This window comes from Streptomyces sp. NBC_00663 (assembly GCF_036226885.1).
In the GTDB taxonomy this organism is placed as follows: domain Bacteria; phylum Actinomycetota; class Actinomycetes; order Streptomycetales; family Streptomycetaceae; genus Streptomyces.
Genome location: NZ_CP109027.1, coordinates 173,015 through 229,452 on the forward strand (window position 1 = coordinate 173,015; position 56,438 = coordinate 229,452).

Genomic DNA, 56,438 nt, shown 5'->3' on the forward strand with positions numbered 1-56,438 from the left:
CGGCGCGCGGTGACCGAGGACATCGAGATCGCGGGCCAGGTGATCAAGGCCGGCGAGGGCATCATCATGGCCAACGAGATCGGCAACCGCGACCCCGAGGTCTTCGACGATCCCGACCGCCTCGACCTCACCCGCGACGCCCGCCGCCATGTCGCCTTCGGCTTCGGCATCCACCAGTGCCTGGGCCAGCCGCTGGCCCGCATGGAGCTCCAGGTCGTCTACGGCACCCTCTACAAGCGCATCCCGACGCTGAAGGCGGCCGTCCCGCTGGACGACGTCCGCTTCAAGACCGACGCGTTCATCTACGGCGTCCACGAACTGCCCGTCTCCTGGTGACGGTTCCCCGTCTCGCAACCGAACGACAACCACGTATGAACACACGTATGGACAAGGGGAATCCCATGAAGGTGGAACTGGAAGCCGACAAGTGCGTCGCCTCGGGGCAGTGCGTCCTCGTCGCGATGGACGTCTTCGACCAGGACGACGACGGCATCGCGATCCTGCTCAAGCAGGAGATCGGTGACGACCTCCTCGACGACGTCAAGGAAGCCGTCGCGGTCTGCCCCGCCGCCGCGATCCGGCTGGTCGAGCAGTGAGGCGCATCGTCGTCGTCGGAGCCTCGGCCGCCGGACTCGCGGCGGCCGAGACGCTCCGCCGCGAGGGCTACGACGGCACGCTCACCCTCGTAGGCGACGAACCCCTCGCCCCGTACGACCGTCCGCCGCTCTCCAAGCAGCTGCTGTCCGGCGAGTGGCGGCCCGAGAAGCTCGACCTGCGCACCGCCGACGACCTGGCCGCTCTCGACCTCGATCTGCGTCTCGGCGTGGCCGCGATCGGCCTCCGACTCGCCGAGCGCACCGTGCGGTTGGCGGACGGCTCGACGGTGCCGTACGACGGACTGATCATCGCCACCGGCGTCCGGCCCCGCCGACTGCCCAGTGAGGGCGCGCATGTGCTGCGCACTCTCGACGACGCCCTGACCCTGCGCGACCGGCTCGGACCCGGGCGGCGGCTGGTCATCGTCGGGGCCGGGTTCCTCGGGGCCGAGGCGGCCGCCGTCGGCCGGCAGCTCGGCTGCGAGGTCACGCTCCTCGAACCCGCCCCGGTACCGCTGGCCCACGCCGTCGGCACGGACGTCGGCGAGATGCTGACCCGCGCCCATCTGGAACGTGGCGTGAACCTGCGCTGCGGGGTCACCGTGGCCGCGGTGACCGAGGACGGGGTGCGGCTCGCGGACGGTGAACTGGTCGAGGCCGACGAGGTGTTGGTGGCCATCGGGTCCATGCCCAACACCGAGTGGCTCGACGGCAGCGGCCTCTCCGTGGGCGACGGCGTGGTCTGCGACCAGTACTGCGAGGCCGCGCGGAACGTCTACGCGGCCGGCGACGTCGCCCGCTGGTACAACCCGCTGTTCGGGACGTCGATGCGGATCGAGCACCGCACCAACGCGGCCGAGCAGGGCATGGCGGCCGCCCGCAACCTGCTCAACTCCGAGGCGCGCAAGCCGTTCTCGCCGGTGCCCTACTTCTGGTCCGACCAGTACGACATGAAGATCCAGGCGTTCGGGTATCTGCGCGGCCACGACGAAGTGGCCGTGGTCGAGGGCGACTTGGCCGAACGGCGGTTCGTCGTCGCCTACCGCACCGGCGATCGGGTCAGTGGCGCCCTCGCGGTCGGCATGCCGCCCAAGGCGATCCGGCAGTGGCGGCAGGCCATCGCCACCGGAGCGAGCTGGGCCGAGGCCGTGCGCCCGGCCGTTCCCGCGGAGTCCTGACCTCCGTACGCCCCGCCTCTCAGTCCTTCCCCCCCACACGCAGAGGAGACAACGATGTCCACCCCAGCACCCCGCCACGAGGAACGTCTGCTCATCGGCGGAGAGCTCCGCGGAGCCACGGACAGCGGCACGTTCAAGGTGCTCAACCCGGCGGACGGCACCGTTCTGGGCAAGGTCGCCGACGCCGGGCCGGGCGACATGCTCGACGCGATCGGCGCCGCCCGGCGCGCGTTCGACGAGACGGACTGGGCCGCCGACCGGCAGCTGCGCAAGCGGGCCCTGACCCAGCTCCTCGACGCGCTGATCGAGGAGAAGGAGGAGCTGCGCGAGGAACTCATCGCCGAGGTCGGGGCGCCGCGCATGCTCACCTACGGTGCTCAACTGGAAGAGCCGCTGGAGAAGTTCCGGTGGCACATCGACCACATCGACGCGTTCGAGTGGGTGCGCCGGCTCGACGACGCCGTCAATCGGTTCAGCGGCGAGCCCAGCCAGCGGTGGGTGGTCAAGGAGCCCATCGGCGTCGTCGCCGCCATCGCCCCCTGGAACTTCCCCTTCGGCCTGCTGCTCGTCAAGCTCGCCGGGGCGCTCGCCGCCGGCAACACGGTCGTCGCCAAGCCGGCGCCCGAGACCCCGTGGAACGCCACCCGCATCGGCCGGATCGTCGCCGAGCGCACCGACATCCCGGCCGGCGTGGTCAACATCGTGACGACCAGCGACCGTGACACGGCCGAGCTCCTGGTGACCGACCCGCGCGTGGACATGGTGACGTTCACCGGCTCCACGGTCACCGGGCAGCGCGTCCTGGAGTGCGCAGCGCCGACGTTCAAGCGCACGATGCTGGAGCTCGGCGGCAAGAGCGCGTCGATCATCCTCGACGACGCGGACCTCGGCCAGGCCGTCCCGCAGGCGCTCGGCGCGCTCGCCCACTCGGGTCAGGGGTGTGCGCTGCCGACCCGGCTGCTCGTGCAGCGGGGGGTCTACGACGAGGTCGTCGCCGGCCTGACGCAGGCGTTCGCACAGGTGCCCTGGGGCGACCCGCAGGACCAGGGCACGATGGCCGGCCCGATCGTCTCCGCCCGCCAGCGCGACCGCGTCGCCGACTACATCCGCATCGGCCAGGAGGAAGGCGCCAGGCTCGCCGCCGGCGGCGGAGTCCCCGACCGGCCGGGGTTCTGGATCGAGCCGACCCTCTTCGTCGACGTCGACAACGACTCCACCCTCGCGCAGGAGGAGATCTTCGGGCCGGTGCTCGTCGTCACGCCGTTCGACACGGACGAGGACGCGATCCGGCTCGCCAACGCCAGCCGGTACGGCCTCTCCGGCTATGTCACCTCGGCCTCGACGGAACGCGCGCTGCGCATCGCCCGCGCGGTCCGCTCCGGCACCTTCATGATCAACGGCGGTTCGTTCTCCGGCGGGGACGCCCCGTTCGGCGGCTACAAGGCCAGCGGCATCGGCCGAGAGGGCGGCCGCGAGGGCTTCGAGGTCTTCACCGAGACCAAGACCATCGGGTCCGCGCTCCCGCTCCCGCTCGCCTGACGCGCCCCGACACATACCCACAGCAGTGAGAGGAACCGGGCACATGAACGACTACGTGCAGAACGACTACCTGCACTACGAGGGCAAGACCGCGGTCGTCACCGGCGCCGCCTCCGGCATCGGCCGGGCCACGGCACAACGGCTCGTCGAACTGGGCGCCGAGGTCCACGCCATCGACTACGCCCCCACCGAGCTCCCGGGGCTCGCCTCCGCGACCCAGGCGAACCTGGCGATACGCGAGGACATCGACCGGGCTTTCGCGGCGCTCCCCGAGCACATCGACACGTTCTTCGGCGTGGCCGGAGTCTCCGGACTCCAGCACGACTACAACACGACCCTGCTCATCAACTTCGGCGCCTACAAGTACCTCTCGAAGACGCACCTTGAGCCGCGGATGAGCGACGGCGGCGCCATCGCGTACGTGACCTCCGTGGGCGGTGTGAACTGGGAGCGCTACCAGGAGGAACTGGAAGAGCTGATCCAGGCCGACGGCTGGGACGCCATCGTCGAGACGATCGAAGGACTCGGACTCCAGGACCAGCCCGGGCCCGCCGCCTACGCCCTCTCCAAGCGGCTCCTCAATCTGTTCATGGCACACAGCGCCACCGAACTCGCGAGCCGCGGGATCCGGGTGAACGCCGTGCTCCCCACGAACACCGAGACCGGTCTGACGCCGGACTTCGCCGTGATGCGCGGCGGCCGCGACCTGCTGGAGGCCAACGCCGGCCTCAACAACCGGCTCGCCGTACCGGAGGAGATGGCGGACCCGCTCGTGTTCCTCAACTCGTATGCGGCGCGGTACATCTCCGGGCAGCCGCTCGTGGTCGACTTCGGCGCCCGCAATCTGCAACTCCTGGGCCGCAAGGAGGACCGGCTGGACTGCCCGCTCATCGCCGGCACGCAGACCGCCCGCGCCTGATCCCGATGAGGAGCGCAGTGAACGCGTCACACCCCGAAGAACCGTCCCCCGCGTCCCGCCGACAGGTGCTGAAGGTCCTCAGCGGCCTGCTCCTCGCCCTGTTCGTCTCGACCCTCAGCAGTACGGTGGTCTCCAGCGCCCTGCCGAAGATCATCGGGTCGGTGCACGGGTCGCAGACCCAGTACACGTGGGTCGTCACCGCGACCCTGCTCACCACGACGGCGACGACGCCGATCTGGGGCAAGCTCGCCGACCTGTTCAGCAAGAAGGCGCTCCTCCAGGCCTCCATCGTCATCTTCGTGCTCGGCACGCTGGCGTCCGGGATCAGCCAGACGGGCGGCGAGCTGATCGCCGCCCGGGCTCTCCAGGGCGTCGGCGTGGGAGGGTGCCAGGCGCTCGTCCAGATCGCCATCGCCGCCATCATCCCGCCCCGTGAGCGCGGCCGTTACAGCGCCTATCTGAGCGGCACCACCTCGACCTCGACCATCGGCGGGCCACTGCTCGGCGGTGTCATCGTCGACACCTCGTGGCTGGGCTGGCGGTGGTGCTTCTTCATCGCCGTCCCGCTCGCCGCCCTCGCGTTCCTCCTGCTCCAGCGGACGCTGAACCTTCCGGTCCTGCGCCGCGAGAACGTGCGGATCGACTATCTGGGCGCCACCCTGATCGCCGCCGGTGTCAGCGTCCTGCTCATCTGGGTGTCGTTCGTCGACAACTCCTTCGCCTGGGCCTCCTGGCAGACCGCCGCCATGGTGGCCGGCGGTCTGGCACTGCTGGCCGCGGCCGTATGGGTGGAGACGCGCGCCGCCGAGCCGGTCGTCCCGCTCGCCATCGTGCGGCAGCGCACCACGGTCCTGGCCATCGTCGGCAGCCTGGCGGTCGGCACCGCCATGTTCGGCGCCTCCGTGTTCCTCAGCCAGTACTTCCAGCTGAGCCGCGGCCGCACCCCGACCGAGGCCGGTCTGCTGACGATCCCGATGATGGCGGGCATCCTCATCGCCTCCATCACCGGCGGCCGGATGCTCAGCCGGACCGGGAAGGTCAAGCCGTTCCTCATCACCGGCGCCGTCCTCCTCACCGTCGGATCCGCGGGACTCGGCACCATCGATCACACGACGCCCCTGGCCTTCCTGGGCGTGTCGATGCTGTGCGTCGGGATGGGTGTCGGCCTGACCCTGCAGAACTTCATCCTCGCCGTGCAGAACACCGTGCAGCTGAAGGACATCGGCTCGGCGAGCTCCACGGTGACGTTCTTCCGCTCCCTCGGCGGCACGGTGGGCGTCGCCGTCCTCGGCGCCGTCCTGGCCCGTCAGGTCGAGGGCCAGGTCGCGAGCGGGGTGGCCGTCAGCACCGCGTACGGCGACGCGACCGCCCATGTCTTCCTCCTCTCGACGGGCGCCGCCGTGCTCGCCGTCGTAGCCGCCGTCCTCCTCAAGCCGATCAATCTGCGCAGCAGCCTCGACCTGCCCGAGAAGACAACACAGCCCCAGCCCCACCAAGGCACAGCGACCACCAACTGAGGCCCCCCACATGACCGTTGACATCACCCCCTTCCGCATCGACATTCCCCAGTCCCAGCTCGACGATCTGCACGCCCGGCTCGACCGCGTCCGCTGGCCCGACGAACTCCCCGGCGTCGGCTGGGAGTACGGCGTCCCGCTCGGCTACCTCCAGGAGCTGGTGGAGTACTGGCGGCACACCTACGACTGGCGGGCGCAGGAGAAGCGCCTGAACTCCTTTCCGCAGTTCACCACCGAGATCGACGGGCAGAACGTGCACTTTCTGCACGTCCGCTCGGCGAACCCCGACGCGCTGCCGCTGATCGCCACCCACGGCTGGCCCGGCTCGGTCGTCGAACTCCTCGACGTCATCGAGCCGTTGAGCGAGGACTTCCACGTCGTCGTCCCCTCGATCCCCGGCTACGGCTTCTCCGGCCCCACCCGCGAGAAGGGCTGGAACGTCGAGCGCGTCGTCCGCGCCTGGGCGCAGCTGATGGACCGCCTCGGATACGGCCGCTACGGCGCCCACGGCAGCGACTGGGGCTCGGCCATCACCCGCGAACTCGGCCGGCTCGACGCCGAGCATGTCGTGGGCGTCCACGTGACCATGATCGGCACCCCGCCGCCCCCGGACGCCGCGCCCTACACCGAGGAGGAGCAGCAGCGGCTCAAGCACGGGGAGCGCTACCAGCGGGAGCTGTTCGGCTACGCGGCCGTGCAGTCCACGCGGCCGCAGACGCTCGCCTTCGCGCTGCACGACTCGCCGGTCGGCCAACTCGCCTGGATCGTCGAGAAGTTCAAGGAATGGACCGACTCCACGGACGTGCCCGAGGACGCGGTGGACCGCGATCAGATGCTCACGGACGTCATGCTGTACTGGCTCACCGGCACGGCGGCCTCCTCGGCCCGGCTCTACCGCGAGTCCTTCGCCGCGCGGGGCGGGCAGCCGGAACCCTCGACTACGCCGACCGGCGTGGCGGTCTTCCCCAAGGACCTCAGTCTGACGATCCGCCGGTTCGTCGAGCCCACCAACAACATCGTCCACTGGTCCGAGTTCGACCGCGGCGGTCACTTCCCGTCGATGGAGGAACCGGATCTGGTGGTCGACGACGTCCGCCGGTTCTTCCGCGGGCTGAGCTGACCCAAGCCGTGGGCACGCGCGTGAAGCGGCCCGCCGCGTGCACGTCCCGCTCGATCGCGTCGGCCGTCGAGCGGAGCTTCTGGACGAGTTCGCTCACGCACCCCTGCGGGGTACGGCGAGTGGTGGGCAAGGCCGTGCTCAGCGCCTCCGCCACCGCCCGGTCCGTGGCCACCTGGGCCGAGTACCGGATCGCGTCTCCGCCCGGCGTCAGCACGGCCGGGACGCCGGCGCGTGGATCCGGGTGGGCGGTTCGGCCGGATGCGGAGTCGCGATATCGGGCAGCGAGGTGCGGGAGAGGGCGGGCCAAGTGACAGCACGCGCGGGGTGAGCGTGAACGAACGGTACGCAGTCCGCGGGCCGGTGAGACGGTGAGACGGGTGGACCAAGTGCCTCGTCCAGACCATCCGGGACGAGCGGGACCGGCATGGGGACCAAGGCGGACGGGGCCTACTTCGGGGTGACCGGCGGCCCGCACCGCACATCGGCGTCGCCCGGACGGGGCGGGCATGACACCTACGTCGACACCCGCACGCCCTCCGAACGCGGCACACGCGGCACGGCCGCCGAGGCCCTGCTGCGTGCGGCCGGAGGGCCACGACGGCCAGGGTGCACAACAGCACGAGCGCCCCGTGGTGTAGCCCGCTACACCACGGGTTCGGCAGCCCGCTCCCTCGTGGCGATGTGCAGGCGACGGGATCGTGGATGGCAGAGGGCCCGGAGAGTACCGAGCCCCCGTAGCGAAGGAATCCCCCATGAAGCCGAAGTCGCCCCTGGCGGTCGCGAGGTCGTTCGTCTCCGAACTGCTGCTCTGGTCGTTCTTCGCCGCCGGGCTGGCAGCGAGCGCGGGAGGGGCGGGCGCGGTACTGGACGGCACGGCGAAGAACGTGGCGACGGGCGTCGGTATCGCCGTCTCGCTGGTGACAGGCGCGCGTATCACCAAGAAGCCGAGGATCAAGGCGTTCCTGTCGACGCGGCCGGTGCTGTGGTTCCTGTTCCTGTTCAACGGCGGCGTGGCCGCGTTCGCCTACCTCACCGTGGACGGTGCGAAGGGCATCGGGACCGCCGTGGGCATGGGGCTGGTCTCGCTGGGAGCGGTCGGAGGTCTCGTGTCGAGCTACCGGACCCGCGCGGCCAGGACGGGGCGGCACGCGGCGGACGCCTCGGCCCGCCCGGCCGAAAACTCGACCACTCCCTGGTAGGTCCGGCACCGCTCCGGGGCCGTGTGGGCCTTGTGCCTCGACCACGCTCCCGGCGAACCGACTCTCCCGACGACCCGACACCGCACGCTCGGCCGGACCGCGGCATCCAGGGACCCGGTGTGCCGGCGCCCGCTGCCACGCCCCGGACCGAGTGGTGAAACCCACGAAAGGCAGGACCCTTCCATGGCCGCCAGCCGCCGCCGACGCCTCACCTCTCTCGCCACCGCCGTGGCCGCCGTCGCGCTCACCGCCTCCCTCGCCACCGGCTGCGAGTTCGACGACACGCTCGACTGCCTCACCAACGCCGACGAGATCACCGACAGCATCACGGCCATCAACAAGGCCGGTGCGGACGCGATCGACGACCCCACCCGCACCGAGGAATCCCTGGACACCATCGAGAAGAACATCGACAAGATCAACGCCGAGAAGGACGACAGCGGCCACAGCGAGGTCGGCGACGCGATCGACGACCTCACCCAGGCCATCGACGACTACAACGAGGCCGTCCTGAACGGCGACACCGACCCGGACACCGGTGAGATCGACGCCGCGGCCGACAGGCTGAAGAACGTGTGCACGCCATGAGACCGGTCGGGGCCCGCACAGGGCTCACCGCTACGGGGAGGCGTACTCCACCGACCGGACGCGCGGCAGGTCGGCCACGGCCCCGGAGCAGATCCCGCCCGGCCAGCGGCGTCGCCGCCGCTCACGAAACCCAAACGCCGGTTCGCGACGCGGTCAGGGGTCCGGCGTGGCAAGCGGTTCGGGGGAGCCCCGGCCAGGTGCCGGTCCGGCCTCGTTCCGCGGTCCGGGGCCGGAGCCAGGGCTGGAGCCGATGCTGAAGCCAGGGCGGTAGCCGGAGCCAGGACCGGAGTCGGGGTCGTGGCCGGGCAGGAGTCGCGAACGGTCCACGGTGAATCCGACCTCGGCCCCGCCGCCGGGGCGTGTTCTCGCGAAGGCGGCGCCGCCGTGGGCCTTGGCGATGTCGCGGACGATGGCGAGACCGAGGCCGGTGCCGGGCAGGCCGCGGGCGGAGGCGGCGCGGTAGAAGCGGTCGAAGACGCGCTCCGCGTCACCGGCCGGGATGCCCGGTCCGCGGTCGGAGACGGTGACGGTGCCCCGGTGGACGCGCACTTCGATGGGCACGTCGCCGTCGCCGTCGAACTTGGCCGCGTTCTCCAGCAGGTTGCCCACGGCGCGTTCGAGGCTCTGGCCGCGGCCCAGGACGACGGATCCGTCGGCGTCGAGCAGGACCAGCCGGCCGGTGCGCCGGTACAGGCGTTGCGCGGCCCGGCGGGCCGGTACGGCCAGTTCCACGGCGTGTTCGGCTTCGTCGCGGCTCCGGGACAGGGCGAGCTCGACGAGTTCGTCGACCAGGTGACCGAGTTCGCGGGTCTCGGTCTCGACGTCGTCGAGGAGCCGGTCGCGGGCGCCCGGGGCGAGTTCGGTGACCCGGCGCAGCACGTCCGCGTTGGTGCGCAGGCTGGTCAGTGGGGTCCGCAGCTCATGGGCGGTGTCCCGCACAAGTCTCTCCCGAGCCTCACTGGCGGCGGCGAGCCGCTCCAGCATCCTGCTGAACGACGCCGAGAGCCGGCCGACCTCGTCGCGGCCCCCCTCCAACCGGACGGCGGCGACGCGGCCTTCGCCGCCGACCTCCTCCGCGACCCCGGCCAGCCGCGCCAGGCGCCTGGAGCCGCGCAGCGCCAGCAGCCACCCGGTTCCCGCCGCGGCGATCAGCACCGCGCAGCTGATCGCGGCGATCTCCCTGGCCATGCCGCCCAGCACATGGTGTGTCTGGTCGACCCGCACGGCCACCTGCACGGCCCCGCGGTCTCCGCCGAGTGCGGTGGTCAGTCTGCGGTAGGTGCGACCGTCGACGACGACCTCGGCGGTGTCCGACCGCCCCGGCGTGGCCGACGCGGCGAGGGCGCGATCGGTGCCGGACACCGGCAACGGCACGCGCGGACCGCCCAGATGCGCGGACGTGCCGTCCCGGTCGACGGTCCGCACGACGATCCGCCACTCCTCCTCGTCGCCCGGTCCGGGCCGGTCGGGGCCGGGAAAGAGGTCCGGGCCCGTCGCGAGCGCGTCGGCGAGGGCCGGCGCCTGGTCGCGGTCATTGGCCGCGACCACGGTGACCGAGCGCAGCGTACGGTCGATCTCCGCGGTGACGCGGTCGGAGGCGGCGCGGTAGCTCTCCACGCCGATCAGGACCGCCACCACCGCCACGACCGTCATGAAGGCGAGCGCGAGCCGTGAGCGCAAACTCATGGCCGCCGTGCCGCGTATCCGACACCGCGGACGGTGTGGATGAGGCCGGCGGGCGCGCCGGCGGCGGCGAGCCTGCGCCGCAGACAGCCGATGTGACCGGCCAGGTTCTTGGTGTCCACGCCGGCGTCGGGACCCCAGACCTCCCGGTAGACGGTCGCGTGGTGCAGCACGATTCCCTCGTTGCGGACCAGCAGCTGAAGAAGGTCGAACTCCGTCTTCGTCAGGGCCAGTTCCGCGCCGGCCCACCAGGCGCGCCGGGCGGCCGGCTCGACGCGCAGCGACGCGATCCGCAGCGGGGCTCCGCTCCTGTCCGGTACGCCCGCCTCCGGCGCCCCGGTTCCCGGCGTCAGGGCGGCTCGACGCAGCAACGCCCGTAATCGGGCGAGCAGTTCGGGCACGGAGAAGGGTTTGGGCAGATAGTCGTCGGCGCCTGCGTCCAGACCGGCGACCCGGTAGGGGGTCTCGTTCCGCGCGGTGAGCAGCAGCGTCGGTGTGCGGTCGCCATCGGCGCGCAGCACCCGGCAGACCGCCAGTCCGTCGACGTGGGGCATCATCACATCGACGACGAGCGCGTCGAACGGCTCCCGGCGGATCCGTGCCAGCGCCTCGACACCGTCGGCGGCGCCGACCACGTCGTACCCCTCCAGTTCCAGCGCCCGTTCAAGGGACTCACGTAGCGCGCGATCGTCGTCGGCGATGAGGACACGGTTCCGCATCCGCTCATGATGACCCACCGCCCGCCACGCCGTCGGCGGTGTTCTTTGCCCAATTCCCGAAAAGATCCCGCCGGGTTCTGAGTTCCTCCGCCCAGCATGGGGCCCTGACCGCAACACCCCCCCACACCCACAGGAGTCCCATGTCCGCCGTCGTCCCTCCCGGGAGAACCCCCGCGCGTGCACGCCGCACCGTCGCCGCCCTCGCCGTGTGCATCGCCCTCGGTGTGACCGGCTGCACCGCCCTCGGCTCCGCCACCTCCTCGGCGCAGCTCGCGGCCGAGGCGCCGATCCCGGCCTCCGCACGGCACACCGGAGCCGGCGGGGCGAACACCACCCAGGTCGTGAAGGCCGCCAAGGCGTTCCTCGCGACGCTGTCCGACGAGCAGAAGGACACCGCGCTCTACGACTTCGACGACCCGGCGAAGAAGACCGGCTGGTCGAACTTCCCCACCCCCGTCGTGGAACGCAACGGTCTCAAGCTCGGCGACCTCACCGACGAGCAGGAGGCAGCCGCCCTCAAGGTCATGGAGGCCTCGCTCAGCGAGCAGGGCTACGAGGAACTCGTGGAGATCCGCGCGTCCGACGACTACCTCGCCGCGCTGCCGCCGAGGCCCCGGCCCACACCCACCGGCACGCCCACCGGCGGCCCCGGCGGTGGCGGAGGCGGTGGCGGGGGCGGGGGCGGGGGCGGCGGCGCCAACTTCGGCTCGGAGTGGTACTACATCTCCTTCTTCGGACAGCCCAGCAGGAACGGGCAGTTCATGGTCCAGTTCGGCGGCCACCACGCGGCGTACAACATCACCTACGCGGGCGGAAGCGTGTCCCTCTCCCCCACCCTGACCGCCGTGGAGCCAGAGGAGTTCGACCTGTCGGACGGCACGCACCTCGCCCCGCTGGCGGACAAGCGGGCCACCGCTGTCGGCGCCGTCCAGGCGCTCACCGCCGACGAACTGGCCGCCGCCGAGATCGACGGCAGCTTCGACGACCTCTACCTCGGCCCGGGCCACGACGGCCCGTTCCCGGCCGAGCCCGAGGGCGTCCTCGTCGGCGACCTCACCAAGAAGCAACAGGCCAAGGTCACCGCGATGCTGCGGACCTGGGTCGACGACCTGGAGGAGAAGGCCGCGGCGCGGTTGCTGCACAAGTACGTCTCCGAGTACGACAGGACGTACATCGGCTGGAGCGGCGGGACGACGATCGACAACGACCAGACGTACATACGGCTCGACGGGCCGTCCGCCTGGGTCGAGTTCTCCAACCAGCCCGGTGCCTCGACCGACGAGATCCACCAGCACACGATCTTCCGGGACGAGACCGCCGACTACGGCTGGGAGTGACGTCACGTGCGCCGTCTTCTCCCCGCGCTGGTGATCACGGTGCTCACGGTGTTCCTGCTGGCCGGCGGCCTCGCGTCGCCGGCCGGCGCCCATCCCATGAGCACCTCCGCCGTCCTCCTCGACATCGGTGACGACCGCGTCCAGGGGGAGGTGCGGCTGCCCCTCGACCGGCTCTCCGTCGCCGTGCACCGCGACCTCACCCGCGCCGACGTCCTCGGCGCAGACCGTGCTTTCCTGAAGAACTACACCGCCGGGCACATCGCCGCCGCCTCTGACGACGGCAGGTCCTGGGCCGTCTCACTCGGCACCGGTTCGGTCCGTGCGATCGACGGGACACCCCATCTGGTCTACCCACTCGAACTGCGCCCGCCCGACGGGCAGGTCACCGACTTCCGGCTGCGCTACGACGTCATCGTCGAGGAACTGCTCACCCACCGGATCTTCGTCACCGTCCGGTACGACTTCGACCGCGGCATCCTCAAGACCGACGACGCCGAGACACTCGGTGTCCTCGACCACGAGACGCAGAGCCTGGACGTCCCCGCGGGCCAGGGCTCATGGCTGCGGGGGTTCGCCACCACCGCCGGTCTCGGCATCGAGCACGTCGGCTCGGGCGCCGACCACCTGCTGTTCCTGCTCATGCTGCTCCTTCCGGCCCCACTGATGGCGGCCGGGGGCCGGTGGCGGGCCGCAGCACCATCGGCGCGACGGAGTGTCGTCCGAGTCGTGCACGTGGTCACCGCCTTCGCGATCGGTCACTCCCTCACCCTGGCGGCCGCGGCCGCCGGACTGCTCGACGTGCCGTCCCGGCCGGTCGAGACGCTGATCGCCCTTTCGATCGCGGTGTCCGCCGTCCATGCCGTACGACCGCTGGCTGCGCGGGGTGAGGTGCTCATCGCCGCCGGTTTCGGCCTCGTCCACGGGCTGGCGTTCGCCTCGCTCATCGGCGACCTCGGCCTGGCCCGTGGCTCGCTGGTGACCACGCTGCTCGGCTTCAACCTGGGCATCGAGCTGACCCAGTTGCTCGTCGTCGCCCTGCTGATGCCGTCGCTGCTCGTCCTGGCGCGCACCGGGGCCTACACCGCGTTCCGCGTCGGCGTGGCCGGCGTCGGCCTGGTGTTCTCGGTGTCCTGGATGCTGGAACGGGCGGGGCTGACTCCCACCGACCCGTTCGCGGGCGTACAGACGTGGCTGGTCCAGAACCCTCTGCTCATCGCCGCGGCGGTCGCGGCCCTCGCCTTCGCCGCCCGGCGCCCCGCACTCCCACCGCTCGCCCGGCGCGTGCGGCCGCGCCGTTGACGACGGCCGTGCGCACCGGGCGTGGTGGGTTCAGCTCCTCGCGGGTACGCCGACGGCGCCACCGAGCAGAGGGAGTTCCGCGACGACCTCGAAACCGCCCAGAGGCCGGGGGCCCGCAAGCAGCCGGCCGCCGGCCGAGCGGGCCCGCTCGTGCATACCGGTGAGCCCGAAACCGCCGTTCGGGACAGGGTGGTCGACGTGTTCCCGGACTCCGTCGTTGATGACCGTGACGATCAGCCGGTCACAGGTGTAGGCGAGCCGGACCTCGGCGGACCGGGTGGCGGCGTGCTTGGTGACGTTGGTGAGCGCCTCCTGCACGATGCGGTAAGCGGCGAGACCGGCACCGGCCGCGAGCTGTCGCGGCCGCCCTTCCTCGGTGACGGACACCGAGAGACCAGCTCCTTCGAAGGAGGCTGCCAGGTCGGAAAGCCGGGAGAGCGAGACGATGGCCTCCCGCGGTTCCTCGGATCCGTTCGCGTCGCGCAGCAGTCCCACGGTGGCCTTGAGTTCGCGCAGCGCCGAGGTGGCGGTGCCCGTGAGCTCGGCGGCCAGTCGCTCGGCGTCGTCGGGCCGGGTGCGCAGGAAGCGGACGACGGCCTCCGCCTGGACCTTGGTGAGGACGAGGTGGTGGGCGACGACGTCGTGCAGGTCGCGGGCGATACGCAGGCGTTCCTCGGTGACCCGGCGCCGCGCTTCCTCGTCCCGGACGCGCTCGGCGTGCTCGGCGCGGGCCCGTTCGGCTTCCAGACAGGCCCTGTGCAGCCGGTTCACGGTGCCCGCGGACGTGGGCAGCAGCAGCCAGAAGGCGGGGCCGAGCAGCTTGACGACCAGGGGCTCGTAGGCCGGGCCGGCGATCAGCGCCGTGCAGGTCAGCAACGCGACGCCGGTGAACGCGAAGGCGTTCGCGGTCCCTCGGCCGGTGCGGGCGGCCAGCGAGTACAGCGCGGCCATCAGGGGTCCCAGCAGGAGGGGCGTGACGAGATACCCGAGCCCGACCGCGGCCGTGGCACAGCCGAGGGCCACCGCCACCGCCGCCCGCGGACGGGTGCGACGCCACAGGAGGAAAGCGCAGGGGACAGCGGACAGCATGAAGCCCGGCCACCACGGGAGGGCGAGGCCGTGTCCCGGGAACGTGAGCGAACTGGCGGGGCAGGCACAGGCGAGGAGGAGGACGGCGGCGAGCGCGGCGTCGACGCGGCGGGGGCGGCAGTGCAGATACCGCTTCAGGTTGTCGATCATGGGGAGGGTTTCTGTCCGGTGGCGGGACGGCGGGAGGTCGGCCCCGTGGGGAGAGCTCGGAACTGACCTCGGGCGAGCGGCCCGTCGGCGCCGGGCCGAAGGAGCCGCCCGGAGTCCCGGGGCCATCCGCTGCCGCCGAGCGGACCCGGCGGAGTCCACCGCGGTTCGGCAACGCCCCGAGGGGCGCGGGGACGCATTGCTGTGCGGCTCCGCCGCGACGGGGGGGCGCTCCGCCCGCGCGAGTGGCGAGCGCGGGGAGCGACCGGCCACGACGGCGCCGCAGCCGAACCATGCCCCGGCCCGGCCCCGTGGCGGAGCCGCATATCGGCACGGCCGGCGGAGCGCCTACGCGTCGAGGGTGACGACGACCTTCTCGGCGGCGCCCGGGGTGAGGGCGAGCTCGTAGGCCCGCTCGGCATCGGAGAAGGGGACGCGGTGGCTGATCAGTCTGGCGAACCGCTCCTGGTGCTCGGCGAGTTCGGGCGTGACCTCGAAGATCTCGGTCGGGTAGCCCTGGGAGGCGACGAGGGTCAGCTCGCTGCGGAGCATGCCGCCGAGGTCGATCTCGGACCCCTTCTTCTGTACGGCGACCATGACCAGCTTGGCGTGCCACTTGGCATTGGCGATCACGGTGTCGAAGACGGCCGGCGCACCGGCCGCGTCGATGTAGATGTCGGTGCCCGGCCGGGGCTGGCCGAGGGCGTTGGCGGCCTGGCCGTGCAGCTCGGTCAGGCGCGCGGTCATGTCCTCCTGGGCGGAGTCGATGACGGCGTCCGCCCCGACGGCCAGGGCCTTCTCCAGCCGGGCGGGGATGACGTCGGCCACCACCACGTGCCGCACGCCGCGCAGCTTGAGCCAGATGGCCGCCCCGAGTCCGATCGGGCCGGCGCCGAAGACGACGACCCGGTCGTCCGGGCCGGCCTCCGAGCGGTTGACGCAGTGCCGGGCGACGGCCATGGGCTCGTTCAGCGCGGCGACCGCGAAGGGCACGGTGTCGGGGAAGGTCGCCAGGTTCTTGCCGAGTTCGGCGTTCTCGATGAGCAGGTACTCGCTCATCGCGCCGTACCGGCCGCCGCAGCCGATGAGGCCGCTGGGGTGGTCCGTCGGGTCGACCACCACCCGGTCGCCCGCCTTGAGGCCGGTGACCTCGGCACCGACCTCGACGATCTCCCCGGCCGGCTCGTGGCCGAGCGGCACCGGGACCAGTTCCCCGCCCAGATGCGCCCGTGCGGGCATGCCGCCCATGTGCAGGAAGGACACGTCGGTACCGCAGATGCCGCAGGCGCGGATGCGGACAAGGGCGTCCTTCGGGCCGGGTACGGGACGCTCGACGTCCAGCACCTCGACCTTGCCGACACCGGCGGTCCAGAGGGACTTCATCGTGGCCATGGAGGGGGGGAACCTTTCCTTGGGGACCGCTTCTGCGGGTGCTGCGGTCTCTGGTGCTGGGCGCCGATCCCCGTCCCCACGGGTTCGGCGTCCTCAGGGGCCTCCGTTCAGGCGCCCGCACACCTCGACGATCTCGCGGTCCGTGCGCCGCCGCGAGGGAGTGGCCTCCCGGACGGGAGGTGTAGTCGACTACACCTCCCGCGGACGGACCGTCGCGGCACGGCGGCGTCCACCGTCCGGTCCCGCCGCGGCGCCTCTGCCCAAGCCGTCAGGCGTCGTGACAGACGAAGACGAGTGGCGTGCCGCCCTTGCCCGGAACGGTCAGGTCGTCGGCGCCGCGCACGCCCTGGCCCACCGTCTCTCCCGTCCGCGGATCGACGACCCGGTAGGAGCGCGGAAACGTCTTCGCGGTCTCGGGGTTCAGCCGCAGCGGTCCACCGTGTTCGGCGTAGGCGATGTACAGGGTGCCGTCCGGGGAGTTCAGGGCTCTGCCGGCCATCGCGCGGTCCCGGTCCGGGCGCATGTCAGTCGTCGGCAGCCCGTCCAGGACACGGCCGACCAGGCCGACGTAGCGGGAGCCCTCGAAGTCCAGCGCTTCCCGCCAGCCGCAGTCCGGGGCGAGGAAGTACGGCTCGTGGTCACCCTCCTCGGCGTGCAGTCGCCACTGCCACAGGCTTCCCGCGCCGTAGACGACGCCCATGGTGCCGCCGGCGCACAGGTTGGACCAGGCCTCGTGGCCCTGCCACCAGCCGGCGGCTTTCCCCGTCTCCCCAGAGTTCTCGTAGGTGGGTTCGCCGTTGGCGACGCCCTTGTCCGGTTCGTTGCGCCACATGTCGGCGACCCGCTCGGGCAGGTGCTCTCCGAAGTGGCCGGTCTGGCACCACTGGAAGTCGAGCCAGACGGCGTCCTGATGGGCGCGGCCACGGCCGTGCGGCCGGTAGTGAAGGCCGCAGGGTTGGCCGTACGCGTCCCACGCCTCGATCTCTTCGCCGCCGGCGGCGACCTGCGGCTCCTCGCCGGAACCGTCCGCGCCCACCAGGTAGACGACGGGACGGGCGCCGTAACGGGCCACCAGGTAGCGGCAGTAGCGCGCGTATTCCTCCGGCGACACCACCGTGCCCGCCACCGACCGTCCCTTCCAGCCGAACCCCTGGAAGACGGGCTGCAGGACGGGGACGATGCCGTGATCGTGGAGGATGTCCAACAGCCCGTCCAGATACTGGAAGTAGGCGGGGTCGAGGTGCGCGAGGCGGCCGTGCTCCAGGTCTTCGAAGCCGACGCCGAAGCCTTCGTCCTCGGTACGGTCGCGGGGGCCTCTCGCGTGCATGTCTGGCTGCACGCTCATGAGCAGGGCGGCGTTGAACCCCTTCGCGGCGCGGTCCGCGGCGTAGATGCGCACGTCATCGGGCGTGGCCCGCCAGGGCAGCGCCCAGGCCGTGTCGGCGACGAGGAGGGCGGGCGTGCCGTCGGCGTGCACCAGGCTGCGGGCGCCCGGGGACATGCGCCAGAAGCCGTGGCGTTCGAAGCGACGGGCGGACTCGGCCGCCGCCACGGTGAGTTCACCGGTGCGGCCGACGAGTCCGGAGTCGTCGACGTTGCCGTCCGTGTGCCACGTCCAGACTCCCGGAGCCGGCGCGGCGAACCGCAGGCGCCAGGTGGAGCCACTGTCCCAAAAGGCGGGGCGACGCAGGACGATTCCGGTGGGCCGGTGCGTGAAGTCGGCCCACAGCTCGACGTCCGGGTACGGGTCGGGGTGGTCGCGTTCGGCGATGAGGGACAGCTCGGTCCGGTGCCAGGCGTGGAGGGTCATGGGCGTGGGTCCTCGGGTGAACGGGAAGCTCCGGAGGCACGGCGCTTCGAACGGTCGAGCGGGTGGACGACGGCGCTCGCCGTCACCTCACTTGTGCGGCCGCACCGACTCCCGGATCACCAACTGGGTGCTCAGGACGACATGGTCGTCGCCCGTGATGGCATCCTCGCAGTCGAGCGCCAGGCGTACGGCGGTCCCCCCGAGTTCCTCGTACGGGACCCGGACCGTGGTGAGGGACGGCGTCAGATCCGCCGCATAGGGAACGTCGTCGAAGCCGATGAGCGAGACGTCACGGGGCACCCGCAGGCTCGCCTCGCGCAGGGCTGCCATCGCGCCGACGGCGATCGCGTCGGTACCGGCCAGGACCGCGGTGAAGTCGACGTCGGCATCCAGCGCGTCACGCACTCGGCGATAGCGGTTCCCAACTCCACGCCGGCGAGAACAGGGAACCGCACGACGTTTCGATGCACGAATGTCACCCCACCCAACGCGCAGAAATCGGCGCGGTCACGCCAGCGTCAGCCGCCCACGTCAGCGCGACGCTTCATGCCGTCACCACCAGACCGAGGTTCGGACACAGGTACTCACACTCACCTTTTCTGACCTGCCCCCGCCCCTTCTACCAGGTGATCACGGCGTGGCCGTTGGCTCCCGCCAGCACTAGCGCGTCGGCTCCGGGGGTGCCGTCGGTGCCGTCGGTCCCGTTCGGCGGGCTGCCGTACGTGGGATGGCCGCCTGCGCCGCCCTTGCCGCGGTCCATGTTGCGGTAGCGGTTGAGGGCGCCGGTCAGGCCGGTGCGCTCGAACTCCCCGGCGTAGACGTCGAGGTCGTCCTTGCTCACCCAGGCCGGGAGAACCCCTGTCGGGAAGCGGTCGCGCAGCCGGCCGTCGGCGCGGGCGACGAAGTGGGGGTCGGGCTCGCCCTGGGCGGGCATGGTGTCGGCGGACAGGGCCGCGTAGAAGCCCGCGAGCCAGCCCCGGACGTCGGGCTCGATCTCCGCCTCGGCGCGGCCGGGCTTTGGGAAGTCGGAGACGTAGAACTCCTGCTCGGGGCTGCCGATCTGGCCGAAGATGTCAGTCAGGCGGTCGAGGAGATCGGCGGGTCCCTCGCACACCGCGAGCGCGGGGCACAGAGCTGGTGAATGCTTGACCTATATCCCATCTCTTGAACGGGGAGACGAATACCGTGACCGATCTCGACCCTTTCACCGATCTGCTCGACTACCCGATGTACGTCGTGACCACGCAGGCCGACGGGGAAAGGGCCGGATGTCTGGTCGGATTCGCCTCGCAGTGCTCGATTCGGCCCGCCCGGTTCATGGTCTGGCTGTCCAAAGCCAACCGGACCTACCGTGTAGCCGAGCGCGCCGACCGACTCGCGGTCCATCTTCTGCACCACGGCCAGGACCGGCTGGCCCGGCTCTTCGGCGGTGAAACCGGCGACCACACCGACAAGTTCACCCAGGTCCCGTGGCACGCGGGACCGGGCGGTCTACCGGTTCTGGACGAGGCTCCCGCCTGGTTTGTCGGCCGCGTGGAGAACCGGATCGATGGCGGCGACCACGTCGGTTTCCTGCTCACCCCTGAGGCGGCGGAAGGTCTCACGGGCAGCCGCACCCCCGTGCTGACATTGAGCGACACCCATGACATCGCTCCGGGCCACCCAGCGAACTGAGCGGCACGCCCTGGTCGTCGCGATCCTCCTCGATCACGATCCGCCGGTGCACTACATCTCTGGCCGGGCAATCCACGCCCGACTCGGACGACCATCTCGGCGAAAGCAGCACCGATGCCACCGTCGTCAGCGCCGACCAGGGCCGCACTCCTTTTCACACCAGCGACGAGACCCTCGCCGACCTCCGGATCCTCACCGGCCGTCGCACAGGCCTGGTCGCCGACCGCACCCACACCCTCAGCCCGCTCCGCGCCCAGCTCAACTGGCATCTCCCCCTCGAGTGGGCACTGGACCTCACCATCGCCAGCCTGTTCATGCTATTGACCGGCTATCAGACTCCGGCGACTCTGCGCCGGACCGGCAGGAGAGGCTCGTGACCTGGCTGCGCAATCGCAAGGTTCCGTGTGCTGACCGCGCGCCGGATCAACAGGTACGGGCTGATGCAGAGGCTCACTCGCCCTGACGGCACGGATCGCCGTGGCGGTGGACTGCCTTCCAAGTACCGCCTTCCTCACGGAAGACCGTGGTCGCTCGCGAGGCGTAGGACGTCGGGACACCGCTGGCCGTGGCAGTGATCCGCTCAATGGCGACCACTCCAACGATGTGCATTCGGTTAAGCGGCCGGCCACCCAGTCGAACCTGAGGCTCACCTCCGACCAGCGGTACGGCTCGCCTCGGCGCCGAACAAGGTGACCGGATCCCCCTGCGACCACAGGGCCTTGCGAGGGCGGGCATCGACCCGGTGCAGCGCGATCCCCGCCACACGCAAGCGCGGCAGGACATCAGCCAGGAAGTCGTCGACCTCGGACATAGCCGTCAATGTGGCATGCCCCCGAGGTCGACCGTCTTTCCGTTGCCCGGTCTAGCGGTGACTGTCGACCTGGGTGATCTCCACCTTCACATCCGTCGAGGACGAATCGGTACTGATCCGCGACGGGGTGAATGTCAGGTCGTCCTGGTTCGTCAGCTCGGCCGTCGCGACCACCGGTCCCGATTCGTCTCCCTCGATCTCGTAGGTGATCTCGTACACCACATCGGGGTCGATGTCGGCGCTGTCCCCGACCAGCGTCAGGTCCGGCTCGACGGTGAGGAGACAGCCTGCCGATCCAAAGCACTGCCGAGACGTGGTCTGCAACTCGATCGGGAAGTCGTCCGAACCGAGTTCGGCATACGTCGGCTCCGCGTCCACCTCCTCGGCACTCTCCTCCGTGACAGGGGAACTCGGGGCACTCGAAGAGGCCGCTGTCGACGTGTCCGGGCCACTGCCGTCGGACCGTGAGCCTTTTCCATCTTGATCAGGTGGCGAGTTCGAGGGCGACGACGGCACGGACGGCGGCTGTGATCCGGGTGGTGCTGCAGCGGAGCTTCCGCAGGAGCCGCTAGGACTTGAGTATGGCCATGGCGCGTTCGCCGAGGCTGCGAATCTTGGCGTGATCGCGGTTGTGGTGTCGGCGCCAGCCACGGAGGTGCTTGCCACGGATCGGGACACGGAGCGCAGGGCCGGCGCCCAGGTACGCCTTGTCGGCCCAGCACTTGATGTCGTCTACGGCGAGGGCGGCGGGTATGCCGTGGTTCCGGGCCGCGGTCAGGTCGTGTGTGGCTCCCGGCAGTGCGTCCGAGGCCCAGATCAGGCGCCCGGCGGGATCGGCGAGGACTTGCACGTTCATCCCGTGGTGCTTCTTCTTCCCGGAGTAGTACGGCTGGTCGGCGGCGATACGGTCGATGGGTAGCACGGTGCCGTCGAGGATCGCGTACGCCTTCTTCCGGACGGTCGTCATGGCCTGTTGCAGCGTGGGCGCGAGGGCGGCCAGTAGGTCGACGGCCTCGCGTATGTAGCGGTAGGCCGTGGCGATCCCGATGCGGAAGCCCGCGGCAAGGCGGGCGTAGGTGTCGCCGCAGCGTAGGTGGGCCAGGACGAGCAGGGCCTGCCGACCGCAGGTCAGGCGACGCCAGCGCGAACCGATCCGACGACGGTGATCTGCGAGAAGACCGGAAAGATGCCGCAGAGTGCGGCTGGACAGATCGATGCCGGACGGGTAGACAAGCACGCGAAAGCTCCTGGCGGACTGGTGATCTTGGTCGTGAACCCGTCTACCAGGAGCTTTCTTCATGCCCTCCGCCAGGGCTGCCAGCCCAACCACCCGTCAGGTTGGAAAGGCTCACTGCCCAAGATCCACTTTCGATACACGGTCTAGCAGGCCGCGCCGGTTCGGTGGACCTCGGCAATCCACTGGCGCGAGGGCGCTGTCGGGTCATATCCTGATCCGTTCTTCGATGATCAACTACCACACGGAGGCTGCGAGTTGATGGACGTAGCGAGGATGACGGCTCAGCTTGATGAGCTTATTGCTGAGTACCGAGAAATGATCAGCACCCGTACCGAAGGAGTACTGGCCTCTGATCGAGCCAAGCCCCTTGTGAGCCGTCTCGAAACCGCTATCGATCGCTTTGCACCTCCTCGTAGTAGCTACGTAAGGCAGCTAGATGTCTATCGGGAACAAAAGCGAACCTCGCTGAAGATTCGCGAGGTCTTTAGCATTGCTCTTGGCCTCCATCACGATCTGGCATCCGGATGGGTGGAGACAGTTGTTGAGATGGCGCACGCTGACACCCATAGCGATTACCTGGATATGGCAGAGACGTTGTTGCAATCGGGGTACAAGGACGCCGCAGCTGTCATCACAGGTACGTCATTGGAAGTTCATGTGCGAACGCTCTGTGTTAAATATGGCGTAGACATCGAACTGGCCCGTGGTGCACCGAAGAAGGCCGACGTCATGAACGCCGACCTGAAGAAGGCTGACGTCTATGACGGACTACGGCAAAAGCAGATTACGGCCTGGATGGACCTGCGCAACAAGGCGGCTCACGGTGACTACCAAAGCTACGACGAACACCAGGTACGTATGTTCATTGATGGCGTGCGGGACTTCATGCTGAAGTACTCGGCATAGCGCGCAGACAAGGGGACTAAACGATGGCCAACATCGACAAGGTAGTCGAGCAGCTCAACTTTCTGATCAAGGCTTCCGAAAACTACGCACGGAACGATAACTGGTCTCTCCTGCATGACGGGGCAGACGACCCCGTTGTTCTCAGCAACCGGCTCGAAGCCGCAATCGAGCGGGCTACGCGACCGACCTCTATGTATATGAAGCAGCTTGACACTGCCCGCCGTAGAGTACAGCCTTATCGACTCAGAGAAGTGCGCATCGTCGCACTGGGACTACGTGACGATTTGGTCGCCGGGTGGGTTGAATCGGTCGTTGAGCTGGTGCACGCCGATACCTACCGCGATTACTTGGAAATGGCGGAGGGGCTGCTTGCCAAGGGATACAAGGACGCCGCGGCCGTCATCACGGGAACGTCCCTTGAAGTTCATGTGCGCGCTCTGTGCGCGAAGAACAATGTGACGACGGCAGTGGCAGGCAAGCCAAAGAAGGCCGACACTATGAACGCCGACCTCAAGAAGGCTGGAGTGTACGACGGCTTGCAGCAGAAGGAAGTTACCGCCTGGATGGACCTCCGGAACAAGGCAGCCCACGGGGACTACGCCGACTACGACCGCGATCAGGTACGTCGGCTCATCGGTGGAGTAGAAGCCTTCATGAGGAAGTACCCAGCGTAGGCGAACCCAATAGGTCAGGGGTAGGTGTGAAGAATTCTCACTAGCAGCCACCGTTAGCGTACGGATGACTTGGGTCATTGTGATGATGTCAGGTGCACCGAGAATGATTCTGATCGAAAGAAGAGGGAATAATGACAGTTCAAGATGATGTGGTGGCGCTCGGCATAAGAAGTGATGCTGCCTATGTCGGCCGATTCAGTCGCGATTTGAGTGCATCGAGAGCCTCCGGACACAGCGGTACCATCATGTTCTGTTTGGCGCCGTACCTGTCACTGTTTGTACATGAGTCGTATAGCAAGCTCAAGCGCATTGATCCTGCCTTGCCCGCCTTGTTGTCGGCTGACGCCGAAGCAATCGTGGCGCGTTCGCGCCACAGTTTGAAGCTTTTCGAGGACAACCGGCGCGGCATTGAAGGGCAGCTTGCGTACTTCCGTGACGAGATCTCGCCTGCACACGCGGATAGGTTCCTTAACAACACGTGGCTTAAGGCCGCCCGCTTTCTAGAGACAGACTTGGGTCTCTATAGCTACGACGGAAGGATTATCTCGACAACGCATGCCGCCACGTTCCATCTGGGATTTAATCCTGTCGCACTACTGGAAACGGGGTCGGGTCCGAATCTGCAATCCGTCTACGAAGAGTACGGCCGTTACTTCCGCGGGCTGGGCGCGAGGACCGATTCAGGCGCGAAGACCTTTGTGAGTCATCTCGATCCGATGCGCTTTGATCAGCGGGACAACGACGTTCGATCGACTAAGTACTACGGTCAGGTATTTAATGGCAAGGGTACGCTAGACATCAACCGGCTACTGATGGTTTTCCGGGGTTTGATGAATTTCGTCGACTCGATGGTCGGGCTGGGCGCAGATGCGAATGAGGTCGAGTACACCGTATTCAAGATACGCTTTCTGACCCTGTACCAGGTTCTTGGCAGCTTGCAGATGCTTCATGACGAACGACCCGGTGACCTCACCACGCAGTCCACGAGGCTTATCGAGAAGATCACGGGCACGTGGTCGGCAAGCCTGATTATGGATCGCTCAGCAAAGCCGTTCCGCAACACCCTGATGCACTACAACCTAGACTCTCGCGTCGACCTGGCGAGAGTGGATGCAAATCAGCCACTCTTTGGACTCGTGCCGATCTATTTTCCGTCGCACGACGCTGCATCGTTCGTCGAGGCCGTTGACAGCTGTATCGAGGAAACTGCATCGGTCATAGAGGAGTGGGCTACTGCCTGAGCAGTGAGCGCGGAGTTGGCTCGGCGGGCACGGGAACTCGACCGTCTGCACATAGAACAGCCCTGCGGCCACTGATCGCGGGGTGCTTGGCTTGCGCGGCTTGTTCAGGCGGACCTGGCAGGCGTGGCCAGCGCAGGGTTGGTCGGCTCGATCTATGCGGCCGTCTCCGGCTTCCCGCTCCTGGTGTCTTTGACGGCAACGCTGACGGCTACGACACCGATCAACCACCGTCTACGGCTGTCCTGCAAGAGGCCGTTGGCAGCGCCGGCACAACAGCACACACGCCAAGATTCGCTGCCTCGGCGAGCAGGCCATGGCCACCCTGAAGGACTGGCGCCTCCTACGAAAGCTCCGTTGCAGCACCAACCGCATCACCGCGATCGTCCAAGCCGTCCTCATCCTTCAACACGCCTCCGCGTGAGGTTGGAAAGGGCTCCGTGCCACCAGAATTCCGGTGGCAATGACGGTAACGATCACTACCGCGGCCGCAGCGATCACGACCCCGTTGCGGGACTTCTCTGGTGGACTCGAGGGCGCGGACGGTGCGGGTGGATAGAACGGTGGTGGCGGTGTGTCAGTGATGATTTCCCCCCAAAGTCAATGGTCCGCGGATCGTAGCTTCAGCTACTGGCGACCACCTTTGGGAGCTGAGAAGGCCAGCTGATCGGATGACAGCGCCCCTGCTCCTGAATCGGACAGGGTTTCCCATCTTCGACGTGTTGGCGATTCCGACATGAAGATCCGTATCGTGCCGTCGAGGGTCACAGGGGGAGGGCCCAGGTCTCCTCAATCAATCAGTCTTCACCTTCTTCTATCCCGTCGTCCTCGAAGGAAAAGTACAGGCTCAACACGTACGAAAACTCTTCATCGGCGGGAGCGATTTCCCAAGAGGTATCGATCACGCGGACGTCATGCGCGGCGACCCACTTGGCGGCTTCCTCGAAGGGCTCCGCCACGGCCGAACCGAAGAACAACTTTCGGGCCATGGGGTGGACTTGCGAATCCGCGTCGGAATCATCGAAGTCGTGAGGAACCATCAGGTACAAATTGGGTTCACTTCTCATGTGGGCACCCTCCAGCGTTTCCGTTCACTCGTCGCCTGTCGCAGCGCTTGTGCTGGAAGACTCCACGGTGCGCTTCGGGGTTGCTTGTATCCGCCGCTCAGGGCTCACTTGGCACGCAGTGCTCGGAGCATTCGCCCCAATGCGGCGGCGGTGTCTGCCAGATCCTCGGGGCCAGAGGCATGACCGGCTGAGGCGCGATGAGACCATCCTCGATCAGGGCGGTCAGCGCCTCGACGAGATGGCGGGCTGATGAGGCTTCGTCTATGTGGGCCCCTCAACGGCCGGCTGCCAGGAGCAATGAACTCCCCCCTCCCGTACTGCCAACTCATCGTGTCACCAGCGGAGTTCAGCAGCTCGCACCCCGACTCGCATCCAACGACATCGCCCTGCGGCACCCTCAGCGGATGTCCCTCCGTATCGGCACGGCACATCGCCCGCCCGGGCCGTAAACGGGGAGCCCAACCAGTGCGACGAGACGGCCTGGGTGTACGACATCGGCGAGAACGGCGACTGCTCGGTGGACGCGCTGATCTGTGACAACACCGCAGACCTTGTCACCGCCTTCGGCCAGTGGCCGCACGTCAAGGCGTCCTTCGCCACAAAGTTCGTCAACGCGGATCTGCTGGCACTGGACCCCCGCGGCGGCACCCGGATCCGCTTCTCGATCGTGCCCCCGGCCGATGCCCGGCTGCTGGACCTGCGGACCTCGGCGGTGGCCGACCGCATCGCCGCCGCGGCCGACTTCGCGGAGGCCGGGTACCAAGCCCACTTCAACCTCTCCCCCGTCGTCCTGCGACCCGGATGGCAGGACGATTGGACCGAGCTCCTGCGGCAGGTCGACGACGTCGTACCGCAGCGAGTCAAGCAGCAGGCCGCGGCGGAGGTCATCATGCTGACCCACAACGAGCACCTGCACCAGGTCAACCTCGGCTGGCATCCGCGCGCCGAGGACCTGCTGGGGCAGCCCGAGCTGCAACAGGGCAAGCGCTCGCAGAACGGCGCCGCCAACGTCCGCTACCGCAACCCCATCAAAGCCGAAAGCCGTGCACACCCTGCGCGGACTCCTCAGTACCCATGTGCCGTGGCTGCGGGTGCGTTACGCGTTCTGAGACCTACGGCCGCTCTCGCCCTGCGGGGACAAGGATCCTTCGCTGTCTCATGGACCCCTGCCCCACAAGGCCCGGGCTTGCAGGCGACGCCCGCTCAGCACGAGGGCGCCGACCGGTGAACGGTACGGTCACCAATAGTGGCGTCGACCGGCGACCGCGTGCCCCATGGAACCCATGGCCCAGAAGACGGCGCCGACCACGGCAAGAATGATGCCGAGAGTCCACAGGATCGATATGCCGGTGAGGAAACCGACGATAAGAAGAATGATGCCGAGCGCGATCATGATCTACCTCCTGATGTGACCTGCCGTAGCTCCCGAGTGCCCCGAAACAGCCTGGTCACGCCGACTGGCCGAACCCGCCGCTCGCTCCCTGTCCATCGGTCGGCCCGGCGGATCCGGCCGCATCACCGGCATCGACGGGTCCGATGGCGTCCCACAGGGATCGGCTATGCGTCGTCGGTGAGGGCGGTTGGGACGGCGTCCTTCACCGCGGTGTCCGCCCGGCCGACCTCCTCGGTGGCCTCGCGCAGTTCCGCTCGGGCTCGGCTCAGCTGTTCCTCCGGTTCGGCCGCGTGTGACGGCGGCCAGCAGAAATCTCCCAAGTACAGCCAGCCCGATTCCCCAGTGGGCAGTCACACTCAGTAGCCTGGGTGCTGGCTCGCCGATCTGGCGCATGGGGGATTGACGTGGCTCGTACCTGGCTGTCGATCCGGGTGGAGTTGGTCTCCGGTCACGGTGCGGACCTGTGGCCGCGTCCCGGCCGGGTGTTCGCCGCTGCTCGGTCGCACTCCTTCGCGCGGCTCGCCTCGGCCATCGATCTCGCCTTCGCGCGCTGGGACTTGGCTCACCTGCACCTGTTCACGTTGTCCGACGCCGCCCGCGTCAGCCCGCTGGACTGGTGGGACGGGGAGGCTCCGGACGGCACCGTGGACGGCCATGTGACCAAGCTGAGCAGGCTGGAGGCCGGCGAACAGTTCGCCTATGTCTTTGATATGGGCGATGCCTGGGCGCACCTGTGCACGGTGGCGGAGAAACGTATTGATCCCCTCGAGGAACTCGGCGAGGTGCCCGACCGCCCGGTTCCCTACTGGGGCTGGGGCAGCCTTCCGGTCCAGTACGCGCGCCGTTGGGACGGGGACGATGGGGAGTCGCCGATGCCGAAGCGGCCGGCCCGCGGTCTCAGCGACCTGCCTCCGATCTTGCCGTGGTGGGGCGAACACCGCCGGGGGTGTCTTCACGTTGCGTACACGAAGTGGCCGTCAGTGGGGAATCGAAGTGACCGCGAGTGGGAAAACCAACTGGCCGCTGGCACTTCGCTCTCGCCCTTTGGCGCGGCAGCACGTGCGGCCTTGATCGCACAGGCAGCCGCACCCGGCTCCTGCGCCGCGACGTGCGCGACAACTGCGGCCTGGCCGGCGGCGTAAGCGGCATGCCGCGCTGCACCCCGCAGGTCCCGAGCCGCACCCATCGCGTGACCGCCGCGCCGTCGCCGAAGCCGCGGCCAGCGCACTCCCCGCAGCCCGGCTCAAGGAGCAGTACCGGCGCACCCGGATCATCTGGCAGCACAACACCAGGCCACCCAGCGAACACGGCCCCACCCAGGTCGACAGCGCCGCCGTGCAAAGCAGGCAGGTTCGCAAACTTCTGGCGGCTCAGTCGCCGGAACCTGCGCGTTGGTGGGCGGCAGGGCGCTCTACACGGACGAGTTCAGGTGTACTCACTGCCCTGGCTGCGGACGGCAGCGGCTCAGGCCGGTTCGAGCTGAGTGCCTTGTGCTGGACAGGGAGGTCCCTTCTGCCCGTGGCTGATCCGCTCGGCGTGCAGGTGGATGGTGGCGTTGATGAAGGGCGCGGACATGGACGGGCAGTACCAGCGGCCCTCGACGAGGAGCGTGCCCTAGGCACCGTGAGAGCGCGGTCCCCAGCGACGCTCTAAGCCTGGCCTCAGGGTGATCGGAGACAATGAGCGGCAAAAAACATCGACTGGAAGGGGGCGGGCCGGCGTGCGGATCATGATCGCGGATGATGAAGCGGCCATCCGTGACTCGCTGGAGCGGGTGCTCCAGGTCGAGGGTTACGACACCAGCACCGTCGCCAACGGTCTCGCCGTGCTCGACGGGATCGTCGGGGCCGACGGCGACACGCTGGATCTGCTGATCCTCGACGTGATGATGCCCCGCCTCGGCGGGCTGGAGACCTGCCGGCGGTTGCGGGCCGCGGGCCGGGATCTGCCGGTGCTGATGCTGACCGCCCGTGACCAGGTCTCCGACCGGGTCACAGGGCTGGACGCGGGCGCCGACGACTACCTGCCCAAGCCGTTCGCCACCGAGGAGTTGCTGGCCCGGGTGCGGGCCCTGCTGCGCCGGCGCACGCAGTCCGACGACGAGTCGCAGATCCTGTCGTTCGCCGATGTCCGGCTCGATCCCGACAGGTTCGAGGCGTGGCGGGGCGGGCGGCCGCTGCGTCTGACCCGGACCGAGTTCTCCCTCTTGCAGGTCCTCATGAGCAACGCGACCCGGGTCTTGACCCGCGATGCGCTGTTCGAGGCGATCTGGGGCTTCGACATGAGCGCCACTGCCAACAACCTCCAGGTATATGTGAGTTACCTGCGCCGCAAGATGGAGGCCGAGGGTGAGCCGCGATTGATCTACACGCTGCGCGGCCTGGGTTACGTGCTGCGGGAGACTCCTCCGTGAGCAGGCCCGCCGGCCGGGAACCGCGCCGGCTGACCCGATGGTGGCGCCAACGGTCCCTGCGGAGCAGGCTGACGGTGATCGCGGCGACGGCCATCGCGCTCAGCGTGTTCGTGGCCTTCCAGGTGGCCAGCGAACTACTGGGCTGGGAGCTGCGGGACGCCGCCGAGAACCAGCTGCGCGCCGACTCCCGCGTCCTGGCGACGAACGCGGAGCGCGCCGGTCTGGCGCAGGTCCAGCTACCGCCGTATCCAGGATCCGGTCGGCTGGTGCGGGTCATCCTGCCCGACGGCTCGACCCGGACGCCGGCAGGCCAACCCGTGCTGCCCCCCGTCAGCGAGCACGCCGGGCGCGTGGCGCAGGGCGCGTCGGCCGATTTGATGGAGTCGAAGGACAGCGATGAGGACGGCTACCTCATCTACACGCTGCGGGCAGGCGACGGCGCGGTCCAGGTGGCCCAGGTCGCCGACGACAGCCCGATCAACCAGTTCGGGTTCGGCATGCTGCTGATCGGGCTGCTCTGCGTGCTCGGCGGCACCCTTGTAGGGCGGGCCGTGGCGCGGACCGGGCTGGGCCCGATCGACCGGCTGACCGCCGCCGCGGTACGTGTCGCGCACACCCGGGATCTCGACGCCGACATCCCGGATGAGGGCGGTGGGGAGATCCGGCGGCTGATCCAGTCGATCAACGACATGCTCGCCGCGCTCCGGGACTCCCGGCGGGCCCAGCGGCTGCTCGCCGAGGACGCCGCCCACGAGCTCAAGACCCCGCTCACCAGCCTGCGCCTCAACGTCGAGCTGCTGATCCGGCTCGATCGGCGCGGCACCCTGGACAGCGCATTGCCGGCGGAGAGCCGGACCCGGCTGCTCAACGATCTCGGCGCCCAGGTGGCCGAGTTGAGCACGCTTGTCGCCGAGCTGACCGACCTGGCGCGCGGTGACGTCAGCGACGAGAGCACCGAGCTGCTCGACCTCGCTGACGTGGTGGCGGCCGCCGCGGCCCGGACATGTTCCCGCGCGCCCGACGTCGAGGTCGCGCTCGACGTGACCTCTGTGTGGGTGAGCGGGCGTCCCGCTGCGCTCGAGCGGGCGGTGCTCAACCTCATCGACAACGCCGGCAAGTGGTCCCCCGCGGACCAGCCGGTCCAGGTCCGGCTCCGTGCCGAGGACGCCTCGGTGGTGCTCGAGGTCGACGACGCCGGGCCGGGCATCGACGCCGCCGACGTACCGCGGGTGTTCGACCGGTTCTACCGTGCCGACAGCGCCCGGGCGTTGCCGGGATCCGGTCTGGGGCTGTCGATCGTGCAGCGGGTCGTCGACGCCCACGGCGGCCGGGCCAGCGTCGCCCGCTCCGCACGCGGTGGCGCGCTGCTTCGGGTCGACCTTCCGGCCGCGGCCCCGCCCGCCCCGACCGCGCGGCTCACCGCCGGGGAGGACACCACGGCGTGCTGACCCGCCCGGCGGCGCGGCGCATGACGAGGGACGGCGGTCCTCGGGCATGTTCCCGTGCGGCTCACCGTCGGGGCGGGACCCGGGATGCGTCGACCCCAGCCCCGGCCGCACGGCGCAGGACCAAAGGGCGGCGCCCGTCGGGCCCATGAAAAAAATCCGGGACGGGCCTGGGCCCGTCCCGGATCTCGTCCGTGCCGCCGCGCTCACCGTTGCAGCGCGGGCTCCTCGTCTTCGGCGAGCGGCTGTTGACCGTCCGGCAGCTGCGCCGATGGACGGGACAGGCGGCTCGGCCACCAGACCCGCCGGCCGATCAGCAGGGTGAGGGCGGGCACCAGGACCGACCGCACCAGTAGCGCGTCGAGCAGCACGCCGAAGGCGACCAGGAACCCGACCTCGACCAGCATCACCAGCGGAAGTGTGGCGAGGACCGCGAACGTGGCCGCCAGGACCAGGCCTGCCGAGGTGATGACGCCACCGGTGGCCGAGAGGGCTTTGAGCATGCCCTCTCTGGTGCCGAGACGCACGGTCTCCTCCCGGGCCCGGCTGGCCAGGAAGATGTTGTAGTCGACGCCGAGCGCCACCAGGAACAGGAAGGCCAGCAGCGGCACCGAAGAGTCGATGCCCTTGAACCCGAGGATCGTGTCGAAGACGAACACGCTGCCGCCGAAGGCTGCGGCGAACGAGACGATCACGGTGGCCATCAGGACCAGCGGGGCCGCGATCGCGCGCAGCAGCAGCCCGAGGATGATCAGGACGACGGCGAGCACCAGCGGGATCACCAGCTTCTCGTCGCGCTTAGTGGTCACCTCCGTGTCGAGGTTCTCCGCACTCGGCCCGCCGACGATCGCCTCCGCCCCGCGCACCGTGTGCACCGCGGTGCGCACCCGCTTGATCGTGTCGTACTCCGCGGCGGTGTCCGGCGCGTCCTTCGGGAACACGGAGATGTTGGCCCAGCCACCGCTGGTCTGCTCCGGGATGGCCAGGGCCACCCCGGGAGTGTCCTTGACGACGTCGAGCACCCGCTCCTGGTGCGCGGGCCGCGTGAAGACCGTCATCGGCTGGCCGCCGAGCTCCGGGAAGTGCTGGCGCAGAACGGTGAACCCGGCGACCGATTCCGGCGCGGACAGGAACTGGTCCTGCTCCCGCAGGGCGCCGGTGTTGCCCATCAGCCCGAGGGCGAACACCCCGAGGACTCCGAGCGAGCCGAGCGTCGCCACCCACCGGCGGCGGCTGATGGCGGCGCCGAGCCGTCCCCACAACCCCGGCTTCTCCTCCACGGCCGTGCTGAACCGCGGGATGGCCGGCCAGAAGATCCGCCTGCCGAGCACCACGAGCACTGCCGGGAACAGCGTCAGCATGGCCACCAGCGCGCACACGATGCCGGCCGCACCGATCGGGCCCAGCCCGCTGGTGCTGTTCAGGTCCGCGACGAGCAGGCAGAGCAGGCCGGCCACCACGGTGGCCGCGGACGCGACGATGGCCGGCGCCGCGCCGCGTAGCGCGTGGACCATCGCGACCCGGACGTTCTCATGGTGGTGCAGTGCCTCGCGATATCGAGCGATGAGCAACAGCGCGTAGTCCGTGCCGACGCCGAACACCAGGATCGTCAGCAGCGCCGAGTTCTGGTCGTTGACCACGATGCCGAAGCCCTTGACGAGCAGGTAGACGGTCGCCATCGCGGTCAGTGCGGCCGCGCCCACGGCCAGCAGCGGGATGATCCACAGCACCGGGCTGCGGTAGGTGAGGATGAGCAGGAGCGTGACGACGACGATGGTGGTGAGGAGGACCTGCACGTCGATGCCGTCGAAGACGGCGTCCATGTCGCCGTCGATCGCGCCCGGGCCGGTCACGTCGAGTTCCAGGCCCGAGGGACGGTCCTTCGCGGCGTCACGCAACGGGCCGACGATGTCCTCCGGTGCGCCGTAGGCCGTGCTCACCTCAAGGGTGAACATCATCGCCTTGCGGTCGGTGGAGGGGCTCAGCGGTGAGCCATCGTCGTCCTCGCCGACCGCCGCCGTCGGGGGGTACCGCTTGGCAAGGGTGTTGTAGTGGCGCTCGACCGTCGCGCGGTCGGCGTCGGTCATGCCGTCGGCGCGGTGGTACACGAAGACGAACGTGTTGCTGTCACCACCGGGGAGACGGTCGTCCAGAACCGCCACCTTGGTGGACTCGGCGCTGGCCGGCAGGGTGTCCACGGCGCTGTCGGTGGTGACCGAGCTCAACTTTCCGCTCAGCGGCACCATGCCCGCCGCCAGCACCAGCCATAAGCCGATCACCAACCAGGGCACCCACCGGCCTGCCAACCGACCGGCCGGCGCTCCCCCGGACGGCGCTGCGTTGACTGCCATCACTAGCCTCCTACATACGCGTTGCATCGCTTGTCTGGATGCCGACTTCCTACTGAGCGAACCTGAGACGACTGTTAATGCGGTGCTCAGGCCGGGTGGCCGGACCGTGTGTTCAGCGCAGGCACCAGCGTGGTGGCGTCGAGGTCCCGCCCGGTGGGCTAGGCCCAGGCGACGAGGCCGTCGGGCCGAATGAGCAACGCGTCGATGTCCACCCGGTCCGTGCGGGCGGTTTACGGCGTTGACCTGTCCGGTCCACGCGGCCGCGGCATCGCGGGCAATCCGGGCGGCCGACGAGGTCCAGCAGGAGCCCACGACCCTCACGCAACATGTCCGCCGACCAGGTCACCGCGGTGACGATGTCCGGGGCGCGCCGCTCCAGCGTCAACTCATGTCCGGGCACAGGGTGCCGTCGAACCGGTGGGTCGTCGCCCAGGGCGTACCGGACGTCCATGCCGACGGCGTATTGGTGGGCGTCGTCGAGGAACGTCAGGTCGGAGAACATCTCCCACAGCGCCCTCGTCTGCGGGCCGAGTCGCATCAGGGCTCCTGTCGGGCTGGTCAGGCGGATCCGCAGCGACCGGGTGATGCAGCTGTCGACAGGTCCGCGCCGGACAGGAACGTGCAGGTCAGGTCCGTGCCGATCAGGTCCGTGCGGATCAGGGTCGCGCGGGTCAGGATCGCGCCGGACAGGTCCGCGTCGATCACGGTCGCGCAAGCTTGAATGATTGAGCGCTTTCAGCGTTGCCGCTCCAGGGTGAGGACGGCAGCAGCGATTGACGTCATTCGATTCGGGCTGCACCGGGATCTGCGGAAGATGCGCCAGGACTTCAGGCGTGCGACGCCGCGTTCAACTGGCGCCCGGGCCGCGGACAGCGCGCGGTTGACGTTTTGCTGGGTCGTTGTGAGCTCTCGGCCCGGCGGGCGTCTGAGGGGTGTCGTCACCCATAGGCCGCCTCCCCTTGTAGGCCCGGTCGGCGAGGACTGGGACGCCCTGGCGTTCACAGATCCGGATGATGCGGTGGGTGCGTGCCGCCGTCAGGTCGTGGGCGCAGCCGGGCAGCGCGGGTGAGATCCACAGCAGCCGACCGTCCGGATCGGTTACCAGCTGCACTTTCACGCCGTGCCGTTTGTGCTTGTGGGAGTAGTCGGCCTGCCTGTCGCCGACCCGGTCGCACTGCGCGAGGGTGCCGTCCAGCAGGACATGGTCGGGGTCAGCTTCGCGCAGGGCACGCAGCAGGCCGGGGCGCGGCCGGCGAGCAGCTCGCTGACGGCGGCGGTGTAGGCGTGGGCGGTGCCGACGGAGATGCCGAAGCCTGCCGCGAGTTGGGCGAGGGTGTCGTGGCGTCGCAGGTACACCAGGCCGACCAGCGCACGCTGGTGCGGCGGAAGTTTGCACCGTCGGCCACCCTCGCGAGTGACGATGAGCATGGTTACCCACTCGACGAGGGCGTGCGGCAGGTCGAGTGCAGAATACGGAACCAACGCGGCTCCTGTGCCTGCGGGTTGGGACTTCGAACACCTCCCCCATCGGCACGGGAGCCTCGTGCGTTGCGCACCCTGTCGGCGTCACCCGATCAGTGGCCCTGCTGAAACGCTCACTGGGTGCTCTGGTCCTCCCGCCGAAACGGTCGAAACCTGACAGAGGCGCACATGCCCCACGCCTCCGAATTCCGGACCGAGACGTATTTGCGTTAGGGCGCACTCCAACTCCTAGGTTCCGCAGCATGCGATACATCAATCTCGGAACGACCGGACTGGAAGTCTCCGCCCTCACCCTCGGCTGCATGAGCTTCGGCGAGCCGAACCGGGGCGGTGAGCCCTGGTCGCTGGGCGCCGACGCCAGCCGGGACATCATCAAGCAGGCCCTTGAGAGCGGCGTCAACTTCCTCGACACGGCCAATGGCTACAGCGCCGGAAGCAGCGAGGAGATCGTCGGTCAGGCGGTCAAGGACTTCACCCGGCGCGAGGAGGTCGTTCTCTCCACCAAGGTCTGGATGCGGATGCGCCCCGGCCCGAACGGGGCCGGGCTGTCCCGCAAGGCGATCTTCGCCGAGCTCGACGCCTCCCTGAAGCGACTGGGGACCGACTACATCGACCTGTACCAGATCCACCGCTGGGACTACGACACTCCGATCGAGGAAACCCTCGAGGCGCTGCACGACGCGGTCAAGTCCGGGAAGGTCCGCTACATCGGCGCCTCTTCCATGTACGCCTGGCAGTTCGCCAAGGCCCTGTACCTGGCTGACCTGAACGGCTGGACCCGGTTCGTGTCGATGCAGGACCACTACAACCTCATCCACCGGGAAGCAGAGCGGGAGATGCTCCCGCTCTGCGCCGACCAGGGCATCGGCGTGATCCCGTGGAGCCCGCTGGCGCGGGGCAGGCTGACGCGGGTCCGGGACGCTGCCACGGCGCGTGCCGCAACAGACCCGGGCGGAAAGATCCTCTACCGGGACGGGGACCAGGCGGTGGCCGAGCGCGTCCACGAGATCGCGAGCAAGCGAGGTCTGTCCCCGGCCCAGGTCGCCCTGGCCTGGGTCATGCGCAACCCGGCGGTGACCTCGCCCGTCGTCGGGGTCACCAAGCCGGCCCAACTGACCGACGCGGTCGCCGCGGTGGACGTCGAACTCGACGACGACGAGGCCGCCTACCTGGAGGAGCCCTACCAGCCGCACGAGGCCGCCTACCTGGAGGAGTCCTTCTACAAGCAACAGCCTGCGGCGGGCTCCCGGTAGTCCGGACTACCGCCAGGCCTTCCACGGGTCCTTGGCCCCGGCCTTCACAGCCCTGTGGCCGGCCCGGCGGTGCTTGCGGGCGGCCGCGCGCAACTGCATGATCTGAGCACTGCCCGCCAGCGCGGTGAGCACGGCGGAACCCGGCGTCGGCCGTCACGGTCACGCAGACGCAGACGCACACGCAGACAGGGCGTGATCTGGAAGTTCCGGTCCGGCAGGAACGGGCCGATCAACTCCCACTCATTGTCCGTGAGTTCTCTACGCGCCATCCCAGACGCCTACCAGCCCATGTCCTTGGCCACCTCTTCCTGGGCTGCGGCGATCTCCGGCGCGGTGGAATCCGTGATGTCTACATCGCATGCCCACTCGAACCGGGACAGCAGGTCTGCGAGCGCCTGCTTCTGAGCCGGGTGCGTGATCGGTACGGCGTTCAGGTCGGTGCTCATCAGCCAGTCGAACAGCACGATGGCATCGGCGCGCCACAGCCGCACGTTGACAGTTGGCACGGATTCCCACGATTCATCGGCATTCATGAGCGCATCGTGCCAGGTGGCATCTCACCCGTTGATCACGACTTCAGACAGGCCCCAGATCGGCCCTAGATCATGCCTCCGGCGGCGTTGATGGTCTGGCCGGTGATCCAGCGGGCGGCGTCGGAGGCGAGGAAGGTGACGATGTCGGCGATGTCGGCTGGTTCGCCGATGCGGCCCAGGGGTGTGCGGGTCCTGGCGTCGTCGATGACGTGGGTGGGCACGGTGGTGAGGACGTCGGTTCGGGTGAGGCCGGGCAGGACGCTGTTGACCGTGACCGATCTGGAGGCCACCTCCCAGGCCAGGGTGCGGGCGAGCTGGTCGCCGGCGGCCTTGCTGGCGGCCAGCAGGGCCATGCCGGGCAGTGGGGACACGGTGAGTGCGGAAGAGATCAGGATGATGCGGCCGTGGTCGCGGATGCGCTGGGCGGCTTCGCGCAGTGCCATGAACGTGGCCCGGACGTTGGCATGCAGGTACTGGTCGAAGTCGTCATCGGTGGCGCGCGCCAGCGGCCCGGAGGTCGCTGTGCTGGCGTTGTTCACCCACACATCCACCTGGCCGTAGTGATTCTCGGCCTCGTCGAAGAGTTCCTTGACTGCCTCGGGGCGGGCGATGTCGGTACGCACTGCGGTGGCCTGCCCGCCCGCGTCCTTGATCAGGTTCACGGCCCGCGCAGCTGTCACCTGGTCGCGGGAGCCGATGACGACACGCATCCCCTGCGCGGCGAACCGGTTGCTGATCGCCTGCCCGATGCCGCGTGATCCGCCGGTGATGACCGCGACCCGATCCTCGGTACGCATGACCCCTCCAATTAGTCGACACTATCGATAGTCCATAGCATCGACTAATTGGTGGAGGGTGTCAACTGTCCAGGCACTAGACTGCCTGGCATGGCCGCCGCATCTGATGACGCACTCGTCGAGACACTGATCGGCGTCTTCATGGAGATCGACGGCCTGTTCAGCACGGCAAGCCGCCAGCTAGGACTTACCCCCCAGCAAGCACAGCTGCTGTGTTTCGCCCAGCATTCGCAGCCCTCCTTCGGCGAGCTCGCGACCCTGCTGCACTGCGACAAAACCAACATCACCGGCCTGGTCGACCGGCTTCAGCGACGCGACCTGATCACCCGTCAACCCGACCCCCACGACCGCCGGATCACCCGCGTCCACCTCACCCCCCAAGGCGAAGCCCTCACCGGCCAGTTCCAACAGGCCATCAACACCACCCTGACCACCCGCTTCAGCTCCTGGCCTCCCACCCAACGCGACAGCCTCGTCCACCTCCTCCGATCCGCCACCACGGCACTACGCCCCTGAACTCAGCAGCCGCCTTAAGCCCCGACACGCCCGCCACGTGCCGCCGTCGGAGCGGTCAGGGGCTTGTCTCTCCGGCAATGCCGTCACAGCGCTTGCCTCGCGTGCGTCGCGTCCGGATCAGCTGGAGGACCTGCCTGACCGTTGGTCTGGGTGTGCTGTTGGCCGACGCGCAGTGGGCGCGGATCGAGCGTTGCTCCCGGATCGACCGCCACGCCACCGTCACGCCGCGAAGCGATCTCGTCTGCCCTGACGACTGACCCGGTGGTCTCGGCAGCCATCCCCTGGGAGCGTCGGGTGGCGGATCAACGCCGCTACTACTCGGCCGGGACCCTGGAGGCTGCGCGTGTCAGCGAACTGAAGCCTGGGCATGGTGTGGTCCGTGCACGCCTCCGCGTGGGAGGCCCGCCTCGCCGTCGCCCGCGACTACGCGAACGTGCACCAGCACCTGTTGCCGGGCAACTCCGTCGGCGCACCGAGTGACGGAACGATTATTCCTGATTCGGCCATCTTCGCGCCGACCAGACCGCTCAACTGCCGTGGCCTTTCTTCCGCTGAAATCGGAGCACCCAGACAGAGCAGGCAGCAATGACTACTCCCATGGCGAGCGGAATCGCACCGGCGGCGGGCTTGCCGTGGCTCAGAGCAGAGACTCCCAGCACGATGAGGAGAACGGCCACAACCGCCGCAATGAGTGTCAGTTTTTCGACCATGTGGACCTCCACGTCGGGGATCCTTGCGGATCCCCGACTCGCTCATGGTGTCTTGGTTACAGCGCAGCTTCGGTTCCGGCAGCCGCTGCCGCTCCGAGTCCCATGGACAGCACCGTGCAGCCTGTGATGCCAGCGCCGATGGAAGTGCCGAGCGTGGGGACGGCGCCGGCTACAGCTGCCGCTCCGCAGACCGCCTCGGTGCCGATTCCCACGAGGATGCCGACCTTGGAGGCGTAGGCCCCCTGCTCGTCACCACTCATGATCTTCTGTGTCAGGGAAGCCCACTCGAGGGCTCCTGATACGTCAGGGAAGCTGAAGAGTCCGGTGGGGTCGCTGTTGTTGAGGGGGTCGCCGTACGCGTACAGGTACGCATTCTGTTCCTGCCCGGAGGGGTCGGGCTGGGTGAAGCGGCCGAGCTGGGGGTCGTAGGAGCGGGCGCCCATCTTGTACATGCCGGTCGGGTCGAGGTAGGCGCCGCTGTAACGGAACGGCTGCGGGACCGCCTCGGTAGTGGTCCCTCGAGGCAGACCCGTCCGGCCGTAGGCGTACGTGTGGGTGCGCTTGCCCGCATCATCGACCAGCCCCAGCACGTTGCCGGTGGCGTCGGTGAGGTAGTAGTAGGACTTCCCCCCCAGATGTCATGGAATTCAACGTGCCCGCCGGTTCGCGGATGAATCCGGTGGCGACGCCGTTGGTGGCCGTGGACGCCAGGCCGAGGGCGTTCAGGCAGGATCTCGGGGGTGACGGCGGTGAAGTCCACGGTTGCGGCCGGCGCTTGGGCCAGCCGGGCCGCCGCCCATTCCTTGGCAACCGGCGGGTCGGCCAGGCCAGCGTGGAGGATCTGCTCGACCTCATGTCGCACCGCTTCCGTCAACAGCAGCCCGGCCTGCTGTGCGAGCTCGGCCGTCTCCCGCGCCAGCAGGGTGATCATCTGGTACTGCGGCGGCTCGCCTCACTCAGCTGCCCGGCATCCAGCGTCCGATGCGCCTGACGCAGCGTCTCCCCCAGCTCCAGCAGCCGCCCCACCTCCGCAGGGCGCTGGCGTACGAACAGATTCGAGCCGGGCGCCGGGGTGGCGAGCGCCCACTGCTCGGCCACCAGCCGGTCGAGTTCCTCGCTCGCCTCGCGCAGGTCGTCGAACACGCGCGTCGGATCGAACACGGGACGCTCGCCTCGGGCATGGCAGCGCCGAATAGAACAAGCAAGCAAGCGTGCTTGCATAATTGTGGCCGTTGGGTGCACGACCCGGGGCGAGGGCTGCGCGGACCCTGTGTGCTCAATAGACTCGGCGATCGCGCCCGTCGCGGCGCACACTCGCATATCGGGGGACGAACGATGAGCAACTGGAACCCGGGCGGACAGCCGCCCCAGGGGCCGCAGCCCTACCAGCCGCAACCACCTCAGCCTTATCCGCCCCAGCCCTACGTGCCGCCACAGCCCCAGCCGCCCTACCCGGGGCCGCCGGTGCCGCCGCCGGGCGGGCCGATCACCCGGCTGCGGCGGCGGATCGGCCCCATCCACACCGCGCGCAGGGTCTTCACCCCGTCACGGCCGGGCATCGTCTCGGATCCTGAGGTGGCGCGGATGCGGAAGATCAGGACCCTGGTCGGCGTGGGCGCGTTCCTGTGGATGTCCTACGCCTACAAGCTCGCCCCCAAGCTCAGCGATGCGGCGGACGAGCAGGTCGACAAGTCGTGGACCAGCGCCCTCGTGCTGGCGGCGACCCTCCCGGTCGTCGTCGGCGTCCTGTATGGACTGGCCGCTCCGGCGGCGCGACGGGACCTGCTGCGCCGGGCGGGGCGGTGCTTCGGCGCGATCGTGGCCATGATGGCGGCGGCCTCCGTCTTCCCGATCATGGTGCTCTCAGGGTTCTTCGAGGGCCAGGAACCCCTCGTGGAGGGCCACTTCACCGTGACGAAAGGCCTCATCCTCGCGTTCACCCTCTTCGTCCTCTTCTGGGTGACGCCGTTCGTTGTCTGGGGCGTGGGACTCGCCGTCCAGCACGTGTTCCGCACCGCGGACATCCACGAGACGGTGCCGCCGCTGCTGATCATGGCGTTGGCGTGGGAGATGGCACTGATCGACATGTTCACCGGCGCCCACGAGGGCGTGCCGACTGTGATCCGGTACGTGTTCATCCTGGGCGCCCCGCTCTCCGTCACGGCAGTGGGCCTGTGGGAGCTGCACCGGCTGCGCGTGCACTACGGGCTGGGGATGCAAGGACTGCTGATGCGCTAGGAACGGCGCCTCGCAGGACGTACCAGTGATCTGGTTTTGAGGTCGTGGGTCGCCACATGAGGCGTCCCCTCTTTCAGATTGCGGCGTGCTGCTGCGGCGGTTAGCGCGCTCGCGCTGTGCTGCGTGGATGGGCGATACCCGGCTGGAACCTGTCGTGTTGTCGGAGGCCGAGCGGCTGACGCTGGAGAGCTGGGCCAAGCGCCGCTCGACCGCCCAGGGACTGGCCGATCGCGCACGCACCGTGCTGGCGTGCGCGAACGGCTGGAACAACGCCGTGATCGCCGCGCGACTCGGTGTCGGCAGAGATACCGTGCGCCGCTGGCGCACACGGTTCCTTGCTCGGCGACTGGACGGACTCGCCGACGAGCCGCGGCCCGGGGTGCCGCGGTGATGGGGCTCGTTGAAAACGGTTCTGTCCGCAGTTCCGTGAGGGGCGGTTCTTGAGGGAGCCGTCCGCTAGGTCATCATGAGCCGGTTGGATACTTGCCTGATGGACGTCTCGAAGGGTTCCTGGGTCAACACCACGCACGATTGGTCCACCGCCGTCGATTTTGATCACCTGGCACATATCAGACAGAGCCCGGAGAATTTCGCGCACAGCGGCCCGTGGCACCTTGTCCTTGAGGTGCTTGCCTATGCTGCCGATGAGGCATCGAGCAGAGGCGGAGGAAGCTGCCTCGTCACTCTGTATCCGGATGGCTCCTTGTCCGTGGCGGATGACGGACGGGGCACCGATACCCGGATGGACGAGCACGGCCAGATCGTGAAGAAGCCAGTCATGGCGTCAAAGGATCTTCGCTTCTTCGACTTCGCAGACACGGAACTACTTCCGGATGGCCGTCCTCGTCGCGGCATGTCCGTTGTAGCAGCGCTCAGCGAATGGCTCGTCCATACCAATCGCCGCCTCAATGGGGCCTGGATCCAACGCTACGAACACGGCGTTCCGGTGACCGACCTGGAGCCTGTCGAGGCCGACGGCACCACCGGAACGCTCGTCCGCTTCAGGCCAGATGAGACGTTGCGTTCGGTGAGGGTATCGACGGAGGGCCAGTTGAAGCGTATGGCCATGACGTGGCCAAATCTGGACATTCAAATTGAAGATCGCCGTAATGCCTGAAGGTCATGGCTGGGTGAGGATGCGGGTCCGGAGGAGTTCGAACGAAGCCCGACCATACATGGCTCTCTTCAGAGTTTTCACCCGGTTTACGTGACCCTCAACGACACCGGAAATCCACGGGAGGGTAAGGCCGGCGGTGACGGCGTCGAGGTCCTGGCGGAGGAAGCTGGCGAAGCCCTGCAGCGGCTTCGGCGCGTCCTGTTCGGCCTGCCGGATCCACTCCAGCAGCAGGTATCCCCGCTGGTGACGGACCAGATCGGCGAAGGCCCGGGCAAGGTCGCAGGCCCGGGTGATGTCCGGGCAAGCGAGCCGAACCTGAAGCAGCCGCTCGTCCTGGCTCTCGGTGAGAGTCTCGCGGGGCCTCATGATCCAGGAGGTGGTCTTGCGGGGGCTCGGGATGTCGGCCCGGACCGGTTCGGCGGTGCCTGCGCGGAGAGCGGCGAGGTGTTTGCGGACGACCTGGCGGCTGCCTCGGTAGCCGCGTGCCTGGATCTCCAGGAATAGGCGGGTGCCGCTGACCTGGCCCTGGGCCTCGGTGAATCGGGTGTTCAGGTACGCCTTGAACGGCTCCAGCACACCGTTCGGACGGCGGTCGCGGGCGGAGGCCAGTAGCTCGTCGAGATCCGTGTCGCGGAAGCGGCGCACGGTCTTGCGGTCGAGGTTCAGACGGCGGGCGATCGCGCTGATCGTCCAGCGTTTCTCCAGCAGCGGTGGATGTCCTCGTAGCGGTGACGGGTGCGTTCGATGATCTGGGTGCGAGGCAGTTCGGTGGGCGGTAACAGCATCGGGGCCATCTCGGGAGCCTCGGTCGCCGTCTCCTCCTCAGCGGGTTTGCGCAGGCAGTTGCGGTGTTGGTGGCAGGTCTCTTCCACCGCGGCGGACAGGTTTTTGCAACAGGTGCCAGCGGTCGGCCACTTCCAGGGCGTGAGGGGCGGCTTCCCTGGCGGCCCTTGTGTAGGCGGTGGCCCGGTCCCGGCAGATGATCTCGGCTCCGGGGTGCTCGGCCAGCCAGGCCGCGAACGTCTCCGAGGTGCGGTCGGGCAGTACGTCCACGACCCGACCAGCCTCGACGTCGACCAGCACGGTGCCGTAGGTGCAGCCCTTGCGGAAGGCGAACTCGTCCACCCCCAGCACCCGTGGGGCACGGTCCGGCACCGTCGGGGCCTCTAACAGCCAGCAGCAGGGTCCGGCCCGCAGCCAGCCTCAGGCGCCGGCACAGCCGTGCTGCTGGACGGCCGCCCAGCTCCACCGCGATTGACCGAAGCCAGCCCGTCAGCCCGATGCTGGAGCGGCGATGCCGCTCGGTCAGACCGCCGACCTGCTCGACGAACGTTCGGCGCGAACAACTCCTGCGGTCGCAGAAGTACCGGCGCACCCGAAGCCGTACGACGACCCGGCGGGAGCCCAACGGCCGTTCTTGCAGGCTGCGTTGGTAGGTGCTGTGCACGCGTATCGCCCGCTTCCGGCAGTCCGGGCACCGGCCTGGACAAGCGGTGGACACCGCCTCCACCAGTAGGGCATCGGAAGTGTCGCTGACGCGCTCCACTCGCACATCGATCCCGGGAAACAACACATCCTCGACCGTCTTGCTCGCCACGGCAGGAAACACCCTGCCGAAACGATCCCGCGTTCCCATCGCTGACCTGGGGATTCACGGAACTGCGGACAGAGCCTTGAAAACGGCCACCCCCTGCTCGGGGATGACCCCACACCTGCTCAGTGGATCTCCCCACCCATCTGGCGTCTGACCTGTGGGACCAGTCAACCCCCTACACCCCGGCACGGTGCACCAGGCCGTTCAGGATGAGGGCAAGGCCCCCCTCGAACGCCGACTCGTGATCGATCACCGGCACGTCAGCCGGTATATCCGCGCTGTCACCGGGGCCGGTGTCTGCCTGCTCTTCCAGGACGCTGCCGACCGTGAAGCGGCTGGCGGCCAGCATTCCCATTTGCGCTTCCCGCTCGGGGACCCCAGAGGCGACGAGGAAATCCATCTTGCGGCGGATCCGGTCGAGGTCGCCGGCGGGGGTGCTGCCGGCGTGGAGCCGTGCGCCGTCCCGGCGCATCAGCAGGGTGCGCCTGAAGCTGCGCGTGTTGTCCAGGAACCAGTCACGCCAGTCGTCTTCGGGTGTCGGCAGGGGTGCGCTCGCATGGGGTGTCATCGCCGCCTCCGCCATAGCGGCGAGGAGGTCCTTCTTTGTGTGGAAATGCCAGTAGAGCGACGGCTGCTCCACGTTCAGGCGCTTCGCCAGCCGTCTCGTGCTGACGGCGTCCAGCCCGACCTCGTCGAGCAGGCCGAGCGCCTCAGCGATGACGACCTCGCGGTTCATCTTGGTCACGTTGACAATCTATCGCTGATAGGTGACTCTCGAAAGGAATCTTTCACTGATAGATTTTGGAGTGATGGGCATGCCAAAGCCGTCGGGAACGCAGCCCCTGCAGGTTCTCGTCGCCGGTGGTGGGGTCACAGGGCAGGCTCTGGCCTTCTGGCTCACACGGGGCGGCCACCGGGTAACCGTTGTCGAACGCTTTCCGGCGTTGCGGGCCGCCGGAGCTCAGGTCGATCTCCGGGGGCAGGGCATCGAGGCCGTCAAGCGAATGGGGCTTCTCGACGCCGTCCGAGGCAAGCTCGTGGACGAGGCGGGCGTCGCATTCGTCGACGCCCGCGGCAGGGCCAGGGCAACGATCATGGCCAACACCTCCGGGCAGGGCCGGCAGGCCCTCACGTCCGAGTACGAGATCATGCGCGGTGACCTGGTGCGCATCCTGCACGACACGACGAGGAACGACACCGAGTACGTTTTCGGCAAGAGCGTGGACGGCTTCGAGCAGGACGAACACAAGGTCGTCGCGCACTTCTCCGACGGGTCCTCCCGCGCATTCGACCTCCTGATCGGCGCGGACGGGCAGGGATCGCGCATCCGGCGAGCGGTTCTCCCGGAAGGCTTCGATCCGTACTGGCGGGTGGGCATCCACATGGCCTACTGGTTCGTTCCGCGCATCGCGCCCGACAGCAACATCCGGGACACCTACATGGTCCCGGGAGGCCGCCAGATCATGCGCCGCAGCCACAACCCGACCGAGACCCAGGTGTACTTCGTGCTACGGGAGGAATCCGAGGAAGCCTCGGCGATCCACCGGGCGCCCGTCGAGCGTCAGCAGGAGTTCTGGGCGAGCAGATTCCGCGACGCCGGGTGGCAGACCGAGCGCTTCATCGAGGGTATGAAGACGAGCCCGTTCTTCTACTCCCAGGAGGTCGTCCAGGTCCGTACCGACACCTGGTCCAAGGACCGCGTGGTCCTGGCCGGCGACGCCGCCCACTGCGCTTCCCCGTACAGCGGCATGGGAGTCTCCGGCGGCCTGGTCGGCGCCCATGTCCTGGCCGGGGAGATCAACCGGCACCCGGGCGACCTGCCGACCGCGCTGGCGAACTACGACCGCGTGCTGCGGCCCTTCGTCAACGAGATCCAGGGCGAGGTGAATCCGCGGCTTCTGCGCCTGGGCATACCGATGACCCAGCGTGCGATCAACGTCTTCCAGGCCACCACCGCGCTCGCCTGCTTCCTGCACGTCCCCGACCTCGCCGCGCGCCTTTCAAAGGAGGACCGCGGCGGCAACTGGCAGCTCCCGGAGAACCCAGCGCCGATCACCGCCGTCTGAAAGCGACCGGGCACCGAGAACCGAAGCCCTCATGACCAGGGCTCGGCCGGTGGCACGAACCGCGATAGGACGAAGGCACCTTCCCACGACCTGATCAGGGTCCTGCCGGCCTCCGGCATTCACTGCTGCCCACTGTCGCCATCTTCCTCGTCGCCGACGATCTCCTTGTCCAGGACTGCTGGCCACAAGAACGTTCACCGTGATGGCCGGCCGGCTTCAGGTCCCGAATACGCGACACCTCAACATGCGAGTCCACTGGTCGAAGCCGCGCTAGCCAGCCAGGTCCAGGGGCGGGCCCGACCGTCCAGGCAGCTCCGAGAGCCATGGCCGCGGTGAACACGACGAGGCCGGTGCCGTAGAGAGCTGCTTCACACCCTTGTGTCGTGGGCTGCGTGGCCGACCGTGAGAGCACCGGGCGTCAAGAGCAGGGGCAAGCCCAGTCACGGGGGGAAACCGGGCCTGCCCCTACAGATCGGCGCCCGCATACCTCCCCCCGGAGGATGAGGCGCCACGACCCCGCCCGGGGGTCACTCCCAACAGCGCGCCACTTGACACAAGTGTCACGGGCGGACGGAGATGACCGCGAGATCAGCACGCCTATGAAGGCGTGCACTCGTCGGCACCATGATTCGATCACGACTGGCACGCGACCGGGCTCGGGTCGTGGTGGCGTCGCTCTCATGCCGACTTCCGAGACGCCGGGCCGCAGGGCCATCGCCCCCGACGCAGCCGACGTGAGCACCCTTTGAGTCGAGGTGCCACTCGTCTCGACGGCGGGCTGCCATTCCATAAGCAAATCTGCCCTTCCGTGCGAACATTTGGTTAAGTGCCCGAATAGGCAACCATATTTGGGTCATCACAGACGCGGGTGTAACGCAACAGCGCTTGCGGAACGCAGGGACAGGGAGAAGCGGGCGACGAACCGGGCCGCATTCAAGTCCCGGGCCGAGCACGCCCGAGATCACACCACGTCAGATCGGATTCATCGTGAGCAACACTGACCCGGCTCCCGGATATCAGACGTACCCCCAGCCCTCTGGGCCGGAGCGCTCCGTGCGCCGGCAGACCACGGCCCGACGCACTGCTCTGACGGTCTGCACGATCGCCGACACTGCGGCAGGCCTGCTCGGCCTGTGGATCGTGCTGTTTCTGCTCGACGCGAACCGGGCGAACGTTTTCGTCGATTTCGTCCGAGGAACGGCGGGCTTGCTGGCCTGGTGGTCGCAGGACATTTTCACCATGGACACAGAGGGGCTACGCATCCTCCTCAATTACGGTCTCCCGGCCGTCATGTATTTGCTGATCGGCCATGGAATCGCCGCCCGGCTCAACCGCGTCTGAGAGCAAGCCGTCCTCTGCAATTCCCGCCGTGCTCGGCGGCATGGGGGCTCCGGGCGGGCGGCTCTCGGGCGATGCCCGAAGAATCCGCGCAGGAGCATCACACAGGCTGCACACAGATACCCACATGCCTGGTTAGCGTGAGCGGCCGACCTCCGTCGGTGCACAGCCCTCGGCCTGTGCACCGACGGCACAGCCAACCCAGGAAGACCGGAACACCGCAGATGGACTACTGCTCCAAGTGTCGTCGCCATCTCAACGGCGCCCTGGTGTGTCCCGGGTGCGGCGCCTACGCCCCGGACATCGCTCCGCCCGCAGCAGGCCGTATCAGCTCGCAGCCGGCGACAACTGACAGCGCGCCGGCCGTAGATGCGGTCCGCGACACCTCGTCCTTGGACACATGGCACGACGGTCCCCTGCGCGGCGAGGAGGACTGCGCCGACTGGGACGCAACCCCGTACGCCGCCTCCTCCGCCGTCGTCGGGGACATACCCACAGTGCGCGAAGGCCGAGCCGCCCGGCGCCGCCAACTGGCCCGCTGGAAGAAGAACAAACGGCGGGCAGCGGTCGCTACCGCCGTCGCACTCGTCGGAAGCGGCCTGTCCATCGCCACGATGGAGAGGCACTCCCCCGACCGGGCAAGGGCAGCCACAGCGCCGGACCAGCAGAACATCGGCGCCGTGGAGGCACAGACGCCCGCGTACACCCGCCCGGCACCCACACCGCCCACCCCACACCAGTCGTCAAACACTTCCGAGGCGGGGTCTCCGGCCTCCGGCACCCCCAGGAAGCAGCCTCCCGCGGCCCCGCCCCGCACCACACCGTCGCTCGCACGGCCGGACGCCGCCGCGCCTCCTGCCCCGGCCACGGCATCGGCTCCGCAGTCACAGCCACAGCCACAAGACACCGTCGCCTCCTCCCACGACAGTGATCACGACCCCACCGGTACGGCGGCGGGCCGGCCCTCGGCACCCGCAACCGCCGAGAGCCCGGACTCGGGCACCCCCCAGACCGGTTCCGCACCGGTATCGACGTCACCGACGCAAGTGTGCCTGCTCGTGCTGTGTCTGGGGTGACCTTGCAGGCAGGACGGTAGGGGCCCGGATGGGCGAGCAGGACCAATCGCTGCACACCTCAATGTTGTACGTCCTGGGGGTGGTGCCGGAACGGAACGTCCCGGCACGCTGCCCGTGCTCACGGCGACTCACCCGCCGTATGGCCGAACCGCTGGTGGCCGACCAGCGAGAGGCGGCAAGCGGCACTGCCCGCAAGGGTGTTGAACTCCCACGCGCCCGTGGACGGTATTCATACGGTCGTGCTGAGTAACCAGACGGTAGGGGGCCCGCTGTTCGGCGCCCTGTACGAGCTCGATGACTTCGAGTGCGAGGTGCACTTCCTCAAGAACGACACACTCGTCGTGGAGGTGATCCACCTGACCAGCCCGGCACCAAAGGCAGGGTCCGGGCGTGCCCCCTGGACATCACCGGGTACGGACGGCTCGTGTTCCGCGTCGATGACGCCGACGAGGTGGCCGCACGCTTGGCACTTTCTGGGCGGCAGGGTGCTGGAGCACACGCGTACGCAGGCTGTCAGCCCCGATGGCCTCAAGCAGACCTTTCTCGTCTGCCTGGATCCCGACGGCAACCGGATCCATCTGATGGAGGGCGAACTGCCGGACGCCGTCCGGTAGATCACTCCTGAGGCTGGAGAACTGAACGCACTCGCCAGGCCTTGCGAAGACCAGGGGCGACCTCGCCTCGGCATTGACCGACTTTGAGGTCGGGGAGCCCGGGACATCTCAACTCCGGGCTCCACAGATCCGTGCTTAAGAGTCTCCCCCTACATGGCTCCTGCCATCCTGACCAGCGGCTTTTTGGAGACCCGGGCGAGGGTGGCGCGGACCTCGGTGACTGGGCAGTGGCGACCTTGGCCCATTCACCGTCGGGGACAGAGTGCCGCCCCTCCAGGATCAGGCCCTCCACGCACTGCTGTCGCCAGGAGGGCCCGTACGCGCTCGTCCCTGTCAGGACGTCTGGTCTCGCTGTCGAGGCCAACTGCCAACCTGTCTCATGAGACAGGTCGCATTCTGGAGAAGGACGGCTACCGCGCACTCGCCGGTAGGTGGGCCGACAGCCATGTCGCCGTGCGCAGCCGTAACGGCAGCGATCTGGTCCGGGCGATTCCGAAGATCGAGAAGGCCGTGCGCCGGTGCCGGACGATACGGCCGTCGATGGCGTTATGTGACCTGCACCGGTGTCTCATGTCCTTGGTGTCTCATGTCCTCGGTGTCTCATGTGACGTGTCCCGGACCGGGACGTGGCCCGCATTGCCCTCGTCCGCCTCCACTCCAAGCACCGCGGTCAGCTCGGCCCCCATGCGATTGGCCGGAGCGGCTCCGGCCGATGCCTGACAGGGCGCCGCACCTGCGACGTCTTCACTGCGCTCACCGAACAGACCGTCGTCGTCCCTGGCACCGAGGCTGCCGCACTGATCGTCCCGAGCCTGGCCCGGCCCCTGACCACCGTGGTCGACCCCCGCCTCCTCGTCTACGACGGCGACGGCGACGGCGACGGCGACGGCGACGGCACCAGGTTCCCCTCGGCCGCCCGCCTCGCCGCCTATGCAGGCCTCGCTCCGACGACCCGCAGCTCGGGCTCCTCGATCCGAGGTGAACAGCAGTCCAAAGGAGGAAACAAGCAGCTCAAGAGGGCCTTCTTCCTCTCCGCGTTCGCCGCCCTGGCCGCCCCCGCCTCCCGCACCTACTACGACAAAAAGATCAAGGAGGGCAAGCACCACACCCAGGCTCTCCTCTGCCTCGCCCGCCGCCGAGCCGACGTGCTCTTCGCAATGCTCCGCGACGGCACCTTCTACCAACCCAAACAGCCAGGGCGAGATGAGATGAGCACCTTGTCCCTCCCGACCCGCCCGTGCTCGGCTGGCTCCATGGCAGCAGAAGATTCCGAGCACATACAGCTCATCAACCGCTGGCTGACCGGCGAGGTGGTCAACAACAACGTCGGCATCAAGGTCGTCGGAGGCCCCTCCAACGGCCGAACAAAGATCGTGAAACTCGGCTCGGACGGGACACCTCCCGCCCAATTCCGCACCTCTGGCGGCCGGGCAGGACCCGACCGCCACCTCTACGAGGCAGTCCGCTCCACCGACGCCCCAGCAGGCTGGGTCTACTCACACATCGGCATCGATCCCACACCCACAGACTGAAAACAACGCCCCAATCCGCTTGACCGAAGAGAGAGGGGCCCCAGGGCCAGCCGCCGATGAACACTCCCCCGCCCCTGATCACCGAGCCCGACCCGTCCGCGCCGGTCTGCCTCGGTAACCGGGTCGGACTGTGCGCCGGGTGCCAGCGCAAGACCCGGCCCACCGTGCGGCCTACCAGCACGCGCTGACGGCGGCGGCCGGGGCGGTGCGGCCGGTGTCCTCGCCGATGACCAGGAGGCGCAGCACGTGCCCGGGCGGCGGGCAGCTCGGCCGCGCGGGCCTGTTCGTCGGCGAAACACCGTCAGAGCCATCCTTGCGAAAACCATTGGTGCCCCGGCTTGCTCCGCTGATGGACTGACGTCCTACCGTGAGTCTGCCGCGTGACGGAGGTAGTGGTTGTGACAGGCTATGGCGTGCTTGCCGAGGTGTACGAATGGCTCATCTCGGATGCAAAGTTGCCTCCAGCCGAGTTCGCCGCGTCGTTCGACGACGTCCTCGATCTCCTGCCGTCGAACGCTCACGTCCTCGACTGTTCGTGCGGAACCGGACAGTTGGCGGTTGGCCTCGCCGGTCGTGGCATGCAGGTTGTCGCAACTGACGCCAGCGAGACGATGGTTCGTCGGACCGCAGAATTGTCTGAGGAGTTCGGGGCATCCGTCCGGGCCGTACGGGCGAACTGGGAAGAGTTGCCCGACCATTTCCAGGACAACACGTTCGACATGGTGTTCTGCGTTGGCAACTCGCTTCACCATGCCGCGGGCGCGACAGGCAGGGGTGCTGCCCTGGAGTCGATGGCACGGCTTCTGCGCCCCGGCGGGCGCTTGGTACTCACATCCCGCACTTGGGAACTCGTGAGGGCCAGAGGTTCCCGGCTGGAGATCAGTGACCGACTCGTCCGCCGGAACGGTCGCGATGCCGTCGTGGTCTACCGCTGGGAGATTGCGCCGCATTGGGAGGAGGAGCACCACATCGAGATTGCGATCGCGCAAGTTGAAGCGACCGGGTTGGTTCTTGTCCGCTCGGAACTGCTGTCCTGCTGGCCCTACCGGTACGAGGAACTCGAAGTCGAGCTGCACCGGGTCGGACTCCAGACGGAACTGAGCACGTTCGATCTTGAGGCCGAGAACTACATGGTGGTCGCGAGCAAGGTATGAACACCGGACTCTCAGTCCCTGGCCGGACCGCGCGGTTGCTCGCAGGACGCTTGCGCCCTCGCATCGGCGCGGGTTCAAGTGGTCAACACAACGCCTCGGACGTGGAGTGCTCGTCGATCAGACGGCGGTAGATCCGGGGTGACGGTGTGGCGCTGATTACTGGTCGCATCCAGATCAATGAGCTTTCTCAGAGTGGCCACTGCCGAGTGATGGCTGGGCCGAAGCACGCTGGTTGCCACATGGGCAGGCTCGCTGTCGCTGTGGCCGGGGCTGCACGCGTTGGACTTGACCAGCTGAACACCGTTGTCACCGAAGCTGGTTGAGGCGGCCAGGGGTTGTCAGTGGCTGGTGACAGGATCACCGGCATGGTTTCCGCACGTACTACTCCGCCGCGGCCCGTGGACGTGACCGCGGTCTTTCCCGAACTGGCGCCGTTGGCGCGTCCTGCGATTCGGCTGCACCCTCGTCCCGGGTCGCCTTCGGTCGGGGAGAGCTCGGTCGGGGGGCCGTTGCTGTGGCCGGCTGAGGAGCCATGGCCGCACTGTGAAGCCTCGCACCTGCACGTGGACAGCGGGTTCCGCCAGTCGCCGGCCGACGTGCGACTCAAAAGACGCATGCAGGCCCGGTGGCACCGTGAACACAATGGCCGTGGGATGACGCCCGAGGAGGCGGCGGTCAACGAGCGGAACGCCGCGATGCTCGCGGAGCGATTCGCCGTCGACCCTCCGCCTGCGAACTGCCCGGTCCCCATGCTGCCCGTGGCCCAGCTGTATCTGCGCGACATACCCCTGTTGCGGCCGCCCGGACAGGCCGATCTGCTCCAGGTTCTGTGGTGCCCCTACGACCACGATCCGCATCACAAGCCGTCGACCGCAGTGTTCTGGCGGTCCGCCGCCGCGGTCGTCGACATCCTCGCCACACCGCCCGAACCGTACGAGGTGAACGATGACGGCTATCTGCCAGAGCCATGCGTGCTGACACCGGAAGCGATCACCGAATACCCCAACAGCCTCGATCTGAACCCGCAGATGCGGCTGATGGTGGAGGACTGGAGCAGATGGCAGGCAGCCGGCGCCGACGGCTCCTACGCGGACTATCCACGGGACTTCTATGACGTCCATCTGGCTGACGCGCCCGGCTGGAAGGTCGGCGGCTGGCCCCCGTGGGGCCGCACCGACCCCAACCCCCGATACTGCACTGTCTGTGATGTGCAGATGGTCCCGCTGCTGACCATCGCCTCCCGCGAATGGGACGGCGGCGAGGGACACAGCTGGGCACCTTGCGAAGACCAGGCCGCCGCCAATGCCGTCGGGCATTGCTGTGGCCAGAGCCCGTCGTGGCCGGCCAAGGTCGAAGTCGGCAGCACCGACAACATGCAGATCTACGCCTGCCCGACCTCTCCGGAGCATCCGCACACCGACCTGATCCAATGAGCTGCCGGGCCTGTCACGCACCCTCCGCAGCCGGTGACAGCAGTACCGCCGCGTCAGGGTGGGTGACAGACCGCTCGCCTCACGGCGGCGGGACCCGCAACCTACGTTTTCAGCTCATCGACGCCCGCACGCGGGTCCAGGTATCCGCCAGCGGTGAGCCGCACGTCACCCTGCACGCGGACCCGGCCTCCGCCTGGAGGAGTGGGCGTGACAATCACACAAGCCGACGACCGCAAACAAGTGGTTGTCCGATGAGCTCGTGAGGTCGCGACTCCGAATGGGGGATGTGTTCACCCGACCTGGTGACTGGCTGCTGGTGCGCGTACCACCGGCGCGCGCGGTTGCGTTGCCCCGGGCATGGACTGCACACAGACGGCCGGCCAGCGCCTTTTCAGGAACGGCGCCGCGGCCCTGCCGTGCGCCGAACGGGCCGGCAAGCGGCGGGCCCACTCACCGATCTACGACCGACTCGTGACGGAGTGGCGGGCCATGGGCCGCTTCGTCCCGGAGCACCACGACGCGCCGCGGGCTTCCTTCGCCGCCCCCACCCCAGAGGGCGACGCGGCATCGTCGTCCACCTCGTGGATGAGCGGATGGTGCGCATCGCCGTACCCGCCCACCGACGCCGAGGCATCCCAGGAGCGGCGCAGCGAACAGGCCCGCCTCGTGCCTGCGGCCATCGTTCCTGGCGCGCTGTCTGGCCTGTGATCTTCAGCGGTCAGATCGTTCGGCCAGTGCTGCGGCAGCACCACGTGTCCGTTCCGCGCCGGCGGGTGCCAGCACGGCGAGCGTGCCGTTGGCCTCTCGCAGGGCCTGTTCCAGCGGGCCGGGGGCGTACAGGGCGCCGGACCCGTCGGGCGGGACGAGCCACTCCAGGAGTCCGGCGGCCCGGTACGGCGGCGGCACCGCCACCCACGTTCCCCGGCCGCCGTGGCGCACTCCTGCTCCGACCCAGCCGCTGGCCGGATCGGGGGGCAGGAAGAAGCCGATCCGGTGCGCCGCGCAGTCGACCAGCGTCGGCCCGGGCAGGCGCGCCGGGTCCCGCCACAGCAGGTCCAGGGCGAGCAGCCCGAGCCGATCAGGAACGCTGAGCACGTCCCAGAACCGTCCGGCCTGCAGCAGCGCCGTCCCGCTGCCCTGATCCCACACCCGCTTGCACTCCCGCGGATCCACCGCCGCGGCGGCCAGCCACTCGATGCCCTGCTTCCACATGGAGCTCTGCATGCCTCACCCCGCGGAGTTGCCGACGCCGCCCGGACGGGCGCGGACACCAAACGCCAGGGCAGTCCTGCACGTACCCGCAGGTCAGCCCCGTCACATTCATGCTGGTGGATATTCCTACGCGCCGGAAGGGGTGGCGTGGCCTGGCGTTTTCCCGAGCCAGGGTCCGTGGTGGGACTGGTCAGGGCACGGTTCATGGCCTGACCCGGGGAGGCTCGACCTGTGACGTACCGCAGCGCGTTCTTCGTCGAGAACCAGCTCGGCGGGTCACCATGTCGCCTGTGCAAGGGTGTTGCGGCGGCGAAGACGCGGGGCCCTTCGCTCTGGCGTGTGCCGCTCTCGGCGACGACTGCGGCGGACGCTCACCCTGCGCGGTGGCCGTGACCCAGCAAGCGGCCAGCACCGCCAGCGCGGCCACGGCTACCATCACCGCCCGCGCAAGTCTCGCCCACGACACCGGCTCCCGCCCGAGGCGGGTCCCTACGGGCCGGCACAAGTGACACCCCGACAACTCATCCGGCGCAGGACAGGCGCCCGTCGGTGAGGAAGGTCCATCCTCCGGCCCTGCGGTCCACCACGTCACTCGTTCACAGATCCCCGGCTCTGCACCGCCATCGTCGACCGGCTCACCTTCAACGGCACGATCATCGAGACCGGCACCGACTCCTGCCGACTCGCCCAGACCAGGGCCAAGGCAGAGGCTGCCACGACCTGAGCAGGTGGGGACTGGCTCGATGGCCGATGCCCTCGCTGCCAGTCCCCGGATCTGGTCATCCGACCATGTCGTGGGGCACGACCAGTTCTTCCCGGGCGAAGAGGCTGGTCAGGGCCAGCGGATCGTCTTTGGAGCAGGCATCGGCGACCTCGTCGATGAGCTGGTCGTAGTCGGGCCCCGTCCTGCCCTGATAGGCATCGGTCATGCGGCCCCATTCGTCCCAGTTCAGCATTTCCTTCTTGCAGAGCGCCGCGAGATCGCGGACAGCGTTGCCGCTGATCTCCGCCGGTCCCCAGGCGAAATCGACCCCGGCCACCCCGAACTTCTGGCCGTCGACCGCCCCTTGGCGATACTGCCCCCATGCCTCGCCGCCGGTCAGGAACTCGCCCACCGCGAGATCCTCGGGACGCTCGACATACGTCTTGCCGAGGTGTTCGGTGTCGACGCGCACCCAGCGCCGCTGGTCAGCATCCCAGTACTCAGTGATCCAGTGGTCGACGCCGCAGCCCTCCAGGAAGTAGGTCCCGAAGCCACACCGAGCCCGCGAGGAGATACCCCTCGCCCGCAGGAATGCACAGGCGATGGTGGCGAAGTGCCTACAGGTTCCGATCACCCGCGTCTCAGGGGTGCGAGCCTGCCGCAGTGGAGCCGGATCGAGGGCGACCAGAGCGGCGATCAGCTCGCTGACCGGCCGGATGTTCTTCTCCGCGAGCCGAGCCTCTCCGATCCCTGACGCGGCGGCGTCCGCAGGCTGAATGACCAGGCCCTGCGCGGCAGCGCAGATGCCAACGGGGTCATTCGGCAGGCTCTCGATGAGCTGGAGCTGCGTCGCGTCCAGGCTCGTGAAGGGTCCGGGCTGGGAGTAGTCGAGCGCGTCATCGGCCATAACCGGGCATGCTATGCGGCGGGTCTGACATCCGGCCCCTCGCAGCCCTCAGCCGATCCACGGTGTTGCTGAAACTCGCCGACTTTTCTGCCGCCGGGCGCGCTCAAGCGTTCCCCAAACTCGGTTCTGGCACACATTCCGTGAGAGCAGTGGACGAGGCTCTGCTGATCGGCAGACTGGAGAGATGCGGATAGAGAGCGTGGCTACGATCCATGCAGTCCGGCTCGGCGTGACGGTCAGTGCAGCCGTCGCCTCTCCGGTCCTGTTGGTGGCTGGGACTCCGTTGCTGCGCCGTATGTTGCGTCGCTACTACCGCGAGGATGGTCCAGGGTTTGTAAGCAAAGAGGACGGATGGGTCAGTCCGGGGTACTTCGTCGTCACCAACGTGGTTGTTCGAGCCCTCTGCTGGCCATCGGAGTTCGTACGCCGACGCCTTCGCCCTGCCTGAGCAGGCCATCATCGGGTGGCGGTGAGAAGCACTCGTTTGCGCAGGAGCGGGAACTTGGCGTGGCCGAGGTCCGGTTCGGCAGCACGGCTGCCGCACTGGGCATGCCGATGCACATGCGGGAGGTCTACCTGGATGAACAGAACGTCTTCGAACGGGTTCTGGGGCAGGCCACCGGCCCGGGCGGAGGCCGCTGGACCGACGGCCACGACGACGCCGTAGGCCATCGCACGGTGCTGCTGCTGCGTCGCCGTCGAGGAGTGAGCGGCCGTACCTTCCGCCGATACGTCCACGACCGCATCGGCCCCGCGCTCCAGGAGGCGGGTGCGCGCGATCTGCGGACCTACACCTTCCTGCCTTGGACGCCGTACGTGCAT

At 68.5% G+C, this 56,438-nt stretch carries 51 protein-coding genes and 12 pseudogenes (2 of these 63 running past the window's edge); 35 read left to right on the forward strand and 28 right to left on the reverse strand.

What is annotated here, in order from left to right:
- From OG866_RS00725 to OG866_RS00765, 9 genes are all read left to right on the forward strand, one after another.
- On the forward strand, nt 1–336 hold the end of the coding sequence (locus OG866_RS00725; protein ID WP_329331298.1) for a cytochrome P450. It extends 894 nt beyond the left edge of the window; the window shows 336 of its 1,230 coding nt (coding positions 895–1,230); its start codon lies beyond the left edge, outside the window; its stop codon occupies nt 334–336.
- Nucleotides 337–401: 65 nt separating this feature from the next.
- A complete protein-coding gene (locus OG866_RS00730; RefSeq protein WP_329331299.1) occupies nt 402–596 on the forward strand; it encodes a ferredoxin in 195 nt (64 codons plus the stop codon).
- The gene (locus OG866_RS00735) at nt 593–1,774 is read left to right on the forward strand and encodes an NAD(P)/FAD-dependent oxidoreductase (protein WP_329331300.1); all 1,182 of its coding nucleotides are present in this window, start codon (nt 593–595) and stop codon (nt 1,772–1,774) included. Before OG866_RS00730 ends, OG866_RS00735 begins: the two co-directional genes overlap by 4 nt.
- Before the next feature lie 54 nt (nt 1,775–1,828).
- Nucleotides 1,829–3,313, forward strand: a complete 1,485-nt coding sequence (locus tag OG866_RS00740) for an aldehyde dehydrogenase family protein (RefSeq protein WP_329331301.1) — start codon at nt 1,829–1,831, stop codon at nt 3,311–3,313.
- Between the two features lie 43 nt (nt 3,314–3,356).
- Complete coding sequence (locus OG866_RS00745; RefSeq protein WP_329331302.1) at nt 3,357–4,232, forward strand: SDR family oxidoreductase; 876 nt, start codon at nt 3,357–3,359, stop codon at nt 4,230–4,232.
- A 5-nt stretch (nt 4,233–4,237) separates the two neighbouring features.
- The gene (locus OG866_RS00750; RefSeq protein ID WP_329331303.1) at nt 4,238–5,749 is read left to right on the forward strand and encodes an MFS transporter; all 1,512 of its coding nucleotides are present in this window, start codon (nt 4,238–4,240) and stop codon (nt 5,747–5,749) included.
- Nucleotides 5,750–5,759: 10 nt separating this feature from the next.
- On the forward strand, nt 5,760–6,869 hold the full coding sequence (locus tag OG866_RS00755) for an epoxide hydrolase family protein (protein ID WP_329331304.1): 1,110 nt from the start codon (nt 5,760–5,762) through the stop codon (nt 6,867–6,869).
- A gap of 752 nt (nt 6,870–7,621) precedes the next feature.
- Nucleotides 7,622–8,068 carry a hypothetical protein gene (locus tag OG866_RS00760; protein ID WP_329331305.1) on the forward strand — a complete coding sequence of 149 codons (447 nt, stop codon included), beginning with the start codon at nt 7,622–7,624 and terminating at the stop codon, nt 8,066–8,068.
- A 183-nt stretch (nt 8,069–8,251) separates the two neighbouring features.
- The gene (locus OG866_RS00765; protein WP_329331306.1) at nt 8,252–8,656 is read left to right on the forward strand and encodes a hypothetical protein; all 405 of its coding nucleotides are present in this window, start codon (nt 8,252–8,254) and stop codon (nt 8,654–8,656) included.
- 153 nt (nt 8,657–8,809) lie between these two features.
- Here the strand turns inward: OG866_RS00765 and OG866_RS00770 are convergent, their stop codons facing one another.
- On the reverse strand, nt 8,810–10,342 hold the full coding sequence (locus OG866_RS00770; protein ID WP_329331307.1) for a sensor histidine kinase: 1,533 nt from the start codon (nt 10,340–10,342) through the stop codon (nt 8,810–8,812).
- Nucleotides 10,339–11,058 (reverse strand): response regulator transcription factor, encoded by a 720-nt coding sequence (locus tag OG866_RS00775; RefSeq protein ID WP_329331308.1) that lies wholly within the window; start codon nt 11,056–11,058, stop codon nt 10,339–10,341. The genes OG866_RS00770 and OG866_RS00775 overlap by 4 nt, the downstream gene beginning before the upstream one ends.
- Before the next feature lie 140 nt (nt 11,059–11,198).
- Between OG866_RS00775 and OG866_RS00780 the strand changes: the two genes are divergently transcribed.
- Together OG866_RS00780 and OG866_RS00785 are read left to right on the forward strand one after the other, a co-directional pair.
- Nucleotides 11,199–12,395, forward strand: a complete 1,197-nt coding sequence (locus OG866_RS00780) for a DUF3500 domain-containing protein (protein WP_329331309.1) — start codon at nt 11,199–11,201, stop codon at nt 12,393–12,395.
- Nucleotides 12,396–12,401: 6 nt separating this feature from the next.
- Complete coding sequence (locus OG866_RS00785) at nt 12,402–13,694, forward strand: HupE/UreJ family protein (protein ID WP_329331310.1); 1,293 nt, start codon at nt 12,402–12,404, stop codon at nt 13,692–13,694.
- Nucleotides 13,695–13,724: 30 nt separating this feature from the next.
- Here OG866_RS00785 and OG866_RS00790 read toward each other — a convergent pair whose 3' ends face one another.
- The 5 genes and pseudogenes from OG866_RS00790 to OG866_RS00810 form a co-directional block, all read right to left on the reverse strand.
- Entirely contained in the window at nt 13,725–14,933 is a 1,209-nt protein-coding gene (locus tag OG866_RS00790; protein ID WP_329331311.1) for a sensor histidine kinase, read from the reverse strand.
- Between the two features lie 345 nt (nt 14,934–15,278).
- The gene (locus tag OG866_RS00795) at nt 15,279–16,322 is read right to left on the reverse strand and encodes a zinc-dependent alcohol dehydrogenase (RefSeq protein ID WP_329331312.1); all 1,044 of its coding nucleotides are present in this window, start codon (nt 16,320–16,322) and stop codon (nt 15,279–15,281) included.
- Between the two features lie 268 nt (nt 16,323–16,590).
- Nucleotides 16,591–18,132, reverse strand: a complete 1,542-nt coding sequence (locus OG866_RS00800; RefSeq protein ID WP_329331313.1) for an apiosidase-like domain-containing protein — start codon at nt 18,130–18,132, stop codon at nt 16,591–16,593.
- Between the two features lie 87 nt (nt 18,133–18,219).
- Entirely contained in the window at nt 18,220–18,627 is a 408-nt protein-coding gene (locus OG866_RS00805; protein WP_443063631.1) for a substrate-binding domain-containing protein, read from the reverse strand.
- Between the two features lie 256 nt (nt 18,628–18,883).
- Nucleotides 18,884–19,216: pseudogene (locus OG866_RS00810) on the reverse strand (alpha/beta hydrolase); the annotation flags it as partial.
- 101 nt (nt 19,217–19,317) lie between these two features.
- Between OG866_RS00810 and OG866_RS00815 the strand changes: the two are divergent.
- Complete coding sequence (locus OG866_RS00815) at nt 19,318–19,806, forward strand: flavin reductase family protein (RefSeq protein ID WP_329331314.1); 489 nt, start codon at nt 19,318–19,320, stop codon at nt 19,804–19,806.
- Between the two features lie 646 nt (nt 19,807–20,452).
- On the opposite strand, the gene OG866_RS00820 is transcribed toward OG866_RS00815, so the two are convergent.
- The 3 genes and pseudogenes from OG866_RS00820 to OG866_RS00830 form a co-directional block, all read right to left on the reverse strand.
- A complete protein-coding gene (locus OG866_RS00820) occupies nt 20,453–20,617 on the reverse strand; it encodes a hypothetical protein (RefSeq protein ID WP_329331315.1) in 165 nt (54 codons plus the stop codon).
- A 51-nt stretch (nt 20,618–20,668) separates the two neighbouring features.
- Complete coding sequence (locus OG866_RS00825; RefSeq protein ID WP_329331316.1) at nt 20,669–20,995, reverse strand: hypothetical protein; 327 nt, start codon at nt 20,993–20,995, stop codon at nt 20,669–20,671.
- 106 nt (nt 20,996–21,101) lie between these two features.
- Nucleotides 21,102–21,854, reverse strand: a pseudogene (locus tag OG866_RS00830) (transposase family protein).
- A 273-nt stretch (nt 21,855–22,127) separates the two neighbouring features.
- Here OG866_RS00830 and OG866_RS00835 point away from each other — a divergent pair.
- The 4 genes and pseudogenes from OG866_RS00835 to OG866_RS00850 all read left to right on the forward strand — a co-directional run.
- Nucleotides 22,128–22,760, forward strand: a complete 633-nt coding sequence (locus OG866_RS00835) for a hypothetical protein (protein WP_329331317.1) — start codon at nt 22,128–22,130, stop codon at nt 22,758–22,760.
- Between the two features lie 23 nt (nt 22,761–22,783).
- On the forward strand, nt 22,784–23,434 hold the full coding sequence (locus OG866_RS00840) for a hypothetical protein (RefSeq protein WP_244292035.1): 651 nt from the start codon (nt 22,784–22,786) through the stop codon (nt 23,432–23,434).
- Nucleotides 23,435–23,565: 131 nt separating this feature from the next.
- Nucleotides 23,566–24,675: a hypothetical protein gene (locus OG866_RS00845; RefSeq protein ID WP_329331319.1), complete on the forward strand. Its 1,110-nt coding sequence runs from the start codon at nt 23,566–23,568 to the stop codon at nt 24,673–24,675.
- 241 nt (nt 24,676–24,916) lie between these two features.
- Nucleotides 24,917–25,096 (forward strand): annotated as a pseudogene (locus OG866_RS00850) (transposase family protein); the annotation flags it as partial.
- A gap of 373 nt (nt 25,097–25,469) precedes the next feature.
- Here OG866_RS00850 and OG866_RS00855 read toward each other — a convergent pair.
- On the reverse strand, nt 25,470–25,739 hold the full coding sequence (locus tag OG866_RS00855; RefSeq protein WP_329331320.1) for a hypothetical protein: 270 nt from the start codon (nt 25,737–25,739) through the stop codon (nt 25,470–25,472).
- 423 nt (nt 25,740–26,162) lie between these two features.
- Here OG866_RS00855 and OG866_RS00860 point away from each other — a divergent pair.
- Nucleotides 26,163–26,848: pseudogene (locus tag OG866_RS00860) on the forward strand (spore photoproduct lyase family protein); the annotation flags it as partial.
- 128 nt (nt 26,849–26,976) lie between these two features.
- Here OG866_RS00860 and OG866_RS00865 read toward each other — a convergent pair.
- A complete protein-coding gene (locus OG866_RS00865; RefSeq protein ID WP_329331321.1) occupies nt 26,977–27,132 on the reverse strand; it encodes a DUF6131 family protein in 156 nt (51 codons plus the stop codon).
- Nucleotides 27,133–27,614: 482 nt separating this feature from the next.
- Here OG866_RS00865 and OG866_RS00870 point away from each other — a divergent pair.
- A pseudogene (locus OG866_RS00870) lies at nt 27,615–27,869 on the forward strand (IS1096 element passenger TnpR family protein); the annotation flags it as partial.
- A gap of 293 nt (nt 27,870–28,162) precedes the next feature.
- Here OG866_RS00870 and OG866_RS00875 read toward each other — a convergent pair.
- Nucleotides 28,163–28,339: pseudogene (locus OG866_RS00875) on the reverse strand (putative immunity protein); the annotation flags it as partial.
- A 513-nt stretch (nt 28,340–28,852) separates the two neighbouring features.
- On the opposite strand from OG866_RS00875, the gene OG866_RS00880 reads away from it, so the two are divergent.
- Both OG866_RS00880 and OG866_RS00885 read left to right on the forward strand, forming a co-directional pair.
- Nucleotides 28,853–29,545: a response regulator transcription factor gene (locus OG866_RS00880; RefSeq protein WP_329331322.1), complete on the forward strand. Its 693-nt coding sequence runs from the start codon at nt 28,853–28,855 to the stop codon at nt 29,543–29,545.
- The gene (locus tag OG866_RS00885) at nt 29,542–30,993 is read left to right on the forward strand and encodes a sensor histidine kinase (protein WP_329331323.1); all 1,452 of its coding nucleotides are present in this window, start codon (nt 29,542–29,544) and stop codon (nt 30,991–30,993) included. Before OG866_RS00880 ends, OG866_RS00885 begins: the two co-directional genes overlap by 4 nt.
- Nucleotides 30,994–31,196: 203 nt before the next feature.
- Here the strand turns inward: OG866_RS00885 and OG866_RS00890 are convergent, their stop codons facing one another.
- The 3 genes and pseudogenes from OG866_RS00890 to OG866_RS00900 form a co-directional block, all read right to left on the reverse strand.
- Nucleotides 31,197–33,341, reverse strand: a complete 2,145-nt coding sequence (locus OG866_RS00890) for an MMPL family transporter (protein WP_329331324.1) — start codon at nt 33,339–33,341, stop codon at nt 31,197–31,199.
- Between the two features lie 558 nt (nt 33,342–33,899).
- Nucleotides 33,900–34,046, reverse strand: a complete 147-nt coding sequence (locus tag OG866_RS00895; protein ID WP_329331325.1) for a pentapeptide repeat-containing protein — start codon at nt 34,044–34,046, stop codon at nt 33,900–33,902.
- A 30-nt stretch (nt 34,047–34,076) separates the two neighbouring features.
- Nucleotides 34,077–34,823: pseudogene (locus OG866_RS00900) on the reverse strand (transposase).
- 242 nt (nt 34,824–35,065) lie between these two features.
- Between OG866_RS00900 and OG866_RS00905 the strand changes: the two are divergent.
- Entirely contained in the window at nt 35,066–36,076 is a 1,011-nt protein-coding gene (locus OG866_RS00905; RefSeq protein ID WP_329331326.1) for an aldo/keto reductase, read from the forward strand.
- Nucleotides 36,077–36,082: 6 nt separating this feature from the next.
- Here OG866_RS00905 and OG866_RS00910 read toward each other — a convergent pair whose 3' ends face one another.
- From OG866_RS00910 to OG866_RS00920, 3 genes are all read right to left on the reverse strand, one after another.
- A complete protein-coding gene (locus OG866_RS00910; RefSeq protein ID WP_329331327.1) occupies nt 36,083–36,208 on the reverse strand; it encodes a hypothetical protein in 126 nt (41 codons plus the stop codon).
- A gap of 146 nt (nt 36,209–36,354) precedes the next feature.
- Nucleotides 36,355–36,609 carry a hypothetical protein gene (locus OG866_RS00915; protein WP_190904303.1) on the reverse strand — a complete coding sequence of 85 codons (255 nt, stop codon included), beginning with the start codon at nt 36,607–36,609 and terminating at the stop codon, nt 36,355–36,357.
- 65 nt (nt 36,610–36,674) lie between these two features.
- Nucleotides 36,675–37,406, reverse strand: a complete 732-nt coding sequence (locus OG866_RS00920; protein ID WP_329331328.1) for an SDR family NAD(P)-dependent oxidoreductase — start codon at nt 37,404–37,406, stop codon at nt 36,675–36,677.
- 90 nt (nt 37,407–37,496) lie between these two features.
- Between OG866_RS00920 and OG866_RS00925 the strand changes: the two genes are divergently transcribed.
- Nucleotides 37,497–37,922, forward strand: a complete 426-nt coding sequence (locus OG866_RS00925) for a MarR family winged helix-turn-helix transcriptional regulator (RefSeq protein ID WP_329331329.1) — start codon at nt 37,497–37,499, stop codon at nt 37,920–37,922.
- A 527-nt stretch (nt 37,923–38,449) separates the two neighbouring features.
- Here OG866_RS00925 and OG866_RS00930 read toward each other — a convergent pair.
- The 3 genes and pseudogenes from OG866_RS00930 to OG866_RS00940 form a co-directional block, all read right to left on the reverse strand.
- Nucleotides 38,450–38,644, reverse strand: a complete 195-nt coding sequence (locus OG866_RS00930; protein ID WP_329331330.1) for a hypothetical protein — start codon at nt 38,642–38,644, stop codon at nt 38,450–38,452.
- Between the two features lie 44 nt (nt 38,645–38,688).
- The gene (locus OG866_RS00935; protein ID WP_443063481.1) at nt 38,689–39,222 is read right to left on the reverse strand and encodes an RHS repeat-associated core domain-containing protein; all 534 of its coding nucleotides are present in this window, start codon (nt 39,220–39,222) and stop codon (nt 38,689–38,691) included.
- Between the two features lie 469 nt (nt 39,223–39,691).
- Nucleotides 39,692–39,793, reverse strand: a pseudogene (locus OG866_RS00940) (wyosine base formation domain-containing protein); the annotation flags it as partial.
- A 174-nt stretch (nt 39,794–39,967) separates the two neighbouring features.
- Here OG866_RS00940 and OG866_RS00945 point away from each other — a divergent pair.
- The 3 genes and pseudogenes from OG866_RS00945 (at nt 39,968) to OG866_RS00955 (ending at nt 41,987) form a co-directional block, all read left to right on the forward strand.
- The gene (locus OG866_RS00945) at nt 39,968–40,870 is read left to right on the forward strand and encodes a hypothetical protein (protein WP_329331331.1); all 903 of its coding nucleotides are present in this window, start codon (nt 39,968–39,970) and stop codon (nt 40,868–40,870) included.
- Between the two features lie 127 nt (nt 40,871–40,997).
- Nucleotides 40,998–41,258, forward strand: a pseudogene (locus tag OG866_RS00950) (helix-turn-helix domain-containing protein); the annotation flags it as partial.
- Nucleotides 41,259–41,360: 102 nt separating this feature from the next.
- Entirely contained in the window at nt 41,361–41,987 is a 627-nt protein-coding gene (locus OG866_RS00955) for an ATP-binding protein (RefSeq protein WP_329331332.1), read from the forward strand.
- Nucleotides 41,988–41,990: 3 nt separating this feature from the next.
- Here the strand turns inward: OG866_RS00955 and OG866_RS00960 are convergent, their stop codons facing one another.
- From OG866_RS00960 to OG866_RS00970, 4 genes and pseudogenes are all read right to left on the reverse strand, one after another.
- Entirely contained in the window at nt 41,991–42,632 is a 642-nt protein-coding gene (locus tag OG866_RS00960; RefSeq protein ID WP_329331333.1) for a transposase, read from the reverse strand.
- A 177-nt stretch (nt 42,633–42,809) separates the two neighbouring features.
- Nucleotides 42,810–43,112 (reverse strand): transposase, encoded by a 303-nt coding sequence (locus OG866_RS00965; protein WP_329331334.1) that lies wholly within the window; start codon nt 43,110–43,112, stop codon nt 42,810–42,812.
- A gap of 241 nt (nt 43,113–43,353) precedes the next feature.
- A pseudogene (locus OG866_RS45165) lies at nt 43,354–43,623 on the reverse strand (hypothetical protein); the annotation flags it as partial.
- Between the two features lie 133 nt (nt 43,624–43,756).
- Entirely contained in the window at nt 43,757–44,317 is a 561-nt protein-coding gene (locus tag OG866_RS00970) for a TetR/AcrR family transcriptional regulator C-terminal domain-containing protein (protein ID WP_329343860.1), read from the reverse strand.
- A gap of 79 nt (nt 44,318–44,396) precedes the next feature.
- On the opposite strand from OG866_RS00970, the gene OG866_RS00975 reads away from it, so the two are divergent.
- From OG866_RS00975 to OG866_RS01005, 8 genes and pseudogenes are all read left to right on the forward strand, one after another.
- The gene (locus OG866_RS00975; protein ID WP_329331335.1) at nt 44,397–45,647 is read left to right on the forward strand and encodes an FAD-dependent monooxygenase; all 1,251 of its coding nucleotides are present in this window, start codon (nt 44,397–44,399) and stop codon (nt 45,645–45,647) included.
- 987 nt (nt 45,648–46,634) lie between these two features.
- Nucleotides 46,635–46,988, forward strand: coding sequence for a hypothetical protein (locus OG866_RS00980; RefSeq protein ID WP_443063482.1), 354 nt, complete (start codon nt 46,635–46,637; stop codon nt 46,986–46,988).
- Nucleotides 46,989–47,209: 221 nt separating this feature from the next.
- Entirely contained in the window at nt 47,210–48,061 is an 852-nt protein-coding gene (locus OG866_RS45170) for an SCO2400 family protein (RefSeq protein ID WP_443063483.1), read from the forward strand.
- Between the two features lie 239 nt (nt 48,062–48,300).
- A complete protein-coding gene (locus OG866_RS00985) occupies nt 48,301–48,675 on the forward strand; it encodes a hypothetical protein (RefSeq protein WP_329331337.1) in 375 nt (124 codons plus the stop codon).
- A 737-nt stretch (nt 48,676–49,412) separates the two neighbouring features.
- A pseudogene (locus tag OG866_RS00990) lies at nt 49,413–49,871 on the forward strand (transposase); the annotation flags it as partial.
- Nucleotides 49,872–50,605: 734 nt separating this feature from the next.
- Nucleotides 50,606–51,361 (forward strand): class I SAM-dependent methyltransferase, encoded by a 756-nt coding sequence (locus OG866_RS00995; protein ID WP_329343862.1) that lies wholly within the window; start codon nt 50,606–50,608, stop codon nt 51,359–51,361.
- Nucleotides 51,362–51,726: 365 nt separating this feature from the next.
- Nucleotides 51,727–52,794 carry a hypothetical protein gene (locus OG866_RS01000; RefSeq protein ID WP_329331339.1) on the forward strand — a complete coding sequence of 356 codons (1,068 nt, stop codon included), beginning with the start codon at nt 51,727–51,729 and terminating at the stop codon, nt 52,792–52,794.
- A 357-nt stretch (nt 52,795–53,151) separates the two neighbouring features.
- On the forward strand, nt 53,152–53,502 hold the full coding sequence (locus tag OG866_RS01005) for a hypothetical protein (protein WP_329331340.1): 351 nt from the start codon (nt 53,152–53,154) through the stop codon (nt 53,500–53,502).
- A 3-nt stretch (nt 53,503–53,505) separates the two neighbouring features.
- Here the strand turns inward: OG866_RS01005 and OG866_RS01010 are convergent, their stop codons facing one another.
- Nucleotides 53,506–54,018, reverse strand: coding sequence for a hypothetical protein (locus OG866_RS01010; RefSeq protein WP_329331341.1), 513 nt, complete (start codon nt 54,016–54,018; stop codon nt 53,506–53,508).
- Nucleotides 54,019–54,598: 580 nt separating this feature from the next.
- On the opposite strand from OG866_RS01010, the pseudogene OG866_RS01015 reads away from it, so the two are divergent.
- Nucleotides 54,599–54,730: pseudogene (locus OG866_RS01015) on the forward strand (IS21-like element helper ATPase IstB); the annotation flags it as partial.
- 55 nt (nt 54,731–54,785) lie between these two features.
- On the opposite strand, the gene OG866_RS01020 reads toward OG866_RS01015, so the two are convergent.
- On the reverse strand, nt 54,786–55,616 hold the full coding sequence (locus OG866_RS01020) for a transglutaminase-like domain-containing protein (protein ID WP_329331342.1): 831 nt from the start codon (nt 55,614–55,616) through the stop codon (nt 54,786–54,788).
- A gap of 507 nt (nt 55,617–56,123) precedes the next feature.
- Between OG866_RS01020 and OG866_RS01025 the strand changes: the two genes are divergently transcribed.
- A protein-coding gene (locus OG866_RS01025) for a hypothetical protein (protein ID WP_329331343.1) crosses the window boundary here: on the forward strand, nt 56,124–56,438 show its 5' portion. Its footprint extends 222 nt past the window's final position; only the first 315 of its 537 coding nucleotides appear in the window; the start codon lies at nt 56,124–56,126; the stop codon falls past the right edge of the window.

Bases quoted from the DNA above. Each gene is read 5' to 3' on its own strand.
- OG866_RS00730 (WP_329331299.1), top strand. From the start codon at position 402: ATGAAGGTGGAACTGGAAGCCGACAAGTGCGTCGCCTCGGGGCAGTGC.
- OG866_RS00740 (WP_329331301.1), top strand. From the start codon at position 1,829: ATGTCCACCCCAGCACCCCGCCACGAGGAACGTCTGCTCATCGGCGGA.
- OG866_RS00745 (WP_329331302.1), top strand. From the start codon at position 3,357: ATGAACGACTACGTGCAGAACGACTACCTGCACTACGAGGGCAAGACC.
- OG866_RS00750 (WP_329331303.1), top strand. From the start codon at position 4,238: ATGAGGAGCGCAGTGAACGCGTCACACCCCGAAGAACCGTCCCCCGCG.
- OG866_RS00755 (WP_329331304.1), top strand. From the start codon at position 5,760: ATGACCGTTGACATCACCCCCTTCCGCATCGACATTCCCCAGTCCCAG.
- OG866_RS00760 (WP_329331305.1), top strand. From the start codon at position 7,622: ATGAAGCCGAAGTCGCCCCTGGCGGTCGCGAGGTCGTTCGTCTCCGAA.
- OG866_RS00765 (WP_329331306.1), top strand. From the start codon at position 8,252: ATGGCCGCCAGCCGCCGCCGACGCCTCACCTCTCTCGCCACCGCCGTG.
- OG866_RS00770 (WP_329331307.1), bottom strand. From the start codon at position 10,342: ATGAGTTTGCGCTCACGGCTCGCGCTCGCCTTCATGACGGTCGTGGCG.
- OG866_RS00775 (WP_329331308.1), bottom strand. From the start codon at position 11,058: ATGCGGAACCGTGTCCTCATCGCCGACGACGATCGCGCGCTACGTGAG.
- OG866_RS00780 (WP_329331309.1), top strand. From the start codon at position 11,199: ATGTCCGCCGTCGTCCCTCCCGGGAGAACCCCCGCGCGTGCACGCCGC.
- OG866_RS00790 (WP_329331311.1), bottom strand. From the start codon at position 14,933: ATGATCGACAACCTGAAGCGGTATCTGCACTGCCGCCCCCGCCGCGTC.
- OG866_RS00795 (WP_329331312.1), bottom strand. From the start codon at position 16,322: ATGGCCACGATGAAGTCCCTCTGGACCGCCGGTGTCGGCAAGGTCGAG.
- OG866_RS00800 (WP_329331313.1), bottom strand. From the start codon at position 18,132: ATGACCCTCCACGCCTGGCACCGGACCGAGCTGTCCCTCATCGCCGAA.
- OG866_RS00820 (WP_329331315.1), bottom strand. From the start codon at position 20,617: ATGTCCGAGGTCGACGACTTCCTGGCTGATGTCCTGCCGCGCTTGCGT.
- OG866_RS00835 (WP_329331317.1), top strand. From the start codon at position 22,128: ATGACGGCTCAGCTTGATGAGCTTATTGCTGAGTACCGAGAAATGATC.
- OG866_RS00840 (WP_244292035.1), top strand. From the start codon at position 22,784: ATGGCCAACATCGACAAGGTAGTCGAGCAGCTCAACTTTCTGATCAAG.
- OG866_RS00845 (WP_329331319.1), top strand. From the start codon at position 23,566: ATGACAGTTCAAGATGATGTGGTGGCGCTCGGCATAAGAAGTGATGCT.
- OG866_RS00855 (WP_329331320.1), bottom strand. From the start codon at position 25,739: ATGAGAAGTGAACCCAATTTGTACCTGATGGTTCCTCACGACTTCGAT.
- OG866_RS00865 (WP_329331321.1), bottom strand. From the start codon at position 27,132: ATGATCGCGCTCGGCATCATTCTTCTTATCGTCGGTTTCCTCACCGGC.
- OG866_RS00890 (WP_329331324.1), bottom strand. From the start codon at position 33,341: ATGGCAGTCAACGCAGCGCCGTCCGGGGGAGCGCCGGCCGGTCGGTTG.
- OG866_RS00905 (WP_329331326.1), top strand. From the start codon at position 35,066: ATGCGATACATCAATCTCGGAACGACCGGACTGGAAGTCTCCGCCCTC.
- OG866_RS00915 (WP_190904303.1), bottom strand. From the start codon at position 36,609: ATGAATGCCGATGAATCGTGGGAATCCGTGCCAACTGTCAACGTGCGG.
- OG866_RS00920 (WP_329331328.1), bottom strand. From the start codon at position 37,406: ATGCGTACCGAGGATCGGGTCGCGGTCATCACCGGCGGATCACGCGGC.
- OG866_RS00925 (WP_329331329.1), top strand. From the start codon at position 37,497: ATGGCCGCCGCATCTGATGACGCACTCGTCGAGACACTGATCGGCGTC.
- OG866_RS00945 (WP_329331331.1), top strand. From the start codon at position 39,968: ATGAGCAACTGGAACCCGGGCGGACAGCCGCCCCAGGGGCCGCAGCCC.
- OG866_RS00955 (WP_329331332.1), top strand. From the start codon at position 41,361: ATGGACGTCTCGAAGGGTTCCTGGGTCAACACCACGCACGATTGGTCC.
- OG866_RS00970 (WP_329343860.1), bottom strand. From the start codon at position 44,317: ATGAACCGCGAGGTCGTCATCGCTGAGGCGCTCGGCCTGCTCGACGAG.
- OG866_RS00975 (WP_329331335.1), top strand. From the start codon at position 44,397: ATGCCAAAGCCGTCGGGAACGCAGCCCCTGCAGGTTCTCGTCGCCGGT.
- OG866_RS45170 (WP_443063483.1), top strand. From the start codon at position 47,210: ATGGACTACTGCTCCAAGTGTCGTCGCCATCTCAACGGCGCCCTGGTG.
- OG866_RS01000 (WP_329331339.1), top strand. From the start codon at position 51,727: ATGGTTTCCGCACGTACTACTCCGCCGCGGCCCGTGGACGTGACCGCG.
- OG866_RS01005 (WP_329331340.1), top strand. From the start codon at position 53,152: ATGGACTGCACACAGACGGCCGGCCAGCGCCTTTTCAGGAACGGCGCC.
- OG866_RS01010 (WP_329331341.1), bottom strand. From the start codon at position 54,018: ATGCAGAGCTCCATGTGGAAGCAGGGCATCGAGTGGCTGGCCGCCGCG.
- OG866_RS01020 (WP_329331342.1), bottom strand. From the start codon at position 55,616: ATGGCCGATGACGCGCTCGACTACTCCCAGCCCGGACCCTTCACGAGC.